The following is a 54,692-nucleotide window of genomic DNA, read 5'->3' as shown; positions in this document are numbered from 1 at the left end:
CACGGCGAGCGTCGCGACCGACGCCGTCACGTACGGGATGTAGTACGAGACCCGGAAGAAGCCCTTCCAGTGCACGACGGCGTCGAGCCCCGAGGACAGCAACAGTCCGAGCACGACTGTGAGGGGGATGTTGATCAGTCCGAAGATGAGCAGGTTGCCGAAGGCCTGACGCACTGCCGGGTCCGCGAGGACCTGCTGGAAGTTCTCGAGTCCGACGAAGGGGTGTGGCACCTGCACGCCGGGCGCGGTGAAGAAGAAGTCGTGGAATGACATCCACACGCCGAATCCGAACGGCACGAGGAACACCACGACGACAAATGCCGCGTACGGGGTGCTGAGAAGTAGTCCGAGCGGGTGTTCCCCGAGCCAGCGCTGCAGACGTCGCCCGCGGGGCCCGGTGCGGCCCGGGCGCGGGCCACGGCGACCCGTGGCCCGCGCGGGCGACCGCACGTCCTCGTCGTGGAGCGTGGTCATGATCTGCCTCGTTGTTTCGTTCGTCAGCTCGACAGGCCGTCGATGGTCGTCGCGGCCTCGCCGAACGTCGTCTCGAGGTCGCCGGTCCCGGACTGGACGACATTGCTCCACGCGTCGCGGAAGATCTGCATCTTCTCGGCCAGGCCGTCCACCGTCGGGACGTCCACCGCGAGCGGAACAGCGGACGCGAAGGGCTCGAAGAACGGGTCCTCCGCCAGGAAGTCAGCGGCGAGCTCGGGCACGTCGGTGCGGGTCGGGAACTGTCCCGTGGTCTCCAGCAGCGCCAGGTCGTTCTCGTCGTTCGTCGCGAACTTGAGGAAGTCCCACGCGGTCTGTTGGTTCTTGCACGAGGAGTACAGCCCGATGTTCTTCGAGTCCGCGAACGTCGAGGTCTCATCGGCCGTCATTCCAGCCGCCGTGGGCAGCGGCACGACGCCGTAGTTGACCTTGCCGTCGAACTGCGCCTTGCCCCAGGGGCCGGCGACGCCCATCGCGGCGACGCCGTCGGCGAAGGGGCCGGCCCACATGTCCCCGCTGTACGCCTCCGCGGACGAGAATCCCTCAGCGTAGAGCGTCTGCCAGAACTCCAGGGTCTCGAGGCCCTCGTCGCTCGTGAACGTCGCCTTCCCGTCCTCGATGAACTGCGTACCGCCGGAGTTGGCGAGGAAGAACGGGTAGAAGTCGAAGTTGACGTTCGTGTAGTCCGCGGTCGCCGGCGGGTAGATCGCGAAGTCCGCCGCCCCGGCGTCCTTGATCGCCTGCGCCGCCGCGAGCACGTCGTCGTACGTCTCGAGCTGCGGGTCCTCGGCGTCCAGGCCGGCGGCCGCGAACACGTCCTTGTTGTAGTACAGCATGAAGGGGTTCGTCTTCCAGGGAAGCTGGTACAGGTCCCCGTCAGCGCTGCGGAACCCGTCCGCCGCGGCGCCCGAACGACCCGTGACGTAGTCCTCCGCGTCGTCGAACGTCGTCGACAGGTTCACCAGACCGCCCTGCTTCTGGAATGCGGGCACGGCCGCCGGGGCGGTGTTGAACACGAGGCACGGCGTGTTCCCCGCCGTGATCGAGGCGGCGATGACGTCCTCGGACGAACTCCCCGCGGGGATCGCCTGAGCGCTCACCTTCTCGTCGGGGTGCTCGGCGTTCCATGCCTCGACGACCTGCTCGCCCCAGGCGATCTCCTGCTCGTTGGTCGAGTACCAGATGTCGATCGGCCCGCTGGACAGGCTGCCCTCCGCACCACCAGTACCGCCGTCTCCACCGTCACCGCCAGATCCACACGCCGCGAGCGGCAGGACCACCGCGGCCGCCGTCGCCAGCGCTGTCAACCGTGCACTACGCCTCATCGCGTCATACTCCTGTTCCGGGCATCCGTGCCCGCTCGGTTCTCGAGCCCGCCTGCCCACAACGGGCGAACTTCGTCGGTCTTCGATGCTCCCTGCACGACATCGACTTGATTATTAAACCGGTTTGGTCCGAGACGCGTCAAGTCCTGACATCTGCTGCGACCGGATCCGGGTTCGCGACCTGAGCTCTTTGCATCCCGGGCTTCGAGGGCGCACCTCGGTCCCTACGAACCTTCCGGCCGGGTCTAAACTGCATCTAAACTGTGCGCTACGCTAGCAGCGTGAACGCATCCGAACAGGGCACACGCACTCCCCGCGGTGGCGATGGACATGCGGAACCGCCGACCAATACTGCGACAAGACGGCGTGCAACGATCGGCGACGTAGCAGACCGCGCAGGCGTCTCCAAGACCTTGGTCTCGTTCGTGTTCAACAACCGGCCAGGCGTCTCCGCCTCCACGAGGGATCGGATCCTGCGTGCAGCGGACGACCTGGGCTGGCAGCCGAGCGCTCGTGCTCGTGCGCTCTCACGCAGTCGTACCCAGGCTGTTGGCTTGGTGATCCGACGCGCACCCGCGTTGCTCAGCACTGATCCCTTCTTCCCGCAGTTCTTGGCCGGCGTCGAGATCGGCCTGTCGACGCACGACTACGCCCTGGTCCTCCAGGTCGTCGGCGACGCCCACACCGAGCGCGCCGCGTACGAGCGTTTCGCCAGGGAGTCGCGCGTCGATGGCGTCTTCCTGACCGACGTCCGCGTCGCAGACGAACGACCTCGACACCTCGCTGACCTGGGTCTTTCGTCTGTCGTGGTGGCACCGACTTCCGCGTCTACCAACGCGGGCGAAGTTGTCGTAGGAATGGACGACGCGTCCGGGGTGCGCCGAGCCGTGCACCATTTGTACGCCCTCGGCCACCGACGGATCGGGCACGTCATGGGTGCCGCGGGCTACGTACACACCGAGGCGCGCAAGCAGGCTTGGAGCCAGGCACTCGAAGAGCTCGGCCTCCCCGACGGTGCGATCGCCACAGCGGACTTCACCGGAGGCTCCGGAACCCGCGCTACGCACGAACTACTGGACCTCCAGCGGCCACCAAGCGCCATCGTCTACGGCAATGACCTCATGGCGATCGCCGGAATCTCAGCCGCGACCGACCGCGGAATCCGGGTCCCGGATGACTTGTCCGTCGTGGGGTTCGACGACATCCCCCTCGCTCCCTACATCGTCCCACCCCTCACCACGATCCGACAGAACGTCGTCGCCTGGGGCACCGCAGCAGCCGAGACGCTCATCGCTTCGGTCGAGGGCCGCGAGGCTCACCCCATCGACCTCCCTTCAGTGGAGTTCGTCGTACGCGGGAGTACCGCCAGGGCACGAAACCCGCCGAAGCACTGACCGATACACCAGAGCGCTCGCCAGCTCGACCGGCGGTAGGACTGGAAATACTCCGATCCACACGTAAGGGATAGTTCACCTTGAGCTTGCACCCAGACTGAATACCGCTCGGTTCGCGAGGGCGGTGATCTGGTCGGGGCGGAAGCCGCTCCACGACTCCTCGCCGGCGACGACGACCGGCGCCTGGAGGTACCCCAGCGCGCGCACCCGCTCGAGCGCGTCGACGTCGGCGGAGATGTCGACCACGGTGTACTCGATCCCCTTCTTGTCGAGCGCCCGGTAGGTCGCGTCGCACTGCACGCACGCCGGCTTGCTGTACACGGTGACCTTGTCCTGCTGGCTGGCCATGATGCCTCCCCCACGTCGTTTTTCGGACCGTCCCTGCAAGCGGAGCGTTTGGCCGGTAGCCGTCCCAGGACGCACCCGCAGGGCGCGAGCAACGCGAGCGAGTCGGGATGCCCACCTGGTCGCGCAGTTCTCGGCGGGCTCAACGAGCGCAGCGAGTGCAGCCGAGAAGTTCGCGGGCGGGCGGGCCGGAGCGCAGCGGAGCCGACTTGCGCCCGGGGACGGCCGGCCACACTCGGAGCCAGGGACGGACCGAAGACTCAGAACGCCCGTCAGCCGCGGCCCGCAGGGCTGCGCCAGATCGTGCGCGGCGCTCCGTCGCCGGGCACCGTGGTTCACGCCACGGCCGTCTCGCCGCGATCCGTAGCCCACTGCATCTGGGGCTGGTCCGCGGGCTGGTTCAGGACGACGTCGTGCTTGCGCAGGACCCGGTTCACCGTCGACCGCGACCACGGCACGCGCTGTGCGAGGTCCCGCTCGGAGCGCGCCTCGCGTGCGAGCTGAAGAATCAGGGCGTCGCGCTGGTTGGCGGACATGGTCCGCGGGTCCAGGTCGGCGCTCGACTGCGCTACGCGGCTCGTGTTGACCGGCTCGACCACGACCGCCTCGTCCTCGGCGGGCTCTGCGACCGGCTCGACCTGCGCCGTCTCGTCGGGCTCGTGCGTCGGCGAGGGGGCCTCGTCGGGCCTCGCGTCCGGCTCGACAAGCGGCGCGGCAGCTGCCGGAGCGACCACCGGGCCGGCGCTCTCGACGGCGACCGGACGGGGGCGGCGCACGCCGAGCAGGTGGGAGAGCGCGGCGCCCATGCCCATGACGGCGACGGGGACGCACGCGACGCCGACGACGACCTGCCAGGGAGCGCGCTCGATGCCCGCGGCGTGGAGCAGGTGGTAGGTGATCTGGCCTGCGGCACCGATGACGAGGGAGGCCAGAACAGACCAGCCGGCGAACGAGCGCGCGGCGGGCCGGATGTTGCGGTGGGTGAGCCAGACGCCGAGGGCGAATGCGGCGTAGACCTCCATGCCCAGCGGCAGCGTGATCGCAAGGTTCAGGGTGAGGTCCATGATCCCGGGGAGCAGGTTCACCGGGCCGAAGCCGGACATCTGGCCCAGGTCGACCCAGCCGCCCCAGATCGCGACGAAGGCGCCGGCGGCGAGAAGGACGACAGGCCAGCGCGGGAACGACTCGTAGGTCTCGGCCGGGGCCTGCTGAGCCGTCGTCGGCTCAGGCGTGGGCCGGGAGGGCCGAACCAGCGAGCCAGCGAGAGCGAGGGGCCCACGAGAGGGGTTCATCATGCCTCCAATATCAAAACGCTTGCGTTCTAGTTTAGCAGAAACAGAACGCTTCGGTTCTGTTAGCGTGATCGGGTGAGCAAGGAATCTGGGCCCGGCGGGCCGCGTGATCCGGGCCCCGGGCCGCGCGGGCTGTACGACAGCGCGCGCCTGGCTCAGCGGCTCGGCATCTCGCCGGTGTCGTTGCGCACGGCCCGGCACCGCGGGGTGGACTGGCTACCTGCTCCAGCCGGCGAGCTCAACGGCGGGCCGGTGTGGACCGCGGAATCGCTCGAGGGCATCGAGGACCGTCGCCGGGGCGCGGGGCGGCCGCGTCGGCAGGGGTGACCAGAGTCAGCTTCCAGCGTGCTCGGGTTCAGGAGTCAGACGGGTAGAGCAGGTCACGCGGAACCCTCTGCGGGCAGTAGACCTGCGCGGCGCCAAGGGCCAGCACCTGAGCGGTGAAGTCATCGGTGTCCAGCGTCTCGGCGACATGATCGGTCGCCTCAGACAGCGCCAGATCGTCGTCGCTGACCTTGGCGCACACGCCATGGCCTGCAGCGAGGAGGTCGTCTCGCGGGAGCTCGATGTCTGAGTTCTGGCCTAGAGCCTCGTCCACGAATGCGAGGAAGCGTTCGTCGTCTTCGCTCGTTCCGCAGCCAGTGACGAGCAGCCCGACCACCACTGCCGCGAGCAGCGCTCCTGCGCCCTTGGATCGCACCGCGTCACCGTACCCGGCGGTACCGTGGGCGACCCGAGCCGTCACGCGATCCACGCATCGAGGGTGCGGCGAGTGATGCCCGCTCGTGCGGAGAGGTCGACCTTCGTGTGCAGCTGGGCGCGGAAGATGCCGCGGACGGCGGTGCGCAGGAGCGCGCGCTGGTGTGCCTCGTCGCCGTCGGCGGCGCCGCTGGTGGGTGTGCCGTTGGCGGTGAGCTCGGCCAGGAGCCGGTCCCCGTGGGTGGCGTACCAGGCCGCGGCGAGGAGGTCGTCGCTGGGCTCGAGCTCGAGGACGTGCGTGGCGAGGCGGGCCGTGACGGGCACGAGCCCGACGCCGCTGGCGTGGGTGAGCCAGGCGGCCACGAGACGGGCCGGGCGCACGCTTTCCGGCAGCGGGTCGGGCAGGTCCTTGAACGTGCGGCGCAGGTCGAGGGCGCCTTGCATGCGCACGTCCCAGTCCCATGAGCCGATCGGTTCGCCGGCGTGGGCCAGGGCGTCGGTCCACGGCTCGCGCTCGGGCTCGGGTTGGGCCAGGGCGAGCAGGCGCAGGGTGTGCGCGGCGCACTGGCCGGCGGACAGGGTCCGCCGCGCGGCCTTGTACCCGGTGCGCACGCGGACCTGTCCGGCCTCGGCCGCGGCCCACGCTCCCCCATCGCCGGCAGGCGGCGTCGCGGCGGCGCGCACTCGGTCCAGCAGGTCGAGGATCGGGCCGGCGTGCTCGTCGGGCAGGGCGTCGACGCGGCGGGTCGTCATGGGTGGGGCACCTCGGGGTTGCAGGCGGTCGTGAGCCGCGCCGGAGGCGGGGGGTGTGGGGGGCGGCAAGTCCCCCACGGCGGCGCGGCGGGTAGGGGTGAGCCTACGGGTTCGGGGTGCGGTGGCGGTCGTCATGGCGGGTCTCCTCGTGTCGGTACGGGCTGGGCCAGGGCAGGCCGGGCGCGGCCCGCCCTGGCTCGGGGGTCATGCTGCGGTCGCGGGCTGGTGGTCGGTGACCTCGTGCCAGGGCGCGCGGTCGGTCCAGGAGTAGCCCGTCTCGACGCTCACGGTCTTGGTGTTGACTCGGACGACGCGGCGCCAGTCGCCGCTGATCTTCACGGCGTCACCCTTGGCGACGTTGTGCGGCCCGTAGTCGGTGACCGTGCCGTCCGCGATCTGCTGGGCGCGCACGCCCTGCCAGTGCGCGAGGTTGTCGCGGGCCTCGGCGATCGCCGGCTCGAGGCGACGACGGCGCCGCGCCTGCTCGTGCTCGGTCGCGGGCCGATATCCCGTGTCGGGGTCGTAGACCGGCGCGACCAGCTCGCGCTCGTACTTGCGGATCTGGGCGGCCAGCCGGTCGATCCGGTTTCCAACGGTCACCGGGCTGTATCGGGCGCCGGTCGTCGCCGTGGCGGTCGCTGCGGCCTGGTGGGCGGCGTCGGCGTCGCGTTGGGCGTGGACGGCGGTTCCGAGCGTGGACCAGGCGCGTTCGGTGTCGCGGCGGTGGCGCTTCTCGGAGTGGTGGCCGATCTTGATCGGCTCCCCGCCCTCGGGCAGCCGCTCGACGGCGGCCTCGTGCCGCGCGTAGGCGGCCGCGGCGGCGCCTGCCTTGCGCTCGGCCTTGGCTGCCAGTGCGTCGACGCGGGCGGCCTGGCGGGCGATCTTGTCGGCCTCGACGACGGCGGCCGGGCGGGCCGTGTCGTCGATGGTGACCTCGACGTCGTGGCCGGCCTCGCGCAGCGCGGCCGCGGTCGTCTCGATCGTGCGCACCTTGGCGGCGCGGTCGCGCGACTGCGGCACGTACCACGTGCCGAGGTTGCGGCTCCAGCGCCAGCGGTGGGCCTTGAGGACGACGTTGGTGCCGTCGCCGCGCTCGGTGCCGTCGATGAGGGTTCCTGCCTCGCGGGTGTGGGTAATGGTCAGCATGGTTCGCTCCTGCTCGCGTCTGGGGTGTGGTTGGCCAGCCGGTGGGCCGGGGGTTTCCCTCTCCGGCCCACCGGGGCACGTCACGCGCGCAGAGCGGCCCTCTGCCCGAGCCGGGTGGACCACTGGTCCGGGCTGACGGGGCGCAGGAGCCCGTCGACGACGTCGAAGTTCGTACGGCCCTTCCACGTGCCGCGGGTGGCGTGGTCGCCGCTGGCGAGGATGTTCGTCGCGGACAGCGTCCGGTGGTCCGCGCGGTCCATGCGGTCGAGCAGGTCGTTCAGGTTCTCGCCCGTGCGCGCGGCGCGCTGCTTGGCGAGCTCGATGCTGCGGTCGAACGCCTCGCGGGCGAGAGACGGGATGGCGGCGGTGTTCTGAGCCACGGGGGCCCTCCTTCGCGTTGGTGTCGGGTGGCCGGTGGTCTCCGGCCGTTGTGTGCCCTTCCAACAACTCAAGTATACATCTCAAGCGCGTAAATGTATACCTCAGTTGAAAGGCGGGCCGGGCGTGGTTGGCGCCCGGCCCGCTGGTTGGCTCAGTCGAAGAGCTGGCCGGCCTCGTCCTCGGCTGCCTCGTCGGCGGCGTCGATGGGGTCGCGTCCGGCGTCGTAGTCCTCGCGCCAGGGGCGGTCCGCGATGTCGCGGTGGGTGAGCCAGATTTGGCGCGTGAGCCGGAGGTCGACCAGGGCGAGCCAGAGCGCGAAGTCAGCGTCTCCGTTCGCGTACTCGGTGACGTACCGGTCGGGGTAGCCGGTCAGGCGGTGGCGGATGCGCTCCTCGAGGGCGGCGCGCTGCTCGCCCTCGAGCTGGGCAGGGTGGCAGTTGATCGCGACCACGCGCTGACGCATGGTCTGGTGCTCGGTCGTCATGGTGGTTCCCTTCGTGGGCCGGGCTGGTTCTGGTGGTCCGCGGCGGGCCGGTCGTCGGCCCGCCGCGGGTGTAGGTCAGTCCTCGCCGGGGAGGCTGATCGTCACGACCGGTGCGGCGGTGTCACCTGGGCCGACGTGAAGCACCAGGTCGAGGTCCTGGGCCTCGACCTGGCCCGGGGCGTTGGGAACTCGGGCCACGGTGAACCGGGAGCGGCCAGCGCGAGCCGCGATCGTGGCGAGCCAGAGCACGTCCCACAGTCGCCCGGTCTCGTCCTGCCCGGCTTCGTGCTCGGGGTTCCACGCGACGGCCTCGGCGTGGGCCGCCTGGGTGAGCGCGACGGGCCAGCGGAACCCTGCTTCCTTGGCCAGCGGTCCGGCGTCGACGAGCAAGCCGTCCGCCATGGCCTGGGCGCGGGTGTACGTGTGGATCGGCGGGCCGAACACACCTTCGGTGGGGGTGGTGGTGGTCATGGTGACCCTTCCTGCCAGGTGGCGGGTGGCCGGTGGTCCCGACCGTTTTTCGCCCCCTCCTGGCGTCGTAATCACCGCCCGGATAAGCGGCCCGGAGTGCAACCGACCGCTCCCGGACTGGCGGGGCTCGTCGGCCGAGCTCAGGGAGCGCAGCGACCGCAGGCCGACGAGTTTCGACGGTCCGGGACGCGCAGCGAGGTCGGTTGCGCGCAGGGTCGCGCGGGCGATGATGGAGAGCCAGGAGGGGAAGAAAACCCGCGCGCAGCGCGGCAACCGCGGCCGCGCAGCGGCCACGACTCGGGTCCCGGCCACCGGCCGGGAACACCACCCACTCCGGCGAGACTCGACCACCACAGCCAGCCCCACCACTCCCCCACCGGCCGGCGGCCGGCCCCGGGCTCAGTCGTGCTTGATCACGAGCTCGACGACAACGACGACGACGCGCGCCACTGTGGAAACCACCGCGGCCCACTCGCCGACTGGCCACCGCGCGAGCCGCGGCCGGCCGGTCGGCGTGCTCGGCCGGTGGCCGGTGGGAGCCCGGTTGGTTGGCGGGAGGGGTCTTGCCCGGCCGGTTCGGTGCCGCCCAGCGTGGGTAGCTACGTCCCGCGTCGTTCGTCATGGTGTTCCCCTCGTCGTCGTGCGGTCCGTCGCGCCGGCGATCTGGCGCGATCACTGATGGAAGGTGACCGGTCGTGCCTGCCTGTGACGCCTCCCACCCACAACCAACGGGCAAAGCGGAGGGCCGTGTGACAGACGGCGTGGTGCGAAGAGCAGGCGAGGAGCGCCGTCGCGACGTCGACGAGCGGAGGCGGGGGTCCGGGGGGCGGCAGCTCCCCGGTGCCCGTACCGGCCCTCGATGGGCCGGTACGGGCAGCACCACGCGCAAACGGCGCGCGGCCCGCAGGGACTTCCTGCGAACCGCGCGCCGTGCTGGCTACTTCTTCTTGGGTGCCTTCCCTCGGGCGATCTTCTCGACGTCGCTGAGGGCGTAGCCCCAGGACTCCAGCGCACCCAGGTACTCGGACAGGCTGCCCTCGTGCCGCCAGGACTGGACCCCGGTCCCGGTCTCGCACGCGGCCAGGCAGAGCACGAGCGCGATGTGCTGCGCCCGGCCCGCCGTGGCCTTCGCGGCGGCCTGAGCGATGCCCTGGCTGCGGCCCCGGTACGCGCTCGTGGCGGGCTTGATCCCGAGCCACTGCGCGGCCAGTTCGTGGTCCTTGTCGGCCCCGTGCCCCAGGGTGTGGGTGCTCATCGCGATCCGGGCGGCGATGAACGCTGCCGCGCCGGTGGGGGCGATCTTGCGCTGGGAGAACTCCGCGAGCCACTTCCGCCGGACGACCTCGGCAGACTTCCACGCCTTGTTGTTCTCGATCACCCGGCGGCGCTCGGCCTTCTCCGCCTCGCTCATCGACCCCGTGCGCTGGGTGCTCGCGGTGCCGTACCGGTCGCCGTGGCCGTGCTTGCGCCAGTTCGTGCAGACGTAGACGACCTCGACACGCTGCCAGTGAGCCGAGATGTAGGCCGCGTGGCCGGGGCATTCGGCGTGCGCGTCCACGGTGAGGTCGGTGCCGTTCGCGTCGTCGGCAGCGGGCTTGAGGCTGTCCAGGCGCTTGATCTTGGCGTCGTCATAGGCGGGCCGGGGAACCTCGGTCACCTTCTGCGTGGCCAGCGTGTCGCGCGCCGCAGCGACCTCGGCGGCGCGCTGGCGGTCATCGCGGGCACGCTGGGCCGCGTGGGCGAAGCCGTTCGGGTCCTCGACGGCGACGGCAGTCAGGCTCTTGACGGTCTCGGGGTCGTCCTCGAACTCCGTGATCGCGGCCGCGACGTCCAGGGGCAGGTCGTACTTGGCCTGGACGGCAGCACCGAACTTCGACCCCGCGACCGTGAGCGCGCTGGCCACGACACCCTTGTCCGTGCCGGTGCGCTTGGCGATCTGCGCCGCGCTCAGCCCGATGAGCGACAACTGCTGGAACGCGGCGGTCCGGTGGCTGTCGCGCATGTCCTTGCGGTGGTCGTTCTCGGCCAACTGCTCGACGATGCGGCGGGCCTCGTCCTCGGTGCCATCGATGATCTGTACCGGGATCGTGTCCCGCTGAGCCTCCACGGCGGCGAGTGTGCGGCGCTGCCCCTCGAGGACGACCAGGGTTCCGTCCTCGGCGCGGCGGGCGCGGACGGCCTGCAAGACGCCGTGCTGCTTGATGGAGCCGACGAACGCGGGGGTGAGGTCCGCATCGGCGCGCACGTTGACGCCGACGACGAGCGTTCGGGGGTCGACGTGGGCAAACTCGACGCTCTCAGGGGCTGGTGCCGACCCGACCTCGGTGGACGTTGCTGCGGTGGTGGTCATGGTGACCCTTCCTGCGCAGGTGGTGGGTGGCCGGTGGTCCCGACCGTTTTTCGCCCCCTCCTGGCGTCGTAATCACCACCCGCGCGGGGCCCCCGGGCCGCAACCCGCGGCCCGGCCCGACGGCGGGGCCGGTTTGCGCGGACACGCCTTTCGTCCGCGCGGGCCGGTTTCGACGACGGGCCGGCGCCGAAGGCGAGCGGGTTGCGGCACGGGGTGCGCGGGTGATGATGGAGAGCCAGGAGGGGAAGAAAACCGCGCGCAGCGCGGCAACCGCGGCCGCGCAGCGGCCACGACCCGGGTCCCGGCCACCGGCCGGGAGCACCACCCACCCCGGCGAGCTCGACCACGCCAGCCAGCCGCACCACTCCCCCACCGGCCACCGGCCACCGGCCACCGGCCACCGGCCCATCATCGGCGCGACGACGCCCGGGCGTCCTCGAGTGAGGGCGCCGGGATACGGGCATTCAGCGCTCTTGGTGCCCGGTGCGTTTGCCGATCGCTATGTCCACCGCTGGGCCGAAGGCGGATGTCTTGCGTCGTTCCTGGCCGTGTCCGGCGTCACGATGACCTGGCCCGATTTGATGTTCGGTTACTAGGGCACACACGTAGCTGCCGTCGGGCAGGCGCTCCCAATGAGGATCGGGTCCGTCCTTGCGCAGCGCTTCCGCGAGGGCGAGCGCCTCGGACGTCACGGCTTGGAAGTCGCACCGTGCGCGACTGTCGTAGAAGAGAGATGGTCTGTGGCGGGGCGGGACTATTAGGACTGCGCAGACGGGCACGGCGGGCTGAAGGTCTGGGGGTAGTTCGTCCAGGTGCCCAATGGCCTTGAAGCCTTCGTGTGCGAGGGCGGGCCGCGCCTCTTCGGCTGCGGTGAAGGTCTCGGCGGAGAGTTCCGTGACCAGGTGGACGCCGCTCTCGTGATCTCCGTGCATCCAGCCGAACCGCTCGTCCAGCGTGGAGCCCCAGTCCCATCCAAACCCGAGGACGCTGTCGCGAAGCCCGACGAGGTCGGCTTCGTACTTCCCCGGGTCGGCAGCGAAGTGCAGGCCCGCGAGGACTACCTTCCCCTCGCTAGCGCGCGGAAGAACGGCATAGATCTCCCCGAGCTGCTCCAACTCGGTTTCGCCGATCTCGTGATCTGTGATGTAGACGCCGAGGACCGTGGATCCGTCCTCGACGCTAGCGGGCACAAAGAGCGTGCTGGCTGACAGTTCGCCAGCGTGCCGCAGTTCTCTCTCGTAGAACCGAAGCGCGTAGGTCAGTCTGATGCCTCGCGCTACCTCCGCGGAGGATTCCCAGCGGTCCAGGGCGTGACGAGCTCCTGGGCGGACCCGCTCACGCACTCGGGATGTGGGTCCGTGCTGCGAGTACCCGCTCTTGTGCAGGCTGACCTTGAAGTCGCCGGCGAGAGAGCGTGGCGCGAGATAGGTCTCGTCGGTGGGCTTCTTGTCCCCCGTCCACAGTCGCCATTCCGCTGAGCGACGACCGTCGCTCGCTCGTACTGCGAACCGCACCACCGGCCGATTGCTCACTCCTGGATTGTCTTCGAGAGCACCCACACGCGGCGGGAGAGCTGAGGGTCGCACGAGATCGGTGAGCCGTGGCGGAGGCGGGGGTTCGGGGGGCGGCAGCTCCCCGGTGCCCTTGCCGGCCCTCGATGGGCCGGTACGGGCAGCACCACGCGCAAATGGCGCGCGGCCCGCTGGGGCTCCCCCGCGGGCCGCGCGCCGGGCGGTCAGTGCGCGTCGCGTTCGCGCGCGACCCAGGCGGGAGGCACCCCGACCTGGATGGCGGTGTTGAGCAGGAGCGCGAGCCGGTAGGACTCGTCACTGCGCAGCGCGCGGGCGAACGCGTCGCCCGCGGCCGGGCTCTGCCCGTGCCACCAGGCCACCAGGCCCCAGAGGGTCCAGGCGGGGGCGCTGGTGGGCACGTGGGCGACGATCTGGGCGAGGAGGTCGGCGGCCGCGTCTGCGGCGTGGCCCGGGCGCTCGCCTACCTTCGGGTCAACGATCGCCGCGACCGCCCGCCCGGTCGCCTCGTCGGGTGCGTTTCCGGCGGCGGTCTCGGTCACGGTGTCGGGGTCGATCCCGGGGACCATGGACAGCAGCGCGGCGTCGCGCACCTTGGTGTGCGTGAGCATCTGTGCCAGTTCGCCGTAGATTCCGGGGCCGCCGACCAGGCCCGTGAGCGCGAGCCGCCACGTGGCGAGCGCGTGCGTGGTCTGCTCGTCGGCGCTCTTCGCGGCGTGCTTCTCGGCTGCCCGCCGGGCCGTGGCCTGCGCCTCGGGCGTGGCCTCGGCGGGCAGCAGCCCGGCGCGGTCACGGACGGGCGCGATGCCGAGGGCGACCATCTCGGCGGCGAGGACGCTCGCCGTGACGTCCGCCAGGGGGCGGGCGACGGCGAGCGGGGCGTGCATGTCGACGTACCCGGCGGCGCTCACCTGCACGGCGTCCTGCACGTCGACGGCCTGCCCGTGCAGCGCTTCGGTCATGCTGGCGAGCGCGCGGTCGGCCTCCTGCCGGTCGTCGGTGTACAGGGCGAGCACGGCCGACGCGGCGCGGTCGTTCGCGATGTGCACGGCGAGCATGTCGGCCGTCTCGGGCGTCACGTCGGACAGGTCGGCGCGGGCTACCAGTCCGACCTGTCCCGTGGTCGACCGGCGCCCGACGACGACCAGGCTCTCGGTCGGCGCGTAGCCGATGCGGGCGGGGATGTAGGCGAGCAAGTCGGCGATGGAACGCGCACGGATCTGGGGCTGCTGAGCCACGTAGGGCTCCTTCCTGCGCAGGTGGTGGGTGGCCGGTGGTCCCGACCGTTTTTCGCCCCCTCCTGGCGTCGTAATCACCACCCGCGCGGGGCCCCCGGGCCGCAACCCGCGGCCCGGCCCGACGGCGGGGCCGGTTTGCGCGGACACGCCTTTCGTCCGCGCGGGCCGGTTTCGACGACGGGCCGGCGCCGAAGGCGAGCGGGTTGCGGCACGGGGTGCGCGGGTGATGATGGAGAGCCAGGAGGGGAAGAAAACCGCGCGCAGCGCGGCAACCGCGGCCGCGCAGCGGCCACGACTCGGATCCCGGCCGAAGGCCGAGAGCACCACCCACCCGGCGAGCTCGACCACCACAGCCGGCCCCACCGCTCCCCCACCGGCCACCGGCCGGACCTGGGAACGACACCGCCCCGGTGTCCCTCATCCGAGGATCACCGGGGCGGTGGGCAGGGTCGCTAGAGCTGGTCTGGGGCCGGGACGTTCGGCCAGATCAGGTCTCCCACGACGAGCCCGCTCGGACGATCTGCCAGGAGCCTGAGCAGGCTCCCTTCGACGTCACGCGCCGGAGACATCGTCACCGTGACCGTGTGGGGGTGTGTGAGGTCGATGGTCATGCGCTGCTCCTTCGGTCGGTGGCGGTCAGGACCCGATGGGCCGGCCCCTGCGGAACTCTCCGCGGTTCGCGGGGAACGGTTCGCCGGCGTTGAGCTCGTCCTCGAGGCGGGCTAGTTCGCGCTCGAGCGCGGTGTTGAGCAGGGCGGTCATGGAGACATGGCCGCCGTCGAGGCCGGCGGTGCGCAGGACGGCCGTCTCGGCGCGGCGAATCAGGGCCTCTTGGAATCGGAAGGTTCGAGAGATCATGGCTGTGCCCACGGCGGCCTGCACCGGAGGTTCTGGCTCGGTCGCGCGCGGGCGCTGCGCCCGGGCAGGTCGCCGCGTCGTGGCCGCGGGCGAATCCTCGGTCCGGAGGTCCGGCAGTTCCGACGGCGCCGCCGGAGCTGTGGGTTCGGCTGGCGGCTGGACTACTGGCGCGGCCACCGCAGGTGTCGCGATCGGCTCGACGCGGGGCGTCAGAGAAATCGGGCTGGTTCCGGTGGGTCGCTTGCGCTCGACCATCAGGCGATCCTCTCGGCGTACGCGGGCAGAATCCGGTCGATGATGCGCTGGGCGACCTCGTCGAAGATGCGGACCGTGGTGCGTCCGCGTTCGTCGTTCCAGGCGGTGAGCGAGACGCCGGCGGCATCGGCCTCTGCGAACCTCGTCCACTCGGGCACGTACGGCGGCGTGAGTTCGACTTCCACGTCGCCGGGGATGATCTTGACGGTGCGCAGGTCCCACACGAGGTCGCCGAAGCGCTCACGTAGGCCCTCGATCTGGAAGTCCCCCTCGGCGGTCTGTCGGCGCCGTGTCACGAGGACTCCGCCGACGCGGAGCTCGGGGTTGGCGAGGTCGACGGCGTGCTGCGTCACGAAGTCGCTGACGCGGATCGCGGCTTCGACGGAGTCGTAGCCGGTGTCTGAGGGAATGACCACGACGTCAGCGGCGCTCATCGACATCTGCACCAGGTGGCCAAGGTCCGGTCGTGAGTCGATGAGGACGACGTCGTAGTCCTCCGTCCAGCCCGTGAGTGCCTTGCGCAGACGGCGGAACGCGCCGACGGTGCCAGCTTCGGCTTCGCGGTTGATGAGGTCGAAACGGGCCGGAATCACGTCGATGTGCTTGGCCTCCGCCGTCGCTTCGCCGGCGGTGTTCTTCCAGCCGCACTCGACGACCGCACCCTCTCCGGCGCCTTCGGCGTTAGCGGCGATGGCCTCGGACACGCTCGGGATCGGGTTGGCGGGGTCCCAGTCGATCCCGAGGCGGCGGGTGGCGTTCGCCTGCGGGTCCATGTCGACGACCAGGACATTGAGCCCTTGTCGTGCGAGACCGGCTGCGGTCTGGACCGTGCATCCGGTCTTCTGGACTCCGCCCTTGTTGTTGGCGAAGAGGATCGTGACGGGCATCTTTGGCAACCTCCTGGCGCAATGCAAGCATTGCAATGCTTGCTTTCGTTGCTGGACGCGCCGTGGCGCACCAGCAAGCATAGCAACCAATGGAATACTTGCAATACTTGCAATCCTTGTAAGACTTACGTTCCTTGCAATGCTTACAAGCATTGCAAGCGCCGCACCTACGACGCGAGCCCGTCGACCAAGGTCCACTCGCTCGCCTGCGCATCGTCCGGGGGCCACCACCAGAACTCGGCCGGGTCCGTAGGGTCGGCGGCTTCGTGTCGCGCGAGGTAGGCGCGCCAGGCGCGACGCTGTGCGGCGTAGAGGCGCAGCTGGGCCGCGACACCCTCGAGGACTCCGAGTTGCTCGGCGACGCGGAGCAGGGCGTCGGAGCGGGGGAGCAGGATGCCCGCGGTCCGCTCGAGGAGTCCCCACGAACTCAGCACGTCGACGGCCTCGTGCACCGCCCGGCGCGAGACACCGGTCGCGTCCACCAGCTGCGTGATGGTCTCCGCCCGGCCGTTCTCGACGGCCTCAAAAACGAGGGCGGCCACGTGGCCGAGCTCACGGAACGCGGGTCGCAGCGCATGCACCTGCCCGCGGTCCCACCGCAGGTCGGCGGCGTCGTCCACCAGGTCGGGCGGGATGGTGAGGGCGTACAGGTCGGCGTGCTCGCCACGACCCTGCTCGAGTCGATCGATCCAGCCAGCCTTCCCGAGCTCGTGCAGCAGGACGGACACGGTTGAGTGGTCCATCCCCGTCGCGACAGCGAGGGAGCGGGTGCCGAACGAGACATAGCGGCTACCGGTCTTGTGGGCTGCTTCTCCGAGAGCTCGCAAGAGGAACCGTGCGCCGTACCACTTCCGTCCGGGGAACCGGTGTTGCTCTGTGGTGCGCAGGGAGGCTCGCCAGGTGCGGACGAACGCGTGCTCATCGCAGACGGCTGGGGTACCCCCCTGTGACTCTTGGGCGCTTGTGTTGGATCTGTGCACAGTGTGATTCCCAGACGCTGTGGGCGGGTCGGCGTGCTGCGTGACGTGGCGCCTGGCGTTGTGCCAGTCGCGCGCGAGGGCGCCGTGGCGCTGGGTGGGGGAGTAGCGGGCGTAGAGCGCTGCCAGTCCGGGCCAGCGTCCGTCGGTGAGGCGGGCGGCGACGTCGGCGAGGCGCCAGCCTGCGGCGGCCGCGCCGGCAATGACGGCTTGTCGTGCCTCGGACGGTGAGGGGTAGCGGCCGGTGTCGTACACGCCGTCGCGGGCGATGCGCGTCAGACGGGCCGAGAGGGCCCGGCCGCGGGCGGCCGAGCTGTGGGGGTCCGTAGCGGGCTCAGAGGCCTGGAGAGGGGCCTGTGCGGCCCGCAGGGCGGCGATCTGGGCGCGGTAGGCGTCCTGGAGCGCGGCGACCGCTGTCGCCGGGCTGGGCCGATGCAGGACGTCGACGGCGACGTTGAGGCTCATCGTGAGCGCCTGGTGGCCGCCCGTTGCGTGGGCGGCGCCGGGGACGCGGATACAGCCGGTGCGCAGCGACTGGTGCGGTCCGGGGTCCATCGTGGGGTAGGCGGTGGCGATCGCCTCGACGAGCTCGCGCGCGCTGGTGTAGTCCAGGCGCTCGGCGAGCGGGACGTAGACGTGGCGGCCGCCGTTGGGGGAGACGTCGGTGATCACACGAGCGCCGGCCGACTCGAGCTCGCGCACGAGCCGTGTCGCATCGGCGAGGACGCGCGCTGCGCCCCCCCGTGACGAGTCGAGGTCGAAGCACAGAGCGCGGCAGGTGCCGTCGTCGCCGTACACGCGCACGGCCGCCGGCACAGAGGGCAGCGCGGCGGTCAGAGGGCGCTCGTCGCGGTCCCGGTACTGGACTCCGCCGGCTCGTCTTGATCCGAGCCGGACCCGCGGAGTGCCCGCAAGCAGGGGAGCGCAGGCGGCCCACTCGGCCGTCGCGACGTCGAGGGACGCACTGGACGTTCGTCCAGAATCGGGCGCGTGCAGGTCGACGCCGATCGGTGTGTCGCCCTCGAATTCGTGTGCGAGGGCCCGATGGGTGCTTATGATGGTCTCCAGACAGCGACGCACCTGAGGGTGCGTCAATCGGGGCCCATCACCTCCGCGCCGCCAAGCTTGAGGGTGATGAGCTTCTGATCGTGGCCCGCCCCTTCGGGGGCGGGCCGCTCTGCGTTATGGGGTTATGCGCTCTTGCGAGGAGCGGCCTCCCGTCGGTTGGCGATCACCAGTTCGAATCCGTCCTGCTGGGTGGCCGACGACGGCCACCACTCGGGAACTCCGTTGTCGTCGAGCTCGCTGCGCGCGTGCTTCGCCAGCTCCTCGAGCACGAGGGCGAGCGAGACGCCGGTGGCGTCCGCGATCTCGTCGAAGGTGGCCTTGGCGTCCTTGTCGATCTCAGCGAACAGGGACCGGCGCGTGTGAGCGTCGAGGGACCCGCGGGCCCGTCGTGTCCTCGCTGCCTTCGTAGCCATGCCCTGAAACTTAGCCATAGGCATATGGCGACTGTGGGAGGACACGCCGCGCGTGTCGTCAGCGGCCGGCGATGTAGTCGCCGAAGGCGGCGCCCACCCGCTCGACCGCCTGGCGGTCCGCGCGCCACTGCACACGACGCCCCTGGCGCCGCTCGGGAGGTACGTCGGCCACCACCAGACCCTCGCCTTCCAGAGCTCTGAGGTGACCCTGGACTGCCGGCCGGGTGGCTCCGAGCAGGTCCGAGAGTTCCGCGATCGTGAGCGTGCCGTGGAGTGCGAGGGCGCGCAGCACCTCGGCGCGCGCTCTGTTGCCGATGAGCTCAATGGCGACCTCGACCTCCCTAGGCATCCCGGGGGGCTTTGTGAGTCGCGGCATGGGCTTCATCCTGCCGGATGAGCACCCGACACCCCGTCCCCCCGCTACTCATAATCTATCGTTACAAGTTGACCAGTGGTGCTTGATACGTGAACACGGATTGTGGTGGTGCCTCGACGTACCGGAGCGGACCCGCTTGTGCGGGTCCGCTCCGGCGAGGCGTTTCTGTCGCGACGGGTCACAGACCGCGCGCGACGGCGGCCGCGGCGGCGAGCCATGCGCGCTGCGTCTCGGTCCGCAGCGACCCGTAGCGCAGCGTGCCCTCGACCATCGCCGGGTCGTAGGGGATCGCGACCGCCTCGCGGGCGAGCGGGCGGAACGCGGCGGCGACCTGCTCGGCTTCGGCCATGCTGCCGTCCTTCTTGGCCTGGTTGACCACGACGACGGCGTTTCGCGCGAGGGCGGCGCTTCGTTCGTCCCGGTCGGCCAGGGCCTCGAGGAGCAGGGCGCCGGCCTCGGCGATGTCACCGCGGGTCGTCGTCGCGACGACGAGCCGGTCGGCGTTCTCCACCATGCGCAGCCAGAGAGAGTCGGACTCGTCGTTGCCGGAGTCCATGAAGATGAGCCGGTAGTACTTGCGCAGGACGGCGTGGATCGCGTCGAACTGGGCGACGCCCAGGCGCTGCTCGTCCGCCAGGATCATCGGCTGGGAGCGCAGCACGTCGTACTTGTCCTGCGTCTGGTGGTGCACGAAATGGGCGAGGTCCGCGGACTGGGCCGCGGTACCGAGCAGCCGGTCGACCTCGGGCAAGAGCTCGAGGAAGGTCGCGTCGTGCGGACCCTGCTCGGTGCGCCACCCGAGGGTGCCACGGGTCTGGTTGTTGTCGTGCGTCACGACGCCGGCGCCGCCGTAGCGGGCGAACACGGCGGCCAGGAACGCGGTGGTCGGCGTCTTGGAGGCGCCGCCCTTGCCGTTGACGATGGCGGTCGTGCGAGGCCCGGGCCAGTGCTGGGAGACGAGGCGGACGCACTCGCGCATCGCTCGCTCTGCCTCGCTGGGAGCCATGCGGAAGCCGACGCGGGACAAGATGCCGCGCAGACCTTCGGTCGCGGGCTCCTCCGTCTGCTCGACCGTCAGGAACGACTCCCGACGCTCTCGGCGAGTCTGCGGTGCGGCGGCCGCCGCGGCGGCCTGGTCCTCGGCGGAGCGGACCCAGCCGCGCGGCGCCGAGGCGGGGGCAGGCGTGTCGTCCGGCGCCGCGGTTGCCTGGACGACAGGCTCGGCGTCGACGACCTCCGTCGCGGCGGGGGGAGCGGGCGTCGGTGCCGGCACCGGAGCGGCCTCCGCGACCGGCTCGGCCGAGCGGGAGCGCGGACGGGCGTCGGCGGCGGAGTCTGCCGTCACGGTGCCGTCACCGTGGATGATCAGGGGCCACTCGCCGTCGGGGCCGCGCGTGATTGCGCGCAGGGGACGGCCGAGCTGGGTGGCCTTGCTCGCGACGAGCGAGACGACCTGTACCCGTGCCTCGTCGACGCTCGAGGCGGCGATGGGGTGCAGGGTGCCGCCGATGGAGACCTCTGCGGTGCCGTCGTGGTTCAGCGTGGCCTCGACGCGGGGCCAGGTCGCTGCTTCCGTGGTGGTGCTCATGGTGTGCTCCTCCTTGCGTTAGCCGAGCTGGATGCCCATGTCGTTCATGAACGGCACCGGGTCGGTTGGGGACCCGTCGACGATGACTGAGAAGTGCAGGTGGCAGCCGGTGGACTGCCCGGAGGATCCGACGCGGCCGATCTGGTCGCCGGCCTTCACCTGGTCGCCTTCGCGCACGAGGATCCCGGAGGCGTACTCGTGCAGGTAGGAGGTCTGGACTCCGCCGCCGTGGTCGACGGTGATGGTGCCGTTGCCGTTGCGGTCGAACCCGGTGAACGTCACGACGCCGTCCTGTGCGGCCCAGATAGGTCCGTCGCACCCGCCGCCGTTGAGGTCGACCCCGCTGTGCAGGCGCCAGACCTTGTCGATGGGGTGCCGGCGCATCCCGTAGACGCTGACGATCGGGCCAGCCGCGGGCACGGCCCAGCCGGTCGCGCTGACCTCGCCCGGGACGGTGGTGCCGCCGGAGCAGACCTGTCCGCCGGTGCCGGCGTTGAGGCCGGTGTCGACGCCGGAGAGCCCTTCGACGACGGCGACCGCACCGTCCCAGTACTTCGTGTAGTGGAAGGGGTCCGCGTTGCGCTGGGTGCGGTGCGCGACGATCGTCGGCTCCAGCGACTCACGGTCGGGGACGTTCCCGATCATCGCCTTGAAGAAGTTGGTGGCGCTGATGTACGGGTCCATGCGGTCCTCGTACGAGCCCCAGGCTCCGTTCGCGCGCTGCTGGAACAGCCCGCGGCTGTCGGGCCCCACGGCGTCGCCGTAGTCGATCACCCGCAGGCTGGACTCGCCCATCGCGGTCATGACGCCGATGGTCTGGTCTCGAACCCCAAGGTCGAGGGCCTTGCCGGCGGCGATGATGTGCGCGGCGTTGACGAGCTGCTCGTGGTCGTAACCGGCGATCTCCGTCTCGGGGACGCTCCCGGGGTCGAGCGTGATGCTCGTCCCCGAACCGGTCGCGGGGTTGCACGCGGCGGAGGCATCCGCCCCTCCCACGAGCAGGATGCTGAACACGGTGCTCAGCGCGAGCACGGGCACCGCCCCCGCCGCGACGATGGCCCCCGACTTCCCCCCTGCCACGGTCAGCTCGCCTCCTCGGGCGGGGTGAACCGGCTCGCGAGCCACGGTGACGCGCTGTCCGCGCGCGTGAGGACGACCTGGTAGGTGCCGGCGTCGGTGGCTACGTCGACGACGGCGACGAAGCCGCTCGTCTCCTCGACCTGGGGCGCAGGGTCCGGCAGGACCTTCGTGGCGGGCACGTTGGCGGGGTCGACGTACGCGTAGTCGGACCGGGCCTGCTGGGTGAGCAGTGGCTCGAGCTGGGACCACCAGGTGTCGTAGTCGCGGCCGCCCGCGCCGGCGAAGGCGGTCATCGCCTCCGCGGCACGAGCGGCGGCGTCCGCGCGCTGAGCGTCGTCCCACGTGGGGGAGGGCTGCGGATCGATGGTCTCACCGGAGTCCTCGTCGATCGCGCCCTCAGGCGCAGGCGGGTACTTGTCGAGGTCGATCGGTGGCGGCGTCGTCGGTGACGTCGACACCGCGGGTGCGGGTGCGGAAGCGGGAGTGTTCTCACCCTCCGAGCTGCAGCCCGTGAGGGCGAGAACGCTCGCTGCGGCGATGCCTGCCCCTATCGCCAGTCGCTTCATCTCACTCGTCCCCCTTGCCTGGGCCGGACCGCGCAGGCCCGGCGTTCGCTCCCTTGCGCAGCGTCTCCTTGAGCTCGTCGCGAAGGATGAACCAGGTCGTGCCCACCTTGTAGCCGGGGAGGACCCCGTCTCTGAGCCAGTGGTAGACACCCTGCTTGGTCATCCCAAGGAGTTCTGCGACCTCACCTGCGGAGAGGGTCGGACCGCGCCCCTCGAAGAGCGCGTCGAGCCCGTCGGTCATCGAGGCCACCCCGCTTCGCATGGAACCATAGTACACGCTGTATAACTCTGCCGCACTGTGGATAACGTAATCACTCGGCATCACCCTCTGTTGCTGTTTTCACTCTATCCGACTACACTTGCCGTAGAGAACACTACGCACACCGTTGACGATGTGAGGGGGCCGTCGTGACTGATGGCAGCAGCAATCCGTGGCTCACGCGGCCAGCGGAGCGACAGCCGGTCGCGCCGCGTTCGGAGGCGACCGAACCGGTGGTGCCGGCGACGACCGGCCCCACCACGCCGCAGCGCGGCGTCCCGGCACCCGGCGCCTCAGACCAGCTCCCGATCCAGCCCCAGCCGCGAGACGCGGACCTGTGGTGGCTCGGGGTGCACGGCGGAGCGGGGGAGACGTCGCTCGCCGCGCTGGTTCCGGACTGGCTCGCGGCGGAGCACATGTGGCCGCAGCCGCTCGGTGATGCTCGCGTCGTCCTGACTGCCCGGTCGAACATGCGCGGGCTGCGCGCGGCACAGGCCGCAGCCACGCAGTGGGCAGCCGGGCTGGTCCCGCACGTCGAGGTCGTGGGCCTGGTGATCGTTGCTGACGCACCCGGCCGGCTTCCGCGCCCGCTGCGTGAGTTCTCACAGATCGTCGGCGGCGGGGTCCCGCGCACGTGGACCCTGCCGTGGATCGAGGCATGGCGCTTGGGGGAGCCGCCGGCACTCTCAGACGCCCCGCGCGAGGTCCGTCGACTCGTCGATGACCTCCGCGCCGTCGTCCGACCTGGTGCCGCCGGCACCGTCAACCGAAAGGAAACCCGATGAGCACCCTGCACAGCGTCCTCACGGCAGCGAGCGACCTCGCCGCCGTGATCCCGGCGCAGCTTCCCGACCCCGCACCGATCCAGCCTCCGGGCACCGAAGGTGCAGTCACGATCCTGGGCTGGGCCAAGTGGGTCGCCCTCATCATCTGCATTCTGGGCCTGATCGCAGCTGGCGCCATGATGGCCGTCGGACGATCGCGCGGCGAGGGCGGGGAGCACGTCGGAAAGATCGGCTGGGCGCTCGGCGGCGTCATCGTCATCTCCGCCGCCGTCGCGCTCGTCGGCTTCATCTCCGGGGCCTGAGCGGAGTTTCGACATGACTACCGACGACAACGAGCAGAGCCCGTTCACCCGGCCTGGCTTCATTGCAGCCGCGGTGGTCGTTGCCCTCGTCGTGGTGCTCGGCATCGTGGTCGCGATCGTCAGTGCGACGCGCTCGGACGATCCCGCCCCAGAACCGCCGTCCCCGTCGCCCGCGACGAGCGCCGCCCCGACGTCCGAGTCTTCGGACGTTGCGGGCGGTGCCAGCGTGTGCGGCCTCGAGGGGGAGGAACTGGCCGGCACTTTGTCGACCGCGCCAGCCGCGGACTGGGCATACCAGGGAACCACCGCGTACCCGACGTCGCCCGAGTTCGGGCCGGGGGAGACCACGGCTGACGGTGTGCGGTTCTGTTTCCAGCACTCGCCCACCGGGGCGCTGTTCATGGCCGCGAACGCACTGGTGCAGGGCTCTGACCCTGCCGTGAGCCAGGCGTGGATCGAGTACGGCCTGGCGGACGGACCGTACCGCGAGGAGCTCATCGGTCAGGTGGGTGACACCTCTGGTTCTGAGGGCACCCGCATGAGCCTTGCCGGCTTTCGACTGCTCGCCTACGACGGCGACACCGCCCGAGTCGATCTCGCGGTCCGGGCGTCAGCCGAAGGGCAGAACCTGACCCTCTCGGGGGTCTACGAGCTGGTCTGGCAGGACGGTGACTGGAAGATCAGCGCCGATGTCGCCCAGCCGCTCAACACCGCGACGGTTCCGGACCTCGCGGGCTACATCACCTGGGGGGAGTGACAGACGGTGGCGGAGTGCGGGCCTCTTGATTTCGGCTGCAAGGCTGGAGAACTGGCGAAAAACGCGATCACTGACGCGATCGACAACATGGCCAACGCGGTCCTCGAGGCGTTCGGCAAGACGGTGACCTCGCTTGGCACGATCTGGGTTCACATCGGCACTCCGAACCTCACCGGCTCGGGCGGACAGTCTGCGATCGGTGCGGGGAGCTCGGCGCCGAGCTCAGCGAACATCACGACCGTCATGGGCTACGTGACGTGGATCAGCCTCATCGTCGCGGTCCTCTCGCTCGTGATCCTCGGTGCGCTCATCGCGACGCGTATGCGCGCCGGCGAAGGGATCGCCGCCGTCGGAAAGGTCGGCCTGGTCCTGGGCGCTGTGGTGCTCATCTCCAGCGCGAGCGCGCTCGTCAGCGGACTGCTGCCCGAGGGCCCACGGAACGCGGGCGGCGCGGTGCTCTTCCTGCAATCGAGCCTTTGGTGGTACATGGGAGCAGCGGCCATAGTCTCCGTGATCATCGGTGGCGCGCGGATGGCGTATGAGCAACGGGCGGAGCCGGGGCGCGAGACGGTCAAGAGTCTGCTGACGCTCGTCGTGGTCGCCGGTGCCGGCGTCACGATCGTGGGACTTCTCGTCGCGGCCGCCGACTCGTTCTCTGTCTGGGTTCTGAACGGCTCACTCCAGTGCGACGTCACGGCCGCCGGATCAGCGTGCTTCGGAGAGAACATGCTGACCTTGCTCGCTCTGACGACGAACCCCGCGGCAGGGGGCCTTGGGTCGCTGCTCATCATCATTCTCGGGATCATCGCGATCCTCGCTGCGGCGTTCCAGATCGTGCTCATGGTCGCCCGCGGCGGCATGCTCGTCGTCTTGACCGGGATCCTGCCGTTGTCTGCGTCGTTCACGAACACGGAGATGGGTAAGACCTGGTTCCGCAAGTGCATCTCGTGGCTGGTGGCGTTCATTCTCTACAAGCCTGCCGCCGCGATCATCTACGCGGCCGCCTTCCAGCTCGTCGGTACCGACGTTTTCACAGACGACGGCTCAGGCCTCCTGGCTGTACTGACGGGTCTGATGTTGATGGTGATTGCGCTGTTCGCGATGCCTGCGCTGATGCGGTTCGTGACCCCGATGGTGGGTGCGATGGCGAGCGGCGCCGGTGGCGCCGCGCTGGCGGCGGGCGCACTCGCGGCGCTGCCCAGCGGTGCGGCCGCGATCGGGCGCCTCGCCTCTGGTGGGTCCAACTCGTCGACGACGAGCAACGCTCAGCCGGGCAACAACGGCCAGAGCGGGAACCAGGGCCCGTCCGGTGGCGGTGGGGGAGGCAACACCGCACCGACACCGAGCGCGCCGCCGAACCCGCAGCAGAGCGGCGCGGGTGCGGGCGCGGGCAACGGCGCCGCAGCAGGTGCCGCGGGCGCTCGCACCGGTGCCGGCGCAGGTGCCGGCGCAGGTGCCGGCGCAGGAGCGGGAGCAGGCGCCGCAGCAGGTGGTGGGGCAGCCGCGGCCGGTGCCGCGGGTGGCCCGGTGGGCATGGCGGCCGGCGCGGCTCTGGACGCCGCGTCAAAGGCCGGCCAGGCCGCAGCAGGTGCAGCGAAGAGTCTTGGTGAGCAGTCGACTGGTGAAGGGGGCGGTCCTGATGGCAGCCGTTGAGGTGAACAGGGGTCCTCGGACCTACGGGAACTGGCGACGTCCGACGTCGCCCGGAATCCTCGGGCTCGGGTCCGTGGGGACGGGGATGCTCCTGGCGGGGCTCATCGCGGTGGTCATTACCGTGATGGTCGCGGGGCTGCTCGAGGCCGTGGTCCTCGCCGGTGTGCTCGGGGCTGTGATGCTGGCCGTGCTGACGAAGGACGCGCACGGCAAGAACGTCCTCAGCCGCGGCGGTGCTCGCGCCGCGTGGTGGTCTGCGCGCTCGCGCGGCACGCACGTGTACCGCTCAGGGCCTCTGGGTCGCGCGCTGTGGGGCACGTACCAGCTGCCGGGTCTGGCAGCCCCCACCCGACTGAGCGAGCACACCGACTCATACGGTCGTCCGTTCGCGCTGTTGTACACGCCGGCGACCGGGTCGTACTCCGTGGTGATCGGCACCGAGCCCGACGGCGCCGCGCTCGTCGACCAGGACCAGATCGACGTTTGGGTGGCTGACTGGGGCCACTGGCTGGCGAACCTCGGTGACGAGCCGGGCGTGGAGGCAGCCTCGGTCACGATCGAGACCGCCCCCGACTCGGGGTCGCGTCTTCGTCGAGAGGTCGAGACGAACCTGGACGACGGGGCGCCCGAGTTCGCTCGGCAGATGCTCCTGGAGGTCGTCGACCGTTACCCGGCCGGGTCCTCGACGGTGAAGGCCTACGTCGCGATCACGTTCGCCGCGGTGAACCGGGTGGGTGGCAAGAAGCGCAAGCCCGAGGAGATGGGCCGCGAGCTCGCCGCGCGCCTGCCCAGCCTCACCGCCGGCCTGCAGGCGACCGGCGCGGGCGCGGCGCACCCGCTGTCCGCGCAGGACTTGTGCGAGGCGATCCGCGTCGCCTACGACCCGGCCGCCGCGGTGCTCATCGACGAGGCGCACGCGGCGGGCGATCCCGTCGAGCTCTCCTGGCCCGACGTTGGCCCGTCGGCTGCCGAAGCGTCCTGGGGCGGCTATCGCCACGACTCGGCGTACTCGTGCACGTGGGCGATGACGTCGGCCCCGCGCGGTAACGTCCAGTCGGGCGTCCTGGCCCGGCTGCTGGCCCCGCACCGCGAGATCGCGCGCAAGCGGGTGACGCTGCTCTACCGGCCGATCGACGCGGCGCGCGCCGCAGCGATTGTCGAGTCCGACCTGCGGGCCGCGGAGTTCCGGGTCACCTCCACCAGCAAGCCCGCTGCCCGCGAGACCCTCGCGGTACGGGCGGCGGCCGCGACGGCGCAGGAAGAGGCCAGCGGTGCTGGCCTGGTGCAGTTCGGCATGCTCGTCACCGCCACGGTGACCGACACCAGCCGGGAGGCCGACGCGAGGGCCGCGATCGACAACCTCGCCGCGACGGCGCGGCTGCGGCTGCGGCCCGTGTACGGGTCGCAGGACTCCGCGTTCGCTGCGGCCCTTCCGCTGGGCCTGGTGCTCCCGAAGCACATCAAGGTCCCGGCCGAGCTGAGGGAGAAGCTGTGAGCACCCGAGCACGCGCGAAGAAGGCACCCAAGCAGCGCGAGCTGCGTCCCCAGCGCCCGCCGATGCGCGGGTGGCTGGGTCGCGGCCGCGGCCAGTCCAACTACATCCAGCAGGCCGACGAGTGGCGCGGCACCACCGTGCAGGTGTGCGGCATGTGGCCGTTCGCGATCGGCGCCGGCACCCCCATGGTGGGGGTGCCGTTCGGCCGACACATTCTCACCGGCGCCACGCTGTGCTGCGACCCGATCAGCTGGTACCAGCGCGCCAACCTCATCGGCAACCCCTCGGTGTTCTTCCTCGGCCGGCCCGGGCTCGGCAAGACGTCCGCGGTCATGCGCATGGCCGTCGGCCTGTCCGGACAGGGAGTGATCCCGCTGGTGCTGGGGGACACCCGCCCGGACTACGTCCGCATGGTCGAGAAGCTGGGCGGCCAGGTGATCCCGCTCGGGCGCAACCGCGGGTCGCTGAACGTCCTGGACCCGGGCGAGGCTCCCGACGCCGCGCGCCGGCTGCGCGCCGCCGGGTACAGCCAGGCCGCTGAGGAGGTCCTGGCCGATGCCCAGGGCCTGCGGCTGAACATGCTGGTCGCGCTCATCACGGTGCTGCGCAAGAGCGCCCCGACCGCGCGCGAGGAGACGATCCTCGCGCGCGGTATCGCCTGGCTCGACGACAACCACGACGGCGTCCCGCTGATCCCGGATCTGCTGCGCGTGATCCGCTCCGCACCGCCCGAGCTGCGTGAGGCGGCGCTGGACCGCGGCACCGACCACCGCTACCAGGAGGTCACCGAGGAGCTGGAAGCCTCGCTCGTGGCACTGAGCCCGGGCGGGAAGTTCGGGGATGTGTTCGCCAAGCCGACCACGCACCCCATGCGCCGGGACCGCGCCGTGGTGTACGACGTCTCCGCGATCCCTCAGTCCGACGGCGACCTGCGCGCGGTCGCGCTGCTCGCCTCCTGGTCCGCTGGCTTCGCCGTGGTCAACATCGCGCAGACCCTCGCCGACGTCGGCCTGGAGAACCGGCGGCACTACTTCGTGATCCTCGACGAGCTCCACCAGGCCCTCAAGGCCGGGCCTGGGCTCGTCGACCGCGTCGACTACCTCACCCGACTCAACCGCACCGTCGGGGTGGGGCTGGCGATGATCACGCACACGCTCAAGGACCTGCGTTCCCTCCCGCTCGAGGAGGACCGGCAGAAGGCTATGGGCTTCATCGAGCGGTCCGGCCTGGTCGTGTGCGGCGGTCTGCCGCTGAGCGAGATGCCGCTGCTGACGTCCGTCGTCGCGCTCTCGCGCGGCGAGCAGGAACTGCTCGCCGGCTGGCAGGACCCGCCCGCATGGGACCCCAAGGAAGGGCGCGAGACGCCGCCCCCTGGGCGCGGCAAGTTTCTCGTCAAGGTCGGTGGCCGCCCGGGCATCCCGATTGACCTGGTGCTCACCGAGTCCGAGAAGTCGCTGCACATGAGCGCGGTGCGCTGGGCCGACCGGTCGCGCACGGGCCTGCTGGACGAGGGGGCGGCGTGATGAGCGTGCCGAACAACCGACGTCGCGACCCCGGCGGCTTGTCCGGCGAGGTCGTTCTGCTGTGGGTCGGGATCGTCGTCGTCCTGCTCGGCATCGGATCGATCTACGCCGCGATGCACCTGGGCCACAAGCTCGCCGGCTCCGGCGTCGTGGTGCCGACCGACCCGTTCGCCGTGACGTTCGGGCTGTTCGGCGGCGACCTCGCCTGGCCGGGCGCACCCGGCTGGTGGGTGCTGGCCGGCCTGGCCCTGATCGTCCTCGCGCTGGGCACGCTGGCGGGCGTCGCCCTGGCGCGCCGGAGCGCCCGCCGTACCCGCGTCGACCGCGCGGCCGCGTACATGGGCCGCGGACGCGACGTCGAAGGGCTCTCGCGCAAGCACGTGACCCGCACCGCGCAGCGCCTCGGTGTGCAGGCCGCACCCGGTCTGCCGATCGGGGTCACGGTGTCCACGGGGCAGCGCCTGCTGAGCTCGTGGGAGGACATGCGCATGACGATCGCCGGGCCCCGCACCGGGAAGACGACGTCGATGGTCGTCCCGGAGATCCTGGACGCACCCGGCTCGGTCCTGTCGACGTCGAACAAGCGTGACGTCGTCGACCAGACCCGCGGCCCGCGCGCGGTCGTCGGGCCGGTGTGGGTGTTCGACCCCCAGGGCATCGCCGGCGAGGAGCCCACCTGGTGGTGGAATCCCCTGAGCTACGTCACCGACGAGGTGCGCGCGGCCAAGCTGGCCGAGCACTTCGCGTCCGGCTCGCGCGACCCCGGCGCGCGCACGGACGCCTACTTCGACCCGGCCGGCCAGGACCTCCTGGCTGGTCTCCTGCTCGCCGCGGCGCTCGACGCCCGGCCGATCACCGACGTCTACACCTGGCTCACGCGCCCCACGAACCAGGCCCCCGTCACGATCCTCACCGAGCACGGCTACACGCTGACCGCCGACCAGGTCGCCGGCGTCATCGCCGCCCCCGAGAAGCAGCGCGGCGGCGTGTACGGCACGGCGCAGCAGATGGCGTCCTGCCTCACCAACCGGCAAGTCGCGTCCTGGATCACCCCGCAGGGCCCCGCCGACACCCGGCCCCAGTTCAGCCCGGAGGAGTTCGTGCGCGCCGGACTGCCTTCCGCGGCGGGGGAGTCGGCGCCGACGAAGCCCGGCACCCTGTACTCGCTGTCCAAGGAAGGGCGCGGCACGGCTGGCCCGCTCGTCACCGCGCTCACCGTCGCCGTCGTGGAGGCGGCCGAGGAGCTGGCGGCGCAGTCCGCGGGCGGGCGCCTGGCGACCCCGCTCGTCGGCGTGCTCGACGAGGCCGCGAACGTGTGCCGCTGGCGCGAGCTGCCGAACCTCTACTCGCACTACGGATCGCGCGGGATCGTCCTGGACACCGTGCTGCAGAGTTGGTCCCAGGGCGTGGAAGTCTGGGGCGAGTCCGGCATGAAGAAGCTGTGGAGCGCGTCGAACGTCAAGGTCTACGGCGGGGGAGTGAGCGAAGCGAACTTCCTCGAGGACCTCTCGCGCATGATCGGGGACTACGACCGGCTCTCGTCCTCGACGTCGACCGGGCGCGGGCAGCGCAGGGTCTGCTGCACGGATAGGTGACAGCGGGTCTCAGGCGGCGAGTGCGACCTGAGTGGTCATGATGGCTTCGTACTCGATGGGGGTCAATCGTCCGAGTCGGGCCTGCCGGCGGCGGCGGTGGTAGGTGCGTTCGATCCAGGTGATGATCGCCAGGCGTAGGTCCTCGCGGGTGGTCCAGCGGCGCCGGTTCAGGACGTTCTTCTGTAGCAGGGAGAAGAAGCTCTCCATCGCGGCGTTGTCTCCGGCAGAGGCGACCTGTCCCATCGATCCGACCAGGTCGTGGCGGTCCAGAACCCGGCGGACCTTTCGTGAGCGAAATTGGCTGCCCCTATCCGAGTGCACGATGCACCCGGCCACGTCCCGACGCCGTTGCACCGCGCTGACCAGAGCGTTGACCGCGATCCGTGACGTCATCCGGTCGCTGATCGAGTACCCCACGATCCGGTTGGAATACACGTCCTTGATCGCGCACAGATACACCTTGCCTTCGGCCGTGGGGTGTTCGGTGATGTCCCACAGCCACAACCGGTTCGGCGTATCGGCCCGGAACTGGCGCAGCACGAGGTCCTCGTGTGCGGGCGCGCCAGCCTTCTTGGCGCTGCGGGCGCGCTTCTTGCCGAACACCGACCACCACCTGTTCGCGGCGCAGATGCGCCACACGGTGCGATCGCACGCGACCAGCCCGGCTCGGGAGGCCTCGTCCGCGAGCAGCCGGTAGCCGAACTCCGGATCGTCGCGGTGAGCGTCGAACAACACGTTCGCGAGATACGCCTCCTCGAGCTCGCGCGCCCCGACAGGCGCCGCGAGCCAGCGGTAGTAGGGCTGTCTGGCGAGCTTGAGAACCCGGCACGTCACCGTGACGGGGATCCCGTCACCGGCGAGCTCACTCACGAGCGGGTAGATCATTTTCCCGGCAGATGCGCCTGCGAAAGATACGCCGCCGCGCGGCGCAGCACCTCGACCTCCTGCTCCAGCTGCCGGTTACGCCGACGCAGTTCACGCAGTTCCGCTGACTCCGAGGCGGTCACGCCCGGCCGGTTGCCGTCCTCGACATCGGCGGCGTGGAGCCAGTTACGCAGGCACGACTCGGAGATACCGAAGTCCTTTGCGATCTGCTTGACCGGAGCCTCGCCACGGCGAGCGATCGCCACGACATCATCGCGGAATTCCTTCGGGTGGGGTCTGGGCACGGGGAACATCCTTCCAGCAGCACCCGAAGGCACCACAGGTCAGGTGTCACCTATCCGTGCAGCAGACCCAGTACATCCAGTACAGCGGCGCGTCCGCGAGGAACGGCATCACCTCGATCGTCGTCGACGTGCCCTGCGCGACCCGCCAGTACAACAGTGCGAAGATCGCGAGCGTCAGCACCAACGCGGCCGTCGCGTCCTTCCACGACGCCCGCAGGTCCTCGCGCAACGCCGCGCCATCGAACTGCGCACCCCTGCCAGTCGTCATCGACCACACCTCTGTCCAGGACGATGACCACGCCGTCACCGTCGACGGCCTCGACCGTACTGGCACCTTTTGACGGCCGTCAAGCAAAAGTAGTGCGCCGCGAACGACTGGTGGCGTGGTGCGGCAGTCTTCGACCCGACTCGAAGACCATGGTTTCGCGTGCGTCACCGGCCGAGATTGACCCATCGCCACTCAGCGATATTATCGCCAGATGACGATGATGGTTGGGGTTGTGCCGCGACCGGTGGATCGGCAGATCGATGTCGTGGCCACGGCGGTGTACGCGGAGCTGTTCCATGCGCTGTCCGAGCCGACGCGGTTGGCGATCGTGCAGCACCTGGCGATCGGTGAGCACCGGGTGCGGGATCTGGTGGAGCACATGGGGTTGGCGCAGTCGACGGTGAGTGGGCACCTGGGGTGCCTGCGTGAGTGCGGGCTGGTCACGGTGCGCGTAGAGGGACGGTCGTCGTGGTTCTCTTTGTCCGAGCCCGAGCTGTTGGCGGGCCTGTTGGTGGGTGCCGAGCGGTTGCTGGGCGCGACGGGTGAGAAGGTGCGGCTGTGCACTCACCTGGTGCATCCGGAGACGTCGGGGGAGGGGGCCTGATGGGCGCGGGGCACAGTCACGGTCCGGCCGATGCGACCGGTGGGGCGGCTCCGGACCTTCGTCGCCGGCTCGCGATCGTGTTCGGGCTGACGTCGACGGTCGTGGTGGCGCAGGCGATCGGGTCGTGGGTCACGGGAAGCCTGGCGCTGTTGACCGACACGGCGCACGCGTTGACGGACGCCACGGGTTTGCTGGTCGCGTTGATCGCCGCCACGTTGATGCTCAGGCCGGCGAACAAGCACCGCACGTGGGGATTCCGGCGGATCGAGGTGATCGCCGCGCTCGCGCAGGCGACGTTGTTGATTGTGGTCGGGGTGTACGCAGCGGTCGAGGGGGTGCGGCGCCTGGTGGAGCCGCCCGAGGTGCAGTCGTCCGAGCTGCTGGTGTTCGGCATCGTGGGCCTGGTCGCGAACATCACGGGGATCGTGATCCTGTCCTCCAGCCGGGGCGCGAACTTCAACATGCGGGCCGCGTTCTTGGAGGTCCTCAACGACGCGCTCGGCTCGCTGGGCGTGATCGTGGCGGCGATCGTAATTACGACCACGGGGTTCCAGCGGGCGGACGCGATCGCGGGCCTGTTCATCGCGGCGCTGATCGTGCCGCGCGCGGTGACGATCCTGCGAGAGACGACGAGCGTGCTGATGGAGTTCACGCCGAAGGGTCTGGACCTGGACCAGGTCCGGGCGCACATCCTCGGTCTGGCGCACGTGCGTGACGTCCACGATCTGCACGCCTCGACCGTGGCGACGGGGCTGCCGACGATCTCCGCGCACGTGGTCGTCGACGACGAGTGCTTCACCGACGGGCACGCCCCGACGATCCTGCATGACATCCGCGAATGCGTCGCAGAGCACTTCCCGGTCTCGCTGGAGCACTCGACGTTCCAGCTCGAGACCGAGCGCCTGCGCGAGCACGAGCCCGCTGATACCCGGCACGCCTGAGTAGCCGCGGCAAGGTCGGGGCGGGGTTCAAGTATTGCCGTCGCCGAGTCGGCGCAGGTAGTCGTTGTAGGCGTCGAGCTCGGGGTCGCCGTACTGGTCGATGCGACGGTCGGCCGCCCGGGTGCGGCGGGTCTCGTCCTTGTTCCAGCGCACGAAGATGATCAGCAGCATGATCAGCGAGGGCAGCTCGCCATAGGACCAGGCCAGCGCCCCGGCGACGCCCTGGTCGGCGAGCACGTCCACTCCCCAGGTCGCGGGTGGGTGGGTGAATGCGGAGACCAGGGGGGCGCTAGCCATCATGACGATGACGCCGAAGAACGCGTGGGTGGGCATCTCGATGAACATGTCCGCCGCCCGCCCGAGGTGTCCCTGGGGTCGGGGTAGCGGGTCGCGGGAAAGCACGGGGATGGTGAACAGGATCCCCGCCAGCAGGAACAGCAGCTCGAGGGAGAGGTGTCCGGTCCATGTGCCCAGGAGGTTGCCGGCGAGCGGGCTGAGGTACAGGGCGTAGAAGCACAGCAGGAACAGCGGGATCATCAGGGCTGGGTGCAGCACGACCTGACCGGCCCCTGATCGCAGGCCCCACCGGGCGGCGATGAGCACGGGCCGCCCCATCCGGGTATGAGGGGTGGCGCGCAGAAGCAGCGTGCCGGGGCGGCCCAGGACCAGCAGCGGCGGGACGGCCATCATGAGGGTGAGCTGCTGGAACATGAACACCGAGTACATCTCCAGGCCGTAGCCCTCCACGCCGGCGCCCATCACCACGACCAGGACGGCGCACCCGGTGAGGAAGGACAGCGTCGCCCACGGCGACCAGCGCCGCCCGCTGGCCCAGACGCGGATCGCGCCGGCCAGGTACGCCGCGGCGGCGAGGAGCCCGAGCACGGGGATGACCGGGATGGGCTGCAGCGTCGGGGCGAGGAACGTCTCCCATGACGGGGGCTCGGTCGGCAGCCACACGGGGCCGTCGAACTGCGTTGGGAGCAGAGGGCCCATGCGCACCTGCACCTCCGTTCCTGCCGCCGGGACGGGTCCGGACGCTAGCAGACCTGGCCGGGAGCGCCCTCGGCTCGGGTTCAGGTCGTACCTCTATCATCACCCTCGTCATGGGCACCTCGACTCGACCTCGCGTGGGCGCGGCCGCAACGCGGCTCGTGCTCGTCTTCGCGCTGCTCGCGTTGACCGGACTGTTCGCCCTCACCACCGTCGACTCGACCGCGCCGGCCGCCGCCGGTGTGGTGGCTGCCGAGCATGTCACCCAGGACCCGTCCGCCGAAGAGGCTGCTGCGCAGCTCGGTGGCAGCGAGGTGCCGCACGGTGAGGTGCTGACTTTGCTGTGCCTGTGCGCGCTGCTGATCGCCGGTGTCGTCATCGCAGCCCGGGGCGCGATGCTGCACCGCTCCACGAGACGCCTGCCCGGTCTTCGTACCCTCGTGGGTGTCTTGCGAGCCGCACGGAGACCCGTTGTCGCCGATCCATGGGTCTGGGGGGTCAGCCGGACGTAGTCGTCCGGCCGCCACGACGCGCCAGCACCGCCTGGCCTGCGGTCGCTGACCGCCTCGCTCACCTCCCCCCGCACCACCACGCTGGGCCCTCGTCGACGCTTCGCCCCCGGATGTTCGACACGAGTTGAGCGCACCCTTGTTCCTGTGCACCCTTGCTGCGCATTCTTGGCGCGGCATGGGCCGTCTTCGGAGGAGACCCGACGATGGAGATCTCTGCTTTGAGCGTGCTGCTCGTGTGGTCCAGCGCCACCGCCCTGGTCATCGCCTTGATCGCGTTCGCGGTCGACCTCGCTCAACGTGCCGACCCGCGCGGCGGCCAGCGCGTGAACCCAGCGGCGACGGCGGTCACCATGCCGCGTCGCGCGGCCGGGATCGCGATGGCCACCACCTGGCTCGCCACGGGGCTGCTCGTCGTTGCGATCGTGCTGCGTGGCATGGCGGCAGGGCGCACCCCGTGGGCGAACATGTACGAGTTCACCCTGGTGGGTACGTGCGCGGCCCTGCTCGCGTTCCTCGTGCTGAATGCACGCCGGGACCTGCGGTTCGCCGGCACGTTCGTCACCGGCGTCGCTGCGCTGTTCCTGGTCCTGGCGCTGAACGCGTTCTACACCCCGGCCACGGGCTTGTTCCCCGCGCTGCAGTCGTACTGGCTCGTGATCCACGTCGGCGTCGCGATCGGCGCAACCGGGATCTTCACCGTCAGCGCGATCCTGTCCGCGCTGCAGCTGCTGCGTGACCACCGCGACGAGGGCGGGGTCGTGCTGGGGCGGCGCTGGTGGCGGTGGCTGGACGTGATGCCGGAGCCGGCCGCGCTCGAGTCGACGTCTTTCCGGCTCAACGCGGTGGGGTTCGTCGCCTGGACCTTCACGCTGATCGGTGGGGCGATCTGGGCCGAGAGCGCGTGGGGTCGCTACTGGGGATGGGACCCGAAGGAGGTGTGGACGTTCATCATCTGGATCGTCTACGCCGCCTACCTGCACGCGCGCACCACACGCGGCTGGACAGGTCGCCGCGCCGCCTACCTCGTCCTGGTCGGATATAGCTGCGTGCTGTTCAACTTCACGGTGGTGAACCTGCTCATCAACGGCAAGCACTCCTACTCCGGGCTGACCGCCGGATGAACGGCGCGACACGGCACGACGTCCTGGTCGTCGGAGGTGGCCAGGCGGGGCTCGTCACCGCGGCCCTGCTCGCCCGCGCCGGCGTGGACTACGTCGTGCTCGACGCGGGCGAACGCCCCGGAGCCAGCTGGGCCCGGCGCTGGGACTCGCTGCGGCTGGTCACTCCGGGCCGCTACACGGCCTTGCCCGACTTCCCCAACCCGTGGCCCGGCGCCTACTACCCGACGAAGGACGAGGTCGCGGCCTACCTCGCCGACTATGCGCGCCACCACGACCTGATCGTGCGTCACGGCGTGCGTGTCGACCAGCTCAGCGTCGACAACGCCGGGGTGTTCGTCGCCTCGGGGACGCACGGGGCGACCACGGCGCGGCGCGTGGTCGTGGCGACCGGCGCGTTCCACACGCCGTTCGTTCCCGACCTCGCCCACGGGACCGCCGAGCACATCGTGCAGCTGCACTCGCACGACTACCGCGGTCCGCAGGCGACACCGGGGAGACGGGTCCTGGTCGTGGGTGGCGGCAACTCCGGCGCACAGATCGCGCTCGAGCTCGCCCGCGACGACCGCGAGGTCCACCTCGCCTGTGCGGGCAGGCTGCGCAGCGTGCGGCAGGCGTTCGCTGCCGGGCCCGCGCTGTGGTGGATGACGCGCACCGCCACCCTGCGCGCCTCTGGCGGCGTTCTCGGTCGTCGGCTGCGGATGACCGACCCCGTGATCGGGATCTCCGACGCCGACCTGTGGGCGCTGGGCGTGCGCGTTCGCGAGCGGGTGCGGCAGGTGACCGGCCCGGACGCGGTGCTCGCGGATGACACGACCTGCCGGCCGGACACGATCGTGTGGGCGACCGGGTACCGCCACGACGACTCCTGGATCGCCGTTTCCCGGGCGCTGAACCCGCACGGCGCCCTAGTCCACGACGACCACCGCACCCGGATCGCGGGCCTGCACGTCATCGGGCGGCCGTGGCAGCGCACCCGCGGTTCAGCACTGCTCGGCTTCGTCGGCGATGACGCACGCCGCATGGTCGGCAGCATCCTCAACGATCGTCCCGCGACCGATCACCGCAACCCCGTCGCCCTGGAAGAGGACCACCCGTGACCATCCCGTGGACCGCCATCATCGCGGGGGTCGTGCCCTCCATCGGCGTCGGACTGCTGTTCTGGCTCGCGATGCGCGCGATCATTCACGCCGACCGCAACGAACGCAACGCCCTCGCCGAGCTCGAGCGCCAGCAGGCCGCGGCCGACGGCACCCGGCACCCCGACCCCGCTACGGCGACTTCATCTGAAGGCAACGGCATCGACCGTGCCGAGCCTGCTCCGGGGGCACCCGACGACCCGAGCGGCGCCGCCGTCTCGCAACCCACTACCCAACCGCCGAGGAACCCATGACGACCCGACGAGTCCTGCAGTCCCTTCTCCTGGTTGGCGTGATCGGACTGGTCGCCATCCTGGTCTGGTTCATCTTGTCCTCGGGGACCGATGACGGCGCAGCCGCGCCTAGCGGTGACCCTCAGGTCGTGCGAGACAACAGCCACGTCCTAAACCAGGCACCCGAGGAGAAGGCCGTTCTGGTCGAGTTCCTCGACTTCGAGTGCGAGGTCTGCCGCGCCTACTACCCGACCGTCGAGCAGCTGCGCGAGCGCAATGCCGACGAGCTCACCCTGGTGATCCGCTACTTCCCGATCCCCTCGCACGCCAACGCGAACAACGCCGCGATCGCGGTCGAGGCCGCCGCCCGCCAGGACCAGATCGAGGCGATGTACCAGCAGATGTACGCCACGCAGGCCGAGTGGGGCGAGGCACGCGAGTCCAAGGCCGAAGTGTTCCGCGGCTTCGCCCAGGACATCGGCCTGGACATTGAGCAGTATGACGCCGACGTGGCCGACCCCGACGTCGCAGCCCGCGTCCAGTCCGACTTCGACGAAGGCGTACGCCTGGGAGTGCAAGGCACCCCCACGTTCTTCCTCGACGGCGAGAAGCTGACCGTGCAGACGCCCGAAGACCTGATTCGGGCCGTCGAGGGCGCGCTCGGCCAGTGAGTGTCACCGAGACCGTCTTCTCCGGCGGCCTGCTCCTGGCCCTCCCACTCGCCATGGTCGCCGGGCTGGTCTCGTTCGCCTCGCCGTGCATCCTGCCGCTCGTGCCGGGCTACCTGGGGTACGTGGGCGGGATGGGGCGCGAGGTCTCGCGGCGGCGCCTCATGCTCGGGGTCGGGCTGTTCATTGCCGGGTTCACCGTCGTGTTCGTCGCCTACGGCGCCCTGTTCGGCGCGCTCGGGTCCTGGCTCGTGCAGCGCCAGGACCTCATGATCCGCGTCTTCGGGGTCCTGGTGGTCCTCATGGGCCTGGTGTTCGTCGGGCAGGTCGGGCCGCTGCAGCGCGTGGTGCGCCCGTCCTGGACGCCGCGGGTCGGGACCGTCGGAGCCCCGGTCTTGGGGGTGGTGTTCGGTCTCGGCTGGACCCCGTGCCTGGGCCCGACGCTCGTGGCCATCTCCGCGCTCAGCGTGGACGCCGGTACGGCCGGACGCGGGGCGCTACTCGCTCTCGCGTACTGCTTCGGCCTGGGAGTCCCGTTTGGCCTGGTCGCGTGGGGCTTCGGGTGGGCGAAGCGTTCCACCACGTTCCTCCGCGAACACCTGCGCGCAATCAACATCGCCGGCGGCGCCGTGCTCGTCCTCATCGGCCTGGCCATGGTCACCGGACTGTGGACCGTCCTGATGACGACGATGCAGGGTTGGGTCGGTGGTTTCGTCACGCCGATCTAGTCGGCAACAAGCACCATCGCCCGATCCCAATGGCGCGACCAGACCGGGGGTGGTGCGTGGCGGGACGAAAGCCACATGGACCCACGACGGCGCACGCCACCACGCAGGCTGTCGCCCAGAGGAACAGGAACCCGACAGCAGCCGCGGCGATGGCAAGGCCGATATCGATCGCCAACCACACCTTGCGCCCTGGCGGCCAGTGCTGGCGTCGGATTCACAGGAGAAAGACGACCGTCGCCGGGATGGAGACCACGACACCGGTGACCGCACCCAGCGACTACTCGCCGAGGCGTTCCAGGTCGTCAGATGGAAGAGCATGTTCATGCCGAGCTGCCACTGGAACGCGGTGTTGCCACCACCCAGCCGTTGCTAGGCCTCGCACGCGGCCTACCGCGCCACTTCCGCCTGTCAGGTGTGCACCGAGGAGAGCGGCAGCACGATCGCGGCTCGCGCGAGATCCGCGGCAACGTCCGGAGGTGGGCTGAAGCTGCATCGCGCGATGCCTATCCGGGCACCTGGTCGTCTCGACGCTCATCCCACGATCGTCAGGGTCAGCAGGGTGATGTTGAGCACGACGATGACCGCAGCGATGGCGCACGCCGATAGGTGCAGCAGGGCGCCGTTGCGCCGCGCACCCATCATCCCCGCGTCGCGGGTAACCAATACCAAGGGAATCAGTGCGAACGGGATACCGAAACTGAGTACGACCTGGCTGATGACGAGCATGCTCGTCGGCGGAACGTCGGTAGCAAGCAGTAGGAGCGCCGGGGTGAGCGTGACCAAGCGTCGGACTAGAAGAGGGATGCGTGTCCGCAGAAGGCCGCGCATGATCTCCGCCCCGGCGTACGCCCCGACTGAGGTCGAAGCGAGTCCTGACGCGAGCAGACCGACGGCAAAGAGCACCGCGATTGTGGGTCCGAGTGCTGCTGCGATTGCTGTGTGGGCCCCGCTGATCGTGTCGGTTCCGTCCCGCCCAGCAAGGTTGGTCGCCGCCAGAAGGAGCATCGCAATGTTCACCCCACCGGCGATTGCCAGCGCGATGACGACGTCCCAGCGTGTCGCACGCAGAAGATGCGCAGTCTCCAGGTCCGTACGCGATCGGCCGTGCCGATCGCGCGCGAGGGAGGAGTGCAGGTAGATCACGTGGGGCATGACGGTCGCGCCGAGCATTGACGCCGCGAGCAGGACGGACTGCGGGCCATCGAAGCGAGGAACGAGCCCGGCCGCGGCCTGTGCCCACGGCGGTGGGGTGACAAAAAGGCCAGCCGTGAAGCCGACGGTGAGCACGACAAGCAGACCGGTGATGACGAACTCGAAATGACGCTGGCGCCGTCGGTGCTGAAGCACGAGAAGCGCCAGGGAGACCACGCCCGTGATCACGCCGCCCAGCACGAGCGGCAGATCGAATAGGAGGTTCAGGGCGATGGCCCCGCCGATCACCTCAGCAAGATCAGTGGCCGCCGCGACGAGCTCGGCCTGGCCCCAATAGGCGAGACGGGCGGGCCGAGTAAACCGCTGCCCTAGCACCTCAGGAAGTGAGCGACCCGTGACGATCCCCAGCTTCGCGGACAGATACTGCACCACCACGGCCATCGCATTCGCCCCGACCAGAACCCACACGAGCAGGAACCCGAACTGCGCCCCGGCGGAGACGTTCGCCGCGACATTGCCCGGGTCGACGTAAGCGACCGACGCGACGAACGCGGGCCCCAGAAGGCGAAGCAAACCGAGCCGCTCGGTCCGCGGCGCCGCCCGCCTCGAGTCCTGCCCGACTGCAAGATCCATGTAGCCGAACTATACTCTTCGTGTTCCCGAACTCTCTGTCGGCCTCGTTGCGTTCCTTCCTCTAGATCGTGGAAGTCGGTGTCGGCGCGGGTCGTGTCGGTGCAGGCACCGTCGGCAGCGCGGTAAGGGTGGCGGTCCCGCGTGCGGCGCGGACGCCGTTGAGGATGACGACGACCTCGGCGATCTCGTGGACGAGCACGACGCCGGCCAGGCCCAGCACGCCGAACAGCGCGAGCGGGAACAGCACGATGATGATCGCCAGGGCGAGCACGATGTTGCCGGTCATGATGCGCCGCCCGCGCCGGGCGTGGGCCAGACCCTGGGGGACCAGGCGCAGGTCGTTGCCCGTGAACGCGACGTCGGCGGACTCGATCGCGGCGGCCGACCCACCGACGCCCATCGCGATCCCGACGTTCGCCGCGGCGAGGGCGGGGGCGTCGTTCACGCCGTCGCCGATCATCGCGGTGGGCACGTGTTCGGCCGAGGCGCGCACGGCCTGCTCCTTATCCTGGGGCATCTGGGCGGCACGGACCTCGCTGATGCCGGCCTGGGCGGCCAGCGCGCGGGCGGTGCGCTCGTTGTCCCCGGTGAGCATGGTGACCGTGACACCGTCCAGGGCGAGCTGGCGCACGGCGTGGGCGGCCTCGGGGCGCAGCTCGTCGCGGATCCCGACGAGCGCGACCGGCTCGTCGCCGGCGGCGACCACGACGACGGTCATGCCCTGCCCCTCCAGGGTCGCCGCGTCGGGCTCGAACGGACCGGGATCGATCCACCGGGTCGTGCCCACGCGGACCTGCACGCCGTCGACGGTGCCGTGCAGCCCGCGACCGGGCAGCTCCTGGACGTCGCCCGCCGGGCGCACCGGCGCGGATGCGGCGGCGAGGATCGCCGCGGCCAGGGGGTGGGTGCTGCGCGCCTCGAGCGCGCCGGCCCAGGCCAGAGCCTGCTCGCGGGTGGTGCCGGGGCGGGTCCTCACCTGCACGACCTCGGGCCGGTTGCGGGTCAGGGTGCCGGTCTTGTCGATCGCGACGGCGCGCACGGTGCCGAGCTCTTCGAACGCCGCCCCGGACTTGACGATCATCCCGAACCGGCTCGCGGCGCCGATCGCGGAGATGACGGTGACGGGCACGGCGATCGCCAGCGCGCACGGAGACGCGGCGACGAGCACGACCAGGGCCCGCTCGGTCCACAAGCCCGGGTCGCCGACGACGAAGCCCCACACCACGACCAGCGCCGCGGCGACGAGCACGATCGGCACGAGCGGCTTCGCGATCCGGTCCGCCAGGCGCGCTCGCTCGCCCTTGCGCGCCTGGGCCTGCTCGACGAGGTGCACGATCGTGGTCAGGGAGTTGTCGCGCCCGTCCGCGCTCGCCTCGACCAGCAGGGCCCCGCCGCCGTTGATCGCGCCGGCGGGCACGGCGTCGCCCGGGCCGACCTCGACCGGGATGGACTCCCCGGTGATGGCGGAGGTGTCCAGCGAGCTGCGCCCGGACGTCACGACGCCGTCGGTCGCCAGGCGTTCCCCGGCCCGCACGACCAGCAGGTCGAGCTCGCGCACGTCCGCGGCGGGGATCTCCACGTCCCCGGACAGGCGCGAGACCCGTGCCGTGGTGGGCATGAGGTCGAGCAGGGCGCGCAGGCCGTGCTTGGCCCGGTCCATCGCACGGTCCTCGAGGGCCTCGGCGATGGAGAACAAGAACGCCAGCGCCGCGGCCTCCCCGACGTGGCCGAGCGCGACGGCCCCGACCGCGGCGATCGTCATGAGCAGCCCGACCCCGAGCTTGCCGCGCGCCAGGCGCCGCACCGCACCGGGCACGAACGTCCACGCGCCGGCCAGCAGGCTCGCGCTCTGCACCACCAGCGCGGGCGTGGCCAGGTCCGACCACTCCAGGGCGTACCCGACGGCGAGCAGCACACCCGAGAGCGCGGGCAGCAGCAGCGCACGATCACGCCACCACGGCGCGAGCTCCTCGTCCTCGCCGTCGTGCTCGTCGTGGCTGTCGGCGGGCGCGCCGTCGGGCGTGCGCGGCGAAGCAGGCGTCAGGCCCAAGCCGGTCACCAGCGCGGGACGGTCCTCGAGCTCGTCGTCGCCCCCGCAGCACTCGCGGCTCACTGCTCGTCCTCGCACGCGGTGCAGCCCGGGACGTCGCACACCGGGTTCGAGCACTCGCGGCCTTCGCGGACGTCCAGGACCACGCGCATCAGCTCGTCCAGCGCCGCGGACAGGTGCGGGTCCGCGATCGTGTACTGGGTGCGGCGCCCGTCGGGCTCCGCAAGCACCAAACCGCACCCACGCAGACACGCCAGATGGTTGGACACGTTCTGCCGGCTCAACCCCAGGGCGTCGGCGAGGTCGGCCGGGTACGCCGGGCCGACGAGGAGACGTTCGAGGATGCGCGCGCGCGTCGGGTCACTCATCGCCCTCCCCAGGCGACCCATGACTTCTACACGATCACCAGTGTTCAGCATGTGCTGAACTATACAGTGCAGCGTGAACCTGCGATCCGATCCCATCGACAAGTGTCAGTTATTATCGGTCTGTGTCGATCATAGATACCGAAGTATGTGTGGCGAGTACGGCGGACGTCGAGCCGGCGGTCGCGTTGTTCCGGTCGCTGGGAGATCCCGCGCGACTGGCGATCGTGCGCCGACTGGCTGTGGGTGAGGCGCGGGTCGCGGAGCTGACGCGCGACCTCGGCTTGGCACAGTCGACAGTGTCCTCGCACGTGGCCTGTCTCAAGGACTGCGGTCTGGTCTCCGGCCGCATGGAGGGTCGACGGGTCTTCTACTCCCTGGCCCGCCCCGAGCTGCTGGACCTGCTGGGAGCGGCCGAGACGCTGCTCGCCGCCACCGGTAGCGCCGTCGCCCTGTGCCCGACCTACGGCGTGGACGGGCAGGACTCGGCATGCTGAGCACGATCGCGGCCGCGGCCGGGCTGTTCGTCGCGACCAACATCGACGACATCGTGGTCCTGACCGTCCTGTTCGCCGTCGCCGCACGCGGGACCTCACGACTGCGCGGCTGGCAGATAGTCGCCGGGCAGTACCTCGGGCTCATCACCCTGATCGCGGTCAGCTTCCTCGCCGCCCTCGGCCTGACGATCGTCCCGGACGAGTGGGTGGGCCTGCTCGGCCTGATCCCGCTCGCGATCGGCGTCCTGGCACTGGTGCGCACCCTGCGCGGCAAGGACGACGACGAGGCAGAGTCCGCGCTCAAGGCCGTCGGGCTCCTCGGCGTCGCCGGCATCACGATCGCCAACGGCGGCGACAACATCGCGATCTACACCCCGGTGTTCCGCACCATCTCGACCACCGACACCCTAGTCACGATCACCGTGTTCCTCGTGCTCCTCGCCCTCTGGTGCCTGCTCGCACGCGCGATCGGCACCAACGAGAAGGTCACCGAAGCGCTCGAGAAGGTCGAGCACTGGCTCGTGCCCGTCGTGTTCATCGGCCTCGGCATCTTCATCCTGATCGAGTCCGGCACCCTCGCCCACATTGCCAGCCTGACATGACCACTCAGCCTCGCCGTCGCCGCGCTGCCGCCGTGTCCGCGTGGGTGGAACAGGGAACCACCGAGACGCCACGCACCCTCGTGGATTCCCCGGCGCAACTGCGGCGGTTCCTGCTCGCATTCGCCGTCGCAGCCAGCGCCGTGCTGATCGACCAGGGGACCAAAACCCTCGCCCTCACATACCTCAGCGAGCACGAGCGCATCCCGCTGCTTGGCGACGCGCTCGGCCTTCAGCTCGCGTTCAACCCCGGCACTGTCATGTCATTCGGAGCCGACGCAACCTGGGTGCTTACCGTCGTCGCCACCGCCGCATCCGTCGCTCTACTCGTCGCTGCAAGCCGTGCCCACACGGTCGGATGGGCGGTAGCGATCGGACTCCTGTGGGGAGGCGCGGTCGGAAATCTGCTGGACCGCCTCCTGGCCCCGCCCGGCTTTGGGCGAGGCCATGTCACCGACTTCCTCGCCTACGGGAACCTCTTCATCGGCAACCTCGCTGACGTCGTCCTCGGCGCCGGGGTTGCCCTGAGCCTCCTACTCTCCCTTTCAAACCGTCAGGTCCCGCGTTCGTCCTCCCAGCGCGAGACCGCCGCCGGTCGGTGGACTGGCGACGCGCACGGCGTCGCGGCAAGTGAGCGAGGGCAGGCACATGAAGGTTGAGCTCCTAGTCATCGACGAGTGCCCGAACGAAGTTCCCGCCCTGGAAGTACTGCGCCGGGTCCTGGACAAGACCGGGATCGACGCGGCGATCGCCACCGTGGTCATCACCGACGACGACCAGGCCCAGGCCCATGGCTTCCACGGATCGCCCTCGTTCCACGTCGACGGACGCGACCTGTTCCCTGTGCCCACGGTGCGCCCTGGCGTTGCGTGCCGCGTCTACCCCACGACAGCGGGACTGCGCGGCGTGCCCGACGACCACTCTCTGACCGCCGCCCTCATGGACCGCGTCGGGCGCTGACCCGCGCTCGTCCACCGCCGCGACCTACGGCGCCGGCCCCCGCGCCTGTGCCGGGCGACGCGGTCGGTGCCGGTGGACCGCCCAGCCCGTGAGCGGTGCCCCGACCACCGTCGGCAGGACCCAGAACGACCAGTCCGGCAGCCGTTCCCAGATCGGCAGGTGCGGGCCGTTGTCGACGTAGAACGCGGTCAGCATCGCGATGTACGCCAGACCCATCCACGCGATGTGCGCCCCGTCGCTCTCACCGCGGCGCCGGTTGCGCCACCCGAGGAGCACGGCGGCCAACGCGATCCCCCCGAGCGCGGCCAGGTGGACGGTTGCCGGCCAACGGATCACCACCATGACGACCATCGACCCGAAGAGAGCGGCGATCCCACCGAGGAACACGCGACCAGCCCCGACGTGCCACCGACCGCCCTTGCGCGCGAGCATCGCGACCAGCCCCGCGAGCACCGCCGTGACGCCCGCGGCGATGTGCACCAGCAGAGCGAGGTCGAACACCGGACCCGCGTCCGGCTCCGGCAACCCCGGGATGTCGATCATGGTCGCCTCCGACGCCCGAGCATCCGATCTCAGCGTCTCACCGACCGGCCCGCCGCACCCCCGCCGCTTCTCGCACGAACTTGGCGACTTCCTACAAGGTTGTCAGACACCGCAAAACTGACCGTTTCTCGGACACAGCGGCGGCCGCCGCGACACGCCGAGAGAAAGCGTCGCAGAACTAGTGTCCAAAAACCCCCGGTGTCGCAGAACGGGCCCCGAGGGTTTTCGCTACCGTCACCGGCATGGCACACGTCTACGGGTACGCCCGGGTCTCCACCACGGCGCAGAACCTCGACGCCCAGGTCGACGCGCTCACGGGCGCCGGCGGCGTCGACGAGCGCGACGTCGTCGTGGAGAAGGCCTCCGGGCGCCGTGAGGACCGGCCTGAGCTCGCCCGACTGCTCGCCGGGTTACGCGAGGGGGACACCCTCGTCGTGACGAAGCTCGACCGGCTCGGTAGGTCAGCAGCTCACGTCGCGCGCCTCGTGCGTGACCTCGACGAGCTCGGCGTCACGCTCCGTTCGCTCACGGAGACGCTCGACACTTCGAGCGCGGCCGGACGGCTCATGGTGCACGTGCTCGCCGCCGTCGCGCAGATGGAAGCCGACCTCGCGCGAGAGCGCACACTCGACGGCCTCGCGGCCGCCCGCGCCCGCGGCCGCGTCGGCGGCCGCCCCACCGTCATGACCCCCGACCGCATCGAAGCTGCCCGCGTCGCCCTCGCCGGCGGCCAGTCCCGCGCAGCCGTCGCACGCGCGCTCGGCGTCTCCCGAGACACCCTGTACCGACACCTAGCGGAGCTGGAGCTTGGCCAATCGGGCGGCTAGGACTGTATCCCCGGCATTCCGAATAGTCAGTGGGTAGCACGCTGCAGAATGTGGGTCATGAACTGGTACACCACGGTCAGCCACCCGGACGGCTACAAGGGGCTCCCCTGGTTTGAGGTCCGGGGCAACAAGGTCTACACCACGGTCAGCCACCCGGACGGCTACAAGGGGCTGCCCTGGTTCGAGATCCGGGGCAACAAGGTCTACACCACGGTCAGCCACCCGGACGGCTACAAGGGACTGCCCTGGTTCGAGATCCGGGGCAACAAGGTCTACACCACGGTCAGCCACCCGGACGGCTACAAGGGGCTGCCCTGGTTCGAGATCCGCAAACGGTGACGACGCGCTACGCGCCGCCCTGTGCATCCGGCACGGTGTGAGCAACCGGCGAAAGCGAGACCGCAGTACCGTCGGACTCGCCGGAGGTGCCTCCCTCGATCCCCCCGGCTCCGAGGACCGCGCTCGTTTCCACGGACTCGACGCTCTGGGTCGTGAGTAGCGACTCCTGAGACATAGCCCTGATGGCTTCGACAACCTCCAAGACCGGGAACTGGCGTCGCTTCTGAAGTTCTTCTGTGATGAACCGGTCTTCCGCGTCAGGCAGGTTCACGTGTGATGGCACCTCGGCATCGGCCTTGAGAAACGCGCGCACGAGGAAGAAGCTCTTGTAGTAGAGCTCGCTGAACCCTCCGTCGTACGGCAAGGGGAGCCGGATGAGGTTGAGGGTGTCGTCCTTGCGCGGGGTGTCAGCCGCGTTGACCTGCGGGTAGATGCCTACGCGCAAGCCACGCGCTCCCTCCAGGCCGGTCTGACGAGACTTCACCGTGGTTCCGACCCACTTGTCCGACTCAGGGTTCCCGATGAACAGGTCGGCCTTCCAGAGCCCGGTGATCGATCGTGGCAGTCGAGCGCGCGCCTCCTGACGGTGAAACGCGTTGATGATCTGCGGGATGTACCGCTTCAACTTCGGCGGGTGCCCAGCGTTGCCGACGTAGAGCCTCGACTCCGCTGTGAGGGAGTCCTGGACCGACTCCAAGATCGGGATCCGACCGTCCTTCTCAGGTCCGAACAGGATGGATGCAGCGCCGTCGCTGATGCCGCAGAAGTCGTTCAGCACCTCACTCGCCAGCGGCCAGATCATCGGGTGCCGGGTTGCGATCGCTTCATGCACTGCGAACTCGAAGCAGATGCCGGCGTCCCCGGATCCCTCGCGGAACTCACGGGCGAGATCGTGCAGCGTGACGGCGTCGTAGCCGTTCAAGCGCTCGACTCGGGAAACCTGCAGCGAGTAGAGAGTCGCCTCGATTACAGGAGCCACCATCGCAAACTTGGCCATGACGGGCTCTGCGATCTCATCACTCTGGAGACTGCGCATGATTCGCACGGACAGGACGCTACCGCGCCCGATTCGGAAAGGGGCCGATGCTCGCCGTCGACTACGGTCTGACCGTGCCCTACCCGTCGCGTCCCGTGCTTGAGGTGCGGCGCCAGTTCCGCGGGGTCCTGACCGGGCGCACGCGGACGGCCGTGCGCCGAAGCCTCGACCGCACGGGGGCGCCGCGGCGTGGCCGTGGTGCGCGGCGCGTGTCCGAGGGGGCCCGATGCCGGCGGGCGGGATGACCTCGTCGCAGCTGGCGGCCGAGTTCGGGGTCACGCGCCACGCTGTGAACAACTTCCTGCGCGCGACGTACGGCCCGGCCGAGGGCGCCCAGCGGCTGCTCGACGAGCAGCAGGTGGCCGAGGTGCGCGCGCACTTTGTCACGGTCGCGGCGCGCCGCGCCGCCGCCCGTGAGCCGCGCACGTGCGTGGTCGAGGGGTGCGAGCGGCCGGGGATCGGTGAGCGCGGGTGGTGCAAGACGCACCGGGAGCGGTGGCGCCGGAGGGGCGCGCTCGAAGTTGGCAGGCCAGGTGCGAACCAGCTCGCCAAGACCCACTGCCCGCACGGACACGAGTGCTCGCCCGAGAACACACTCGTGTTCCCTTCCGAGCCGGGGCACCGGCGTTGCTTCACCTGCCGCTACGGACGCCCGCCCGAGCCCGCCGACAGCCCACCCGCCGCGTCTGCCGACTGACGCCAGGGACGGCGCGAGGTCGTGGGCCGCGGGGATCGTGAAGGTGTGGACGTCCCCTTGCCGCTGGCGCCGCCGTTCGCGGTCGCGCTGGCGCGGGCGGTTGAGCAGATCCCGGAGCCGGGCGCGCTGGCGGGTGGATGCTGGTACGAGCCGAAGTGGGACGGGTACCTTCACTGCACCCCGAGCCCGGCAACTAGGCAGGAAGGCCGCCGGGACGGTGGTTGCCTCGGGCGCTGCCGGTGGTTCGATGTCGGCGGATCGCCCAGACCGTTAGCGGCGCCCCGATCGCCGTCGGCAGGAACCAGAACGCCCAGTCCGGAAGGAGTTACCAGACCGGTAGGTGTGGTCCGTTGTCGACGTAGAACGCGGTGAGCATCGCGATGTAGGCGGTGCCCAGCATGCGATGTGGACCGTGTCGTTGCCGTGTCGGCGGCGGTTGCGCCACCCGAGCGTTGCCGCGACGAGGGCCACCGCTCCGAGGATGGCGAGGTGGACGGTCGCCGGCCACCGGATGACCGTCATGACGAGCATCGTGGCGAACAGGGCGACGATCCCGACGGCGAAGATGCGCCCCGTGGCGATGTGCCAGGGTCCGCCCTTGCGGGTGAGCATCGCGAGGAGCCCGCTGGCCACGGCGACGAGGCCTGCCGCGATGTGGACGAGGAGGGCGAGGTCGAAGACCGGGCCCGCGTCTGGGGTGGGAAGTCCGGGGATGTCGACCATGGCCGCCTCCTGGGGCGGTGAGCCGGGGGTCTAGCTGCTGGTGGTCTCCGCCAATGCGGCCCCGAGCTGGGTGAGGGCGCTGGGCACGAGGGAGTAGTAGGCCCAGCGGCCGCGCTGTTCGCGGGTGAGCAGGCCGGCGTCGACGAGGATCTTGAGGTGGTGGCTCACGGTGGGCTGGGAGAGCCCGACGGGCTCGGTGAGGTCGCACACGCAGGCCTCGCCTCCGCTCTGGGAGGCGACGATCGCGAGGAGCTGGACCCGGGTGGGGTCGGCGAGGGCCTTGAACGCGCGGGCGAGGTCGCGCGCGGTGTCGGGGTCGACGGCCTGGGTGACGGCCGGTCCGCAGCAGCCGGCGACGTCGGCGGTCGGCGCGAGGGGAAGGTCGGTCGTCGTCATGCCGCCATCCTCGCATAGATTGACATTCTTCGATACGCGCTCCACGATGCTCGCATCGACAGTCTTCAATGTGTGGGGAGTGGTGATGGGCGAGGTTGTGCGGGACGAGCTTCCGGTCGTGGTGATCGGTGCGGGTCCGGTGGGTCTGGCGGCGGCGGCGCACCTGCTCGAACGTGGTCTCGAGCCGGTGGTGCTGGAGGCGGGCGAAGGCCCGGGCGCGGCGATCGCGTCGTGGGATCACGTGCGGTTGTTCTCGCCGTGGCGGTACGACGTGGACGCCGCGGCGCGGCGCCTGCTGGACCAGGCGGGGTGGGTCGAACCGGACCTGGACACTCTGCCGACCGGTGGGGAGCTCGTCGGGCGGTACCTGGCCCCGCTGGCCGCGACGCCGCAGATCGCCTCGCGCCTACGGACCGGGACGCGGGTGCTGGCGGTGGCGCGTGACGGGGCGGACAAGACGCGTTCGCTCGGGCGGGAGCGCCGCGGGTACCGGGTGCGGACCGTCGACGCTGACGGCGTGGTGAGCGACGTGCTGGCGCGGGCGGTGATCGACGCGTCGGGCACGTTCTCGACCTCGAACCCGCTGGGTGTCTCCGGGCTTCCGGCGGCCGGCGAAGCGCAGGCCGCCGAGTACGTGACGGGGCCGCTGCCAGACGTCCTGGGGTCCCAGCGCGACCGGTTCGCCGGGCGGGACACGCTCGTGGTCGGGATGGGGCACTCGGCGGCGAACACGCTGCTGGCCCTGGTCGAGCTGGCCGAGGCCGAGCCGGGGACCACGATCACGTGGGCGATCCGCGGCGGGTCCGCGCGGCGCCTGTTCGGTGGCGGCACGGACGACGAGCTCCCGGCGCGCGGGCTGCTCGGCACGCGCCTGCGGGCGGCCGTGGAGGCCGGGAGCCTGACGCTGCTGACGCGGGTGTCGATCGAGCGGCTCGTGCCCGCCGGGGAGACGGTGCAGGTGCTGGGGACAGTGCGCGACGGGGCGCTGAACCTCGAGGTGCACCAGATCGTCAACGCCACCGGGTTCCGCCCGGACCTGGACATGCTGCGCGAGGTGCGCCTGGACCTGGACCCGATCGTGGAGGCGCCCACGGCGCTGGCGCCGCTGATCGACCCGAACCAGCACTCGTGCGGCACGGTGCCCCCGCACGGGGAGCAGGTGCTCTCCCACCCGGACGACGGGTTCTACCTCGCGGGCATGAAGTCCTACGGGCGCGCCCCGACGTTCCTGCTCGCCACGGGGTATGAGCAGGTGCGCTCGATCGCCGCGGCGCTGGCCGGGGACCGGGCCGCGGCGGACGCGGTCGAGCTGAACCTGCCCGCGACCGGCGTCTGCTCCAGCGACCTGGCCCTGGAGGCCGACGGCGAGAGCGCGGCCGGGTCGTGCTGCGGCACCGCGCCGGTCGAGCCGCAGCTGGTCACCCTCGGTGTCGGGGCACCGGCCGGTGTCGGGTTCGCGACCGGCGTCGTGCACGGCCGCTCGGGCGACGGCCAGGACGCGTGAGCCTGACCCTGCGGACCGCGACCCCCGCCGACATGGCGGGGGTCGCGCGCATCTACGACCACTACGTGGCGACGTCGACCGCGACGTTCGAACTCACCCCGCCGGGCGAAGCCGTGTGGGCGGAGAAGCTCGCGGCACTGCAGGGGTCGGGCTGGCCGTTCCTGGTCGCCGACCTCGACGGCGCCGTGGCCGGGTTCGCCTACGTGGGCCCGTGGCGCCCGCGCCCGGCCTACGCCCACACGGTCGAGGACACGATCTACCTCGACCCGGCCGCGACCGGGCGCGGGATCGGGACCCGGCTGCTCGACCAGGTGCTCACCGGCGCCGCGGCCGCCGGCGCACGGGAGGTGATCGCGGTCGTCGCCGACGGCGACACCGCGGCGTCTCTGGCGCTGCACCGCCGGGCCGGGTTCATCGACGCCGGGCGGCTGGAACGCGTGGGCCGCAAGTTCGACCGGTGGCTAGGCACGAGCCTGCTGCAGAAGACCCTGGCCTGACACGCACGTCGGCCGGCACCCCCCGGGGTGTCGGCCGACATCGTTGCGGGGAGTGGTCAGGCGGTGGCTGCCTGGACGGGCGTGACGCCGAGCTCGGCGAGCAGGGTGAGCACGCGCGCTCGGATCTCGTCGCGAATCGGGCGCACGGACTCGATGCCCTGCCCGGCCGGGTCGTCGAGCTGCCAGTCCTCGTACCGCTTGCCGGGGAAGATCGGGCACGCGTCCCCGCAGCCCATCGTGATCACGACGTCGGAGGCCTGCACCGCGTCGGTGGTCAGGACCTTGGGCTGCTCGGCGCGGATGTCGATGCCCTCTTCGAGCATGGCCTCGACGGCGACGGGGTTGATCTGATCGGCCGGGGCGGACCCGGCCGAGCGGACCTCGACGGCCCCGCCGGACAGGGCACGCAGGTACCCGGCGGCCATCTGGGAGCGGCCGGCGTTGTGTACGCAGACGAACAGGGCGGACGGCTTCGCGGTCTCGGTCATGGTGGTCTCCGGTGGTTCAGGGGATGGGCAGGTCGAGGTCGGGCAGGAGGTCGGTGAGCAGGGCGCGTACGCGGGTGTCGAGCTCGTCGCGGATCGCGGCGACCCCGGCCGGGGACGCCAGGGCGGGGTCGCCCACGAGCCAGTCCTCGTACCGGGTGCCGGGCAGGACCGGGCACACGTCGCCGCAGCCCATCGTGATCACGACGTCGGCTGCGCGGACCGCGTCGTCGGTCAGCGGCTTGGGGTAGGCCTCGCCCTCGGTGGTGCCGAGCGCGGCGAGCTCGGGTCGCACCGCGGGGTGCACGTCCGCGGCCGGGGTCGACCCGGCCGAGCGCACCACGACCCGGTCGCCGGCGTAGCGGCGCACCAGGGCAGCGGCGAGCTGAGAGCGGCCGGCGTTGGCGACGCACACGAACAGCACCTGCGGGCGCGCCCCGGCCTCCCGGGTGAGGTCGGCCAGGCGCTGGCGGGCGAACCGTTCGGTGAGGGTGAGCAGGTGCGCGGACACCGTGGCCGAGCGGGCCAGGGCCGTGTAGGACTCGCGCACGGTGCCCAGCACTATGTCGGCCCCGAGGGTGGGGTGGCTGTCGGCGAGGTCTGTCGCGAGGTGGTCGAGTGCGGCGTCGACGTCCTCCAGGCCCGTCAGCTCGTGCGGGCCGACCAGGGCCTCGAGCGCGGCCGGGGCGAAGGACTCCAGCAGGGTGGAGACCGCGGCTTTGTACCCGGGGGTGATGCGGTACCAGACCCAGGTGCCGCGCCGCTCGGAGGCCAGCACCCCGACGTCGCGCAGCACCTTGAGGTGGTGGGACACGGTGGGCTGCGACACGTCCGTCAGCGCGGCGAGGTCGCACACGCACGCCTCCCCGGCGGGCGAGGTCGCGATGAACGACAGCATCCGCAGGCGCAGCGGCTCGGCGAGGGCCTTGAGCGTGACCGCGACCGCGCCGGCGACCTCGGTCCCGATCGCGTGCGCCTCGATCTGCGGCGTGCAGTCGGGGTCGCGGACGGTCAGCGGCAGGCTCTGGGTGGTCATGACCTCACCTCTTCCAGCTCGGGTGTCCGGGTCGTGGTGGCGTAGGGGTCGACGGCGAACCAGCGGCGCGCGACCCACAGCGAGACGTAGACGAGGCCCACCAGGACGGGGACCTCGATGAGCGGGCCGACGACACCGGCCAGGGCTTGGCCGGAGGTGGCGCCGAACGTGGCGATCGCGACGGCGATCGCGAGCTCGAAGTTGTTGCCCGCCGCGGTGAACGCCAGCGCCGTGGTGCGCGCGTACCCCAGGCCCAGGACCTTGCCGGCGACGACGCCGATGCCCCACATGGCCGCGAAGTACACCAGCAGCGGCAGCGCGATCCGGGCGACGTCGAGCGGGTGGGAGGTCACCGCCTCGCCCTGCAGGGCGAACAGCAGCACGATCGTGAACAGCAGCCCGTACAACGCCCACGGCCCGATGACCGGCAGGAACCGGTCCTCGTACCAGGCCCGGCCCTGGGCGCGTTCCCCGACCAGGCGCGAGGCGAACCCGGCGGCCAGCGGGACGCCGAGGAAGACGAGCACGTTGAGCGCGATCTGCCCCACCGACACGTCCAGGCCCTGGGTGTCCAGGCCCAGCCAACCGGGCAGCACCGTGAGGTAGAAGTACCCGAGCAGCGAGAACGCGACGACCTGGAACAGGGAGTTGATCGCGACCAGCACCGCCGCGGCCTCCCGGTCCCCGCACGCGAGGTCGTTCCAGATCACGACCATGGCGATGCACCGGGCCAGGCCGACGACGATCAGCCCGGTGCGGTACTCGGGCAGATCCGGAAGGAAGATCCACGCCAGCGCGAACATCAGCGCCGGCCCGACCAGCCAGTTCAGGACCAGCGAGGACGCCAGGAGCCGCTTGTCGCCGGTGACCGCACCGACCCGGTCGTAGCGCACCTTGGCCAGCACCGGGTACATCATCACCAACAGCCCGAGCGCGATCGGGACCGAGATCCCGCCGACCTCGAGCGCGGCCAGCACGTCCGACAGCGCCGGGACGAACCGGCCCAGGACCAGGCCGGCGACCATGGCCAGCCCGATCCACATTGGCAGCCACCGGTCCAGCGTCGACAAGCGCCCGCGCGTGGTCGCGGTCGCCTCGCTCACGCGAGGACCTCCTCGATCTCGGCGACCAGCGCCTGCTTCGGGCGCACGCCCACGACCGACTTCACCAGCTGCCCTCCGGAGTAGAAGTTCAGCGTCGGGATCGACACGACCCCGGCCGCGGCGACCGTCGCCGGGTTGGCGTCCGCGTCGAGCTTGGCGATCGTCAGCCGACCGGCGTACTCCTCGGCGAGCTCGTCCAGGATCGGCGCAACCTGGCGGCACGGGCCGCACCATGTTGCCCACACGTCCACCAGGACCGGGCCCTTCGAGGACAGGACCACCTCGTCGAACGTGTCGTCGGTGACCGTCACCGTGCTCATCGGACCTCCTCCAGCGCCTCGGGCAGACCGTCCGGGTTCGGCGTCGCCGGCGTGCCGGCGAGGTCCGCGAAGCCCGCCGCGTCCGCGAACTCGGTGAGGTAGCGCTGCGCGTCGAGCGCGGCGGCGCACCCGGAGCCCGCGGCGGTGATGGCCTGGCGGTAGGTGTGGTCGACGGCGTCGCCGCACGCGAACACGCCCTCGAGGTTGGTCGCGGTGGTGCG

63 protein-coding genes and 2 pseudogenes (1 of these 65 running past the window's edge) are annotated in these 54,692 nt (G+C 70.7%); 27 read left to right on the top strand and 38 right to left on the bottom strand.

Annotation, left to right across the window (positions count from 1 at the left end):
• Both NF338_RS20355 and NF338_RS20350 read right to left on the bottom strand, forming a co-directional pair.
• Window positions 1-474: the beginning of a carbohydrate ABC transporter permease gene (locus tag NF338_RS20355; RefSeq protein WP_264032411.1), read on the bottom strand. The gene continues 498 nt to the left of window position 1, outside the view; only the first 474 of its 972 coding nucleotides appear in the window; its start codon is at window positions 472-474; its stop codon lies beyond the left edge, outside the window.
• Between the two features lie 23 nt (window positions 475-497).
• Entirely contained in the window at window positions 498-1,817 is a 1,320-nt protein-coding gene (locus NF338_RS20350) for an ABC transporter substrate-binding protein (RefSeq protein ID WP_264032410.1), read from the bottom strand.
• A gap of 263 nt (window positions 1,818-2,080) precedes the next feature.
• Between NF338_RS20350 and NF338_RS21065 the strand changes: the two are divergent.
• A pseudogene (locus tag NF338_RS21065) lies at window positions 2,081-2,314 on the top strand (LacI family DNA-binding transcriptional regulator); the annotation flags it as partial.
• A 57-nt stretch (window positions 2,315-2,371) separates the two neighbouring features.
• Complete coding sequence (locus tag NF338_RS20345) at window positions 2,372-3,211, top strand: LacI family DNA-binding transcriptional regulator (RefSeq protein ID WP_412847377.1); 840 nt, start codon at window positions 2,372-2,374, stop codon at window positions 3,209-3,211.
• A gap of 75 nt (window positions 3,212-3,286) precedes the next feature.
• Here NF338_RS20345 and nrdH read toward each other — a convergent pair whose 3' ends face one another.
• Entirely contained in the window at window positions 3,287-3,559 is a 273-nt protein-coding gene (gene nrdH / locus NF338_RS20340) for a glutaredoxin-like protein NrdH (protein ID WP_264032409.1), read from the bottom strand.
• 332 nt (window positions 3,560-3,891) lie between these two features.
• Complete coding sequence (locus NF338_RS20335; protein WP_264032408.1) at window positions 3,892-4,851, bottom strand: hypothetical protein; 960 nt, start codon at window positions 4,849-4,851, stop codon at window positions 3,892-3,894.
• A 72-nt stretch (window positions 4,852-4,923) separates the two neighbouring features.
• On the opposite strand from NF338_RS20335, the gene NF338_RS20330 reads away from it, so the two are divergent.
• Window positions 4,924-5,175 (top strand): hypothetical protein, encoded by a 252-nt coding sequence (locus NF338_RS20330; protein WP_264032406.1) that lies wholly within the window; start codon window positions 4,924-4,926, stop codon window positions 5,173-5,175.
• Between the two features lie 28 nt (window positions 5,176-5,203).
• Here the strand turns inward: NF338_RS20330 and NF338_RS20325 are convergent, their stop codons facing one another.
• From NF338_RS20325 to NF338_RS20235, 19 genes are all read right to left on the bottom strand, one after another.
• Window positions 5,204-5,602, bottom strand: a complete 399-nt coding sequence (locus NF338_RS20325; RefSeq protein WP_264032405.1) for a DUF732 domain-containing protein — start codon at window positions 5,600-5,602, stop codon at window positions 5,204-5,206.
• A complete protein-coding gene (locus NF338_RS20320) occupies window positions 5,590-6,300 on the bottom strand; it encodes a hypothetical protein (protein WP_264032404.1) in 711 nt (236 codons plus the stop codon). Before NF338_RS20320 ends, NF338_RS20325 begins: the two co-directional genes overlap by 13 nt.
• Window positions 6,301-6,504: 204 nt before the next feature.
• A complete protein-coding gene (locus NF338_RS20315) occupies window positions 6,505-7,446 on the bottom strand; it encodes a DUF3560 domain-containing protein (RefSeq protein ID WP_264032403.1) in 942 nt (313 codons plus the stop codon).
• Between the two features lie 80 nt (window positions 7,447-7,526).
• A complete protein-coding gene (locus NF338_RS20310) occupies window positions 7,527-7,826 on the bottom strand; it encodes a hypothetical protein (RefSeq protein ID WP_024841884.1) in 300 nt (99 codons plus the stop codon).
• 152 nt (window positions 7,827-7,978) lie between these two features.
• Window positions 7,979-8,311: a hypothetical protein gene (locus tag NF338_RS20305; RefSeq protein ID WP_024841883.1), complete on the bottom strand. Its 333-nt coding sequence runs from the start codon at window positions 8,309-8,311 to the stop codon at window positions 7,979-7,981.
• 75 nt (window positions 8,312-8,386) lie between these two features.
• Window positions 8,387-8,782, bottom strand: coding sequence for a DUF6573 family protein (locus NF338_RS20300; protein ID WP_264032402.1), 396 nt, complete (start codon window positions 8,780-8,782; stop codon window positions 8,387-8,389).
• Between the two features lie 937 nt (window positions 8,783-9,719).
• Window positions 9,720-11,132, bottom strand: a complete 1,413-nt coding sequence (locus NF338_RS20295; RefSeq protein WP_264032401.1) for a ParB/RepB/Spo0J family partition protein — start codon at window positions 11,130-11,132, stop codon at window positions 9,720-9,722.
• 464 nt (window positions 11,133-11,596) lie between these two features.
• Complete coding sequence (locus NF338_RS20290; RefSeq protein ID WP_264032400.1) at window positions 11,597-12,664, bottom strand: hypothetical protein; 1,068 nt, start codon at window positions 12,662-12,664, stop codon at window positions 11,597-11,599.
• Window positions 12,665-12,867: 203 nt separating this feature from the next.
• On the bottom strand, window positions 12,868-13,899 hold the full coding sequence (locus NF338_RS20285; protein WP_264032399.1) for a DUF4192 domain-containing protein: 1,032 nt from the start codon (window positions 13,897-13,899) through the stop codon (window positions 12,868-12,870).
• A 452-nt stretch (window positions 13,900-14,351) separates the two neighbouring features.
• Complete coding sequence (locus tag NF338_RS20280) at window positions 14,352-14,510, bottom strand: hypothetical protein (protein WP_264032398.1); 159 nt, start codon at window positions 14,508-14,510, stop codon at window positions 14,352-14,354.
• Between the two features lie 25 nt (window positions 14,511-14,535).
• Complete coding sequence (locus NF338_RS20275) at window positions 14,536-15,012, bottom strand: hypothetical protein (RefSeq protein WP_264032397.1); 477 nt, start codon at window positions 15,010-15,012, stop codon at window positions 14,536-14,538.
• On the bottom strand, window positions 15,012-15,899 hold the full coding sequence (locus NF338_RS20270; RefSeq protein WP_264032396.1) for a ParA family protein: 888 nt from the start codon (window positions 15,897-15,899) through the stop codon (window positions 15,012-15,014). Before NF338_RS20270 ends, NF338_RS20275 begins: the two co-directional genes overlap by 1 nt.
• A gap of 167 nt (window positions 15,900-16,066) precedes the next feature.
• Window positions 16,067-17,674, bottom strand: a complete 1,608-nt coding sequence (locus NF338_RS20265) for a MarR family transcriptional regulator (protein ID WP_264032395.1) — start codon at window positions 17,672-17,674, stop codon at window positions 16,067-16,069.
• 392 nt (window positions 17,675-18,066) lie between these two features.
• Window positions 18,067-18,357 (bottom strand): hypothetical protein, encoded by a 291-nt coding sequence (locus NF338_RS20260; RefSeq protein WP_143314469.1) that lies wholly within the window; start codon window positions 18,355-18,357, stop codon window positions 18,067-18,069.
• A 58-nt stretch (window positions 18,358-18,415) separates the two neighbouring features.
• Entirely contained in the window at window positions 18,416-18,733 is a 318-nt protein-coding gene (locus NF338_RS20255; RefSeq protein ID WP_264032394.1) for an ArsR/SmtB family transcription factor, read from the bottom strand.
• A gap of 178 nt (window positions 18,734-18,911) precedes the next feature.
• Window positions 18,912-20,321, bottom strand: a complete 1,410-nt coding sequence (locus tag NF338_RS20250) for an ATPase (protein ID WP_264032393.1) — start codon at window positions 20,319-20,321, stop codon at window positions 18,912-18,914.
• An 18-nt stretch (window positions 20,322-20,339) separates the two neighbouring features.
• Window positions 20,340-21,401, bottom strand: a complete 1,062-nt coding sequence (locus NF338_RS20245) for a M23 family metallopeptidase (protein WP_264032392.1) — start codon at window positions 21,399-21,401, stop codon at window positions 20,340-20,342.
• 2 nt (window positions 21,402-21,403) lie between these two features.
• Entirely contained in the window at window positions 21,404-21,859 is a 456-nt protein-coding gene (locus NF338_RS20240) for a hypothetical protein (RefSeq protein WP_264032391.1), read from the bottom strand.
• A gap of 109 nt (window positions 21,860-21,968) precedes the next feature.
• Window positions 21,969-22,229: a helix-turn-helix domain-containing protein gene (locus tag NF338_RS20235; RefSeq protein ID WP_264032390.1), complete on the bottom strand. Its 261-nt coding sequence runs from the start codon at window positions 22,227-22,229 to the stop codon at window positions 21,969-21,971.
• Between the two features lie 146 nt (window positions 22,230-22,375).
• Between NF338_RS20235 and NF338_RS20230 the strand changes: the two genes are divergently transcribed.
• The 7 genes from NF338_RS20230 to NF338_RS20200 are packed head-to-tail and all read left to right on the top strand — an operon-like array spanning window position 22,376 to window position 30,336.
• Window positions 22,376-23,011: a DUF6668 family protein gene (locus tag NF338_RS20230; protein WP_264032389.1), complete on the top strand. Its 636-nt coding sequence runs from the start codon at window positions 22,376-22,378 to the stop codon at window positions 23,009-23,011.
• Window positions 23,008-23,313 carry a hypothetical protein gene (locus NF338_RS20225; protein WP_264032388.1) on the top strand — a complete coding sequence of 102 codons (306 nt, stop codon included), beginning with the start codon at window positions 23,008-23,010 and terminating at the stop codon, window positions 23,311-23,313. The genes NF338_RS20230 and NF338_RS20225 overlap by 4 nt, the downstream gene beginning before the upstream one ends.
• Window positions 23,314-23,326: 13 nt before the next feature.
• Entirely contained in the window at window positions 23,327-24,070 is a 744-nt protein-coding gene (locus NF338_RS20220) for a hypothetical protein (protein WP_264032387.1), read from the top strand.
• Between the two features lie 6 nt (window positions 24,071-24,076).
• Window positions 24,077-25,723, top strand: coding sequence for a hypothetical protein (locus NF338_RS20215; protein ID WP_264032386.1), 1,647 nt, complete (start codon window positions 24,077-24,079; stop codon window positions 25,721-25,723).
• On the top strand, window positions 25,710-27,218 hold the full coding sequence (locus NF338_RS20210) for an SCO6880 family protein (protein ID WP_264032385.1): 1,509 nt from the start codon (window positions 25,710-25,712) through the stop codon (window positions 27,216-27,218). Before NF338_RS20215 ends, NF338_RS20210 begins: the two co-directional genes overlap by 14 nt.
• The gene (locus tag NF338_RS20205; RefSeq protein ID WP_318783191.1) at window positions 27,215-28,741 is read left to right on the top strand and encodes an ATP/GTP-binding protein; all 1,527 of its coding nucleotides are present in this window, start codon (window positions 27,215-27,217) and stop codon (window positions 28,739-28,741) included. The genes NF338_RS20210 and NF338_RS20205 overlap by 4 nt, the downstream gene beginning before the upstream one ends.
• The gene (locus NF338_RS20200) at window positions 28,741-30,336 is read left to right on the top strand and encodes a TraM recognition domain-containing protein (RefSeq protein ID WP_264032384.1); all 1,596 of its coding nucleotides are present in this window, start codon (window positions 28,741-28,743) and stop codon (window positions 30,334-30,336) included. Before NF338_RS20205 ends, NF338_RS20200 begins: the two co-directional genes overlap by 1 nt.
• Before the next feature lie 9 nt (window positions 30,337-30,345).
• Here NF338_RS20200 and NF338_RS20195 read toward each other — a convergent pair.
• Window positions 30,346-31,505, bottom strand: a protein-coding gene (locus NF338_RS20195; protein WP_264032383.1) for an IS3 family transposase whose coding sequence is annotated in 2 segments (ribosomal slippage) — window positions 30,346-31,224 and window positions 31,227-31,505 — 1,158 coding nt in all. Because the reading frame shifts where the segments join, the coding sequence is not laid out codon by codon here.
• 46 nt (window positions 31,506-31,551) lie between these two features.
• The gene (locus NF338_RS20190) at window positions 31,552-31,773 is read right to left on the bottom strand and encodes a hypothetical protein (protein WP_264032382.1); all 222 of its coding nucleotides are present in this window, start codon (window positions 31,771-31,773) and stop codon (window positions 31,552-31,554) included.
• Between the two features lie 220 nt (window positions 31,774-31,993).
• On the opposite strand from NF338_RS20190, the gene NF338_RS20185 reads away from it, so the two are divergent.
• Both NF338_RS20185 and NF338_RS20180 read left to right on the top strand, forming a co-directional pair.
• A complete protein-coding gene (locus NF338_RS20185) occupies window positions 31,994-32,377 on the top strand; it encodes an ArsR/SmtB family transcription factor (RefSeq protein ID WP_264032432.1) in 384 nt (127 codons plus the stop codon).
• Window positions 32,377-33,318 carry a cation diffusion facilitator family transporter gene (locus NF338_RS20180; protein WP_155099791.1) on the top strand — a complete coding sequence of 314 codons (942 nt, stop codon included), beginning with the start codon at window positions 32,377-32,379 and terminating at the stop codon, window positions 33,316-33,318. Before NF338_RS20185 ends, NF338_RS20180 begins: the two co-directional genes overlap by 1 nt.
• Before the next feature lie 27 nt (window positions 33,319-33,345).
• Here the strand turns inward: NF338_RS20180 and NF338_RS20175 are convergent, their stop codons facing one another.
• The gene (locus NF338_RS20175; protein WP_155099790.1) at window positions 33,346-34,314 is read right to left on the bottom strand and encodes a cytochrome c oxidase assembly protein; all 969 of its coding nucleotides are present in this window, start codon (window positions 34,312-34,314) and stop codon (window positions 33,346-33,348) included.
• A gap of 110 nt (window positions 34,315-34,424) precedes the next feature.
• On the opposite strand from NF338_RS20175, the gene NF338_RS20170 reads away from it, so the two are divergent.
• The 6 genes from NF338_RS20170 to NF338_RS20145 all read left to right on the top strand — a co-directional run bounded on the left by NF338_RS20170 (window position 34,425) and on the right by NF338_RS20145 (window position 38,709).
• Window positions 34,425-34,823, top strand: a complete 399-nt coding sequence (locus tag NF338_RS20170; protein ID WP_155099789.1) for a hypothetical protein — start codon at window positions 34,425-34,427, stop codon at window positions 34,821-34,823.
• Window positions 34,824-35,026: 203 nt separating this feature from the next.
• The gene (gene ccsB / locus NF338_RS20165; RefSeq protein ID WP_155099788.1) at window positions 35,027-35,944 is read left to right on the top strand and encodes a c-type cytochrome biogenesis protein CcsB; all 918 of its coding nucleotides are present in this window, start codon (window positions 35,027-35,029) and stop codon (window positions 35,942-35,944) included.
• Window positions 35,941-37,041, top strand: coding sequence for a flavin-containing monooxygenase (locus tag NF338_RS20160; protein ID WP_155099787.1), 1,101 nt, complete (start codon window positions 35,941-35,943; stop codon window positions 37,039-37,041). The genes ccsB and NF338_RS20160 overlap by 4 nt, the downstream gene beginning before the upstream one ends.
• Window positions 37,038-37,334, top strand: coding sequence for a hypothetical protein (locus NF338_RS20155; RefSeq protein ID WP_155099786.1), 297 nt, complete (start codon window positions 37,038-37,040; stop codon window positions 37,332-37,334). The genes NF338_RS20160 and NF338_RS20155 overlap by 4 nt, the downstream gene beginning before the upstream one ends.
• Before the next feature lie 38 nt (window positions 37,335-37,372).
• Window positions 37,373-37,984, top strand: coding sequence for a DsbA family protein (locus NF338_RS20150; protein ID WP_244985817.1), 612 nt, complete (start codon window positions 37,373-37,375; stop codon window positions 37,982-37,984).
• The gene (locus tag NF338_RS20145) at window positions 37,981-38,709 is read left to right on the top strand and encodes a cytochrome c biogenesis CcdA family protein (RefSeq protein ID WP_391516462.1); all 729 of its coding nucleotides are present in this window, start codon (window positions 37,981-37,983) and stop codon (window positions 38,707-38,709) included. Before NF338_RS20150 ends, NF338_RS20145 begins: the two co-directional genes overlap by 4 nt.
• Before the next feature lie 531 nt (window positions 38,710-39,240).
• Here NF338_RS20145 and NF338_RS20140 read toward each other — a convergent pair.
• The 3 genes from NF338_RS20140 to NF338_RS20130 all read right to left on the bottom strand — a co-directional run bounded on the left by NF338_RS20140 (window position 39,241) and on the right by NF338_RS20130 (window position 42,963).
• Complete coding sequence (locus NF338_RS20140) at window positions 39,241-40,494, bottom strand: Nramp family divalent metal transporter (protein WP_211934234.1); 1,254 nt, start codon at window positions 40,492-40,494, stop codon at window positions 39,241-39,243.
• 61 nt (window positions 40,495-40,555) lie between these two features.
• Complete coding sequence (locus tag NF338_RS20135) at window positions 40,556-42,607, bottom strand: heavy metal translocating P-type ATPase (protein ID WP_264032381.1); 2,052 nt, start codon at window positions 42,605-42,607, stop codon at window positions 40,556-40,558.
• Window positions 42,604-42,963, bottom strand: a complete 360-nt coding sequence (locus NF338_RS20130; protein WP_155100238.1) for an ArsR/SmtB family transcription factor — start codon at window positions 42,961-42,963, stop codon at window positions 42,604-42,606. The genes NF338_RS20135 and NF338_RS20130 overlap by 4 nt, the downstream gene beginning before the upstream one ends.
• Before the next feature lie 98 nt (window positions 42,964-43,061).
• On the opposite strand from NF338_RS20130, the gene NF338_RS20125 reads away from it, so the two are divergent.
• From NF338_RS20125 to NF338_RS20110, 4 genes are read left to right on the top strand one after another with little or no spacing between them, the layout of a single operon-like run.
• Complete coding sequence (locus NF338_RS20125) at window positions 43,062-43,406, top strand: ArsR/SmtB family transcription factor (protein ID WP_009861246.1); 345 nt, start codon at window positions 43,062-43,064, stop codon at window positions 43,404-43,406.
• Window positions 43,400-44,008: a cadmium resistance transporter gene (locus tag NF338_RS20120; RefSeq protein ID WP_155100239.1), complete on the top strand. Its 609-nt coding sequence runs from the start codon at window positions 43,400-43,402 to the stop codon at window positions 44,006-44,008. The genes NF338_RS20125 and NF338_RS20120 overlap by 7 nt, the downstream gene beginning before the upstream one ends.
• A complete protein-coding gene (locus NF338_RS20115) occupies window positions 44,005-44,664 on the top strand; it encodes a signal peptidase II (RefSeq protein WP_155100240.1) in 660 nt (219 codons plus the stop codon). Before NF338_RS20120 ends, NF338_RS20115 begins: the two co-directional genes overlap by 4 nt.
• On the top strand, window positions 44,654-44,965 hold the full coding sequence (locus tag NF338_RS20110) for a hypothetical protein (protein ID WP_155100241.1): 312 nt from the start codon (window positions 44,654-44,656) through the stop codon (window positions 44,963-44,965). Before NF338_RS20115 ends, NF338_RS20110 begins: the two co-directional genes overlap by 11 nt.
• 24 nt (window positions 44,966-44,989) lie before the next feature.
• Here NF338_RS20110 and NF338_RS20105 read toward each other — a convergent pair whose 3' ends face one another.
• A complete protein-coding gene (locus NF338_RS20105; RefSeq protein WP_155100242.1) occupies window positions 44,990-45,508 on the bottom strand; it encodes a DUF2306 domain-containing protein in 519 nt (172 codons plus the stop codon).
• A gap of 242 nt (window positions 45,509-45,750) precedes the next feature.
• Here NF338_RS20105 and NF338_RS20100 point away from each other — a divergent pair, with 242 nt between their 5' ends.
• Window positions 45,751-46,335, top strand: coding sequence for a recombinase family protein (locus NF338_RS20100; RefSeq protein ID WP_264032380.1), 585 nt, complete (start codon window positions 45,751-45,753; stop codon window positions 46,333-46,335).
• Window positions 46,336-46,392: 57 nt separating this feature from the next.
• Complete coding sequence (locus NF338_RS20095; RefSeq protein ID WP_264032379.1) at window positions 46,393-46,674, top strand: hypothetical protein; 282 nt, start codon at window positions 46,393-46,395, stop codon at window positions 46,672-46,674.
• Between the two features lie 7 nt (window positions 46,675-46,681).
• Here NF338_RS20095 and NF338_RS20090 read toward each other — a convergent pair whose 3' ends face one another.
• Window positions 46,682-47,719: a hypothetical protein gene (locus tag NF338_RS20090; protein WP_264032378.1), complete on the bottom strand. Its 1,038-nt coding sequence runs from the start codon at window positions 47,717-47,719 to the stop codon at window positions 46,682-46,684.
• A 232-nt stretch (window positions 47,720-47,951) separates the two neighbouring features.
• Here NF338_RS20090 and NF338_RS20085 point away from each other — a divergent pair, with 232 nt between their 5' ends.
• On the top strand, window positions 47,952-48,407 hold the full coding sequence (locus tag NF338_RS20085) for a hypothetical protein (protein ID WP_264032377.1): 456 nt from the start codon (window positions 47,952-47,954) through the stop codon (window positions 48,405-48,407).
• A 270-nt stretch (window positions 48,408-48,677) separates the two neighbouring features.
• Here NF338_RS20085 and NF338_RS20080 read toward each other — a convergent pair whose 3' ends face one another.
• Both NF338_RS20080 and NF338_RS20075 read right to left on the bottom strand, forming a co-directional pair.
• Complete coding sequence (locus tag NF338_RS20080; protein ID WP_264032376.1) at window positions 48,678-49,130, bottom strand: hypothetical protein; 453 nt, start codon at window positions 49,128-49,130, stop codon at window positions 48,678-48,680.
• Window positions 49,131-49,160: 30 nt separating this feature from the next.
• Window positions 49,161-49,526, bottom strand: a complete 366-nt coding sequence (locus NF338_RS20075; protein ID WP_024839761.1) for an ArsR/SmtB family transcription factor — start codon at window positions 49,524-49,526, stop codon at window positions 49,161-49,163.
• Between the two features lie 85 nt (window positions 49,527-49,611).
• Here NF338_RS20075 and NF338_RS20070 point away from each other — a divergent pair, with 85 nt between their 5' ends.
• Entirely contained in the window at window positions 49,612-51,030 is a 1,419-nt protein-coding gene (locus NF338_RS20070; RefSeq protein ID WP_024839762.1) for an FAD-dependent oxidoreductase, read from the top strand.
• On the top strand, window positions 51,027-51,527 hold the full coding sequence (locus NF338_RS20065) for a GNAT family N-acetyltransferase (protein ID WP_024839763.1): 501 nt from the start codon (window positions 51,027-51,029) through the stop codon (window positions 51,525-51,527). Before NF338_RS20070 ends, NF338_RS20065 begins: the two co-directional genes overlap by 4 nt.
• Before the next feature lie 56 nt (window positions 51,528-51,583).
• On the opposite strand, the gene NF338_RS20060 is transcribed toward NF338_RS20065, so the two are convergent.
• From NF338_RS20060 to NF338_RS20040, 5 genes and pseudogenes are all read right to left on the bottom strand, one after another.
• Window positions 51,584-52,015, bottom strand: coding sequence for an arsenate reductase ArsC (locus NF338_RS20060; RefSeq protein ID WP_024839764.1), 432 nt, complete (start codon window positions 52,013-52,015; stop codon window positions 51,584-51,586).
• Window positions 52,016-52,031: 16 nt separating this feature from the next.
• Entirely contained in the window at window positions 52,032-53,048 is a 1,017-nt protein-coding gene (locus tag NF338_RS20055; protein WP_264032374.1) for a metalloregulator ArsR/SmtB family transcription factor, read from the bottom strand.
• Entirely contained in the window at window positions 53,045-54,151 is a 1,107-nt protein-coding gene (gene arsB, locus NF338_RS20050) for an ACR3 family arsenite efflux transporter (RefSeq protein ID WP_024839766.1), read from the bottom strand. Before arsB ends, NF338_RS20055 begins: the two co-directional genes overlap by 4 nt.
• Window positions 54,148-54,471 carry a thioredoxin gene (gene trxA, locus NF338_RS20045; protein WP_264032373.1) on the bottom strand — a complete coding sequence of 108 codons (324 nt, stop codon included), beginning with the start codon at window positions 54,469-54,471 and terminating at the stop codon, window positions 54,148-54,150. The genes arsB and trxA overlap by 4 nt, the downstream gene beginning before the upstream one ends.
• A pseudogene (locus NF338_RS20040) lies at window positions 54,468-54,692 on the bottom strand (thioredoxin-disulfide reductase); the annotation flags it as partial. The gene trxA and the pseudogene NF338_RS20040, both read right to left, overlap by 4 nt.

It is taken from the genome of Cellulosimicrobium sp. SH8, assembly GCF_025818875.1.
Classification (GTDB): Bacteria; Actinomycetota; Actinomycetes; order Actinomycetales; family Cellulomonadaceae; genus Cellulosimicrobium; species Cellulosimicrobium cellulans_D.
The sequence above is the reverse complement of the archived record's forward strand: the minus strand, read 5'-3'. Positions and strand labels throughout refer to the sequence as shown.

Coding starts and splice junctions, on each gene's coding strand:
- NF338_RS20250 (WP_264032393.1), bottom strand. CDS start 20,321: ATGAGCACCACCACGGAAGCAGCGACCTGGCCCCGCGTCGAGGCCACG.
- NF338_RS20350 (WP_264032410.1), bottom strand. CDS start 1,817: ATGAGGCGTAGTGCACGGTTGACAGCGCTGGCGACGGCGGCCGCGGTG.
- NF338_RS20140 (WP_211934234.1), bottom strand. CDS start 40,494: ATGGATCTTGCAGTCGGGCAGGACTCGAGGCGGGCGGCGCCGCGGACC.
- NF338_RS20170 (WP_155099789.1), top strand. CDS start 34,425: ATGGGCACCTCGACTCGACCTCGCGTGGGCGCGGCCGCAACGCGGCTC.
- NF338_RS20260 (WP_143314469.1), bottom strand. CDS start 18,357: ATGGCTACGAAGGCAGCGAGGACACGACGGGCCCGCGGGTCCCTCGAC.
- NF338_RS20070 (WP_024839762.1), top strand. CDS start 49,612: ATGGGCGAGGTTGTGCGGGACGAGCTTCCGGTCGTGGTGATCGGTGCG.
- ccsB (WP_155099788.1), top strand. CDS start 35,027: ATGGAGATCTCTGCTTTGAGCGTGCTGCTCGTGTGGTCCAGCGCCACC.
- NF338_RS20275 (WP_264032397.1), bottom strand. CDS start 15,012: ATGGTCGAGCGCAAGCGACCCACCGGAACCAGCCCGATTTCTCTGACG.
- NF338_RS20110 (WP_155100241.1), top strand. CDS start 44,654: ATGAAGGTTGAGCTCCTAGTCATCGACGAGTGCCCGAACGAAGTTCCC.
- NF338_RS20235 (WP_264032390.1), bottom strand. CDS start 22,229: ATGCGAAGCGGGGTGGCCTCGATGACCGACGGGCTCGACGCGCTCTTC.
- trxA (WP_264032373.1), bottom strand. CDS start 54,471: ATGAGCACGGTGACGGTCACCGACGACACGTTCGACGAGGTGGTCCTG.
- NF338_RS20100 (WP_264032380.1), top strand. CDS start 45,751: ATGGCACACGTCTACGGGTACGCCCGGGTCTCCACCACGGCGCAGAAC.
- NF338_RS20160 (WP_155099787.1), top strand. CDS start 35,941: ATGAACGGCGCGACACGGCACGACGTCCTGGTCGTCGGAGGTGGCCAG.
- NF338_RS20270 (WP_264032396.1), bottom strand. CDS start 15,899: ATGCCCGTCACGATCCTCTTCGCCAACAACAAGGGCGGAGTCCAGAAG.
- NF338_RS20220 (WP_264032387.1), top strand. CDS start 23,327: ATGACTACCGACGACAACGAGCAGAGCCCGTTCACCCGGCCTGGCTTC.
- NF338_RS20180 (WP_155099791.1), top strand. CDS start 32,377: ATGGGCGCGGGGCACAGTCACGGTCCGGCCGATGCGACCGGTGGGGCG.
- NF338_RS20115 (WP_155100240.1), top strand. CDS start 44,005: ATGACCACTCAGCCTCGCCGTCGCCGCGCTGCCGCCGTGTCCGCGTGG.
- NF338_RS20200 (WP_264032384.1), top strand. CDS start 28,741: ATGAGCGTGCCGAACAACCGACGTCGCGACCCCGGCGGCTTGTCCGGC.
- NF338_RS20060 (WP_024839764.1), bottom strand. CDS start 52,015: ATGACCGAGACCGCGAAGCCGTCCGCCCTGTTCGTCTGCGTACACAAC.
- NF338_RS20175 (WP_155099790.1), bottom strand. CDS start 34,314: ATGGGCCCTCTGCTCCCAACGCAGTTCGACGGCCCCGTGTGGCTGCCG.
- NF338_RS20105 (WP_155100242.1), bottom strand. CDS start 45,508: ATGATCGACATCCCGGGGTTGCCGGAGCCGGACGCGGGTCCGGTGTTC.
- NF338_RS20190 (WP_264032382.1), bottom strand. CDS start 31,773: ATGACGACTGGCAGGGGTGCGCAGTTCGATGGCGCGGCGTTGCGCGAG.
- NF338_RS20080 (WP_264032376.1), bottom strand. CDS start 49,130: ATGGTCGACATCCCCGGACTTCCCACCCCAGACGCGGGCCCGGTCTTC.
- NF338_RS20305 (WP_024841883.1), bottom strand. CDS start 8,311: ATGACGACCGAGCACCAGACCATGCGTCAGCGCGTGGTCGCGATCAAC.
- NF338_RS20210 (WP_264032385.1), top strand. CDS start 25,710: ATGGCAGCCGTTGAGGTGAACAGGGGTCCTCGGACCTACGGGAACTGG.
- NF338_RS20295 (WP_264032401.1), bottom strand. CDS start 11,132: ATGACCACCACCGCAGCAACGTCCACCGAGGTCGGGTCGGCACCAGCC.
- NF338_RS20085 (WP_264032377.1), top strand. CDS start 47,952: ATGACCTCGTCGCAGCTGGCGGCCGAGTTCGGGGTCACGCGCCACGCT.
- NF338_RS20075 (WP_024839761.1), bottom strand. CDS start 49,526: ATGACGACGACCGACCTTCCCCTCGCGCCGACCGCCGACGTCGCCGGC.
- NF338_RS20185 (WP_264032432.1), top strand. CDS start 31,994: ATGGTTGGGGTTGTGCCGCGACCGGTGGATCGGCAGATCGATGTCGTG.
- nrdH (WP_264032409.1), bottom strand. CDS start 3,559: ATGGCCAGCCAGCAGGACAAGGTCACCGTGTACAGCAAGCCGGCGTGC.
- NF338_RS20255 (WP_264032394.1), bottom strand. CDS start 18,733: ATGCCGCGACTCACAAAGCCCCCCGGGATGCCTAGGGAGGTCGAGGTC.
- NF338_RS20095 (WP_264032379.1), top strand. CDS start 46,393: ATGAACTGGTACACCACGGTCAGCCACCCGGACGGCTACAAGGGGCTC.
- NF338_RS20130 (WP_155100238.1), bottom strand. CDS start 42,963: ATGCTGAACACTGGTGATCGTGTAGAAGTCATGGGTCGCCTGGGGAGG.
- NF338_RS20335 (WP_264032408.1), bottom strand. CDS start 4,851: ATGATGAACCCCTCTCGTGGGCCCCTCGCTCTCGCTGGCTCGCTGGTT.
- NF338_RS20320 (WP_264032404.1), bottom strand. CDS start 6,300: ATGACGACCCGCCGCGTCGACGCCCTGCCCGACGAGCACGCCGGCCCG.
- NF338_RS20315 (WP_264032403.1), bottom strand. CDS start 7,446: ATGCTGACCATTACCCACACCCGCGAGGCAGGAACCCTCATCGACGGC.
- NF338_RS20280 (WP_264032398.1), bottom strand. CDS start 14,510: ATGACCATCGACCTCACACACCCCCACACGGTCACGGTGACGATGTCT.
- NF338_RS20300 (WP_264032402.1), bottom strand. CDS start 8,782: ATGACCACCACCACCCCCACCGAAGGTGTGTTCGGCCCGCCGATCCAC.
- NF338_RS20120 (WP_155100239.1), top strand. CDS start 43,400: ATGCTGAGCACGATCGCGGCCGCGGCCGGGCTGTTCGTCGCGACCAAC.
- NF338_RS20225 (WP_264032388.1), top strand. CDS start 23,008: ATGAGCACCCTGCACAGCGTCCTCACGGCAGCGAGCGACCTCGCCGCC.
- NF338_RS20055 (WP_264032374.1), bottom strand. CDS start 53,048: ATGACCACCCAGAGCCTGCCGCTGACCGTCCGCGACCCCGACTGCACG.